Source organism: Ferrimonas sediminum (assembly GCF_900100175.1).
In the GTDB taxonomy this organism is placed as follows: domain Bacteria; phylum Pseudomonadota; class Gammaproteobacteria; order Enterobacterales; family Shewanellaceae; genus Ferrimonas; species Ferrimonas sediminum.
Map to the genome: position 1 here is coordinate 8934 of NZ_FNEM01000005.1, position 55479 is coordinate 64412.

Below are 55479 nucleotides of genomic sequence, written 5' to 3' on the forward strand. Positions count from 1 at the left end.
CTTTGGTTTTGATACGAGCAAAGACTCTGGATTCTCGCCTACGCAAGAATGACAAAAGCGACAGACACTGGCTTCCCGCGTGCACGGGCACAACGAAGGAGAAAGGTGTCGCCCTTGCGAACGCGAGGGCCCAGTGGCTTTGGTTACAGCGAAAGGCGCGGTCACTCCCCCAATGGAAGTTCATTGATGCTCGGACGCTCAAATTGCTGGTCCCACAACTGACGCTCCTCATTGAAAAAACGCCTGGTCAGGATAAAACCAAACCGCTGCAATATCCTGGTCGAGGCGGTGTTACGCTCAAAGGCCTCTGCCACCAGACGGTCGTCAGGATGATGCTCCGCCACCCAGCCCATCAGCACCGCCATGGCGCCGCAGCCAAGGCCTTGGCCCCAGTGGCGACGCCCCAGCTTGTACCCCACTTCATACAGCCCCGACTCCCCTGGGTAGAATGCCACGGTACCGATGTCGCCCAGTTGTGGATGCGTCACCACCCACAGCTTGAGGCCATCAGGATTGTCATAACCGGCCAACAGGGCCGGCATCTGCTGCTGAATCTGTGCCAGGGTCTGCGGATCACGGTCGGTGTAACGCATCACCTCCGGATCCCGTTCCAGATCGAACAGCCAGATTTCATCATCCGGCGTCAGTGATCTCATACCCAAGACGCTTCCCTTTGTCATTACCGCATCTCCCGGAGAAAAACATCGACTGAACTTGCAGCAAGTACGGCCATAAATCAATCGCTGTGGCATGAAGGCCAGCAACCGGGGCGCCGCCTTTGGCGCCTCCATCTTCAGTGCCTCAGCCATGAACAGCTGCGCCTGGGAGTGCATGATGGAGCACAACGCCTGCGTGGAGTCGGGCACCAGCGAACGCTACTGCAAAAACCAGTACAGATCCTGCCGCAGCCAGTGCTGATACCGCACCGGCCGCAACACTATCCAACAAAATAAAACGGCAGCCTCAGGGCTGCCGTTTTTTGTATTTTTTGTGTTTGATGGTCGGACTACTCCGCGTCAAACACCGCACTGACCAGCGCCTTGGCGTCCTCGAGCAGTTGCTCAAGGTGAGCCTCGCTTTTCAAGCTTTCGGCATAGATCTTATAGATGGCTTCGGTACCGGACGGGCGGGCCGCAAACCAGCCGTTTTCGGTGACCACCTTCAGACCACCGATGGCGGCACCATTACCGGGAGCCTGGGTCAGGCGCGCCACAATGGCTTCACCCGCCAGGGTATCGGAGTGCACCTGCTCCGGCTCCATCGCCTTGAGCAAACTCTTCTGAGCATCATTGGCCGGTGCATCGAGGCGGCGATAAAATGCCTGACCAAACTTCTGCTCCAACTGTCGATACTGCGCCGCCGGCGACTGGCCGGTGACCGCCAGAATCTCGGCCGCCAGCAGCCCCAGGATAAAGCCGTCCTTATCGGTGGAGAACGCCTGCCCCTGCTTATCGAGGAAGCTGGCACCGGCACTCTCTTCGCCGCCGAACGCCAGATTGCCCTGATGCAGACCGGACACAAACCACTTAAAGCCCACCGGCACCTCCATCAGCTGCCGGCCATGGCTGGCCACGACCCGATCGATGATGGCAGACGATACCAACGTCTTGCCCACAGGCAGATCGCCGCGCCAATTTGGCCGGTGCCCCAGCAGATAGTCGATGGCCACCGCCAGGTAATGGTTGGGGTTCATCAAACCACCATCGCGACACACAATGCCGTGGCGGTCGAAATCCGGGTCGTTACCGATGCTGATGTCAAAATCGTCTTTGATCTTCAGCAAGTTGGTCATGGCAAAGGGCGACGAGCAATCCATACGAATCTTGCCGTCTTTGTCCAGTGGCATAAAGGCAAACGCCGCATCCACTACAGGATTAACCACCTCGATGTCGATGTTGTACTTGGCCGCAATCCGTGGCCAGGTATGCACACCGGAGCCGCCCATGGGGTCGACACCAATCTTCAGCTTGGCGCCGCGAATGGCGTCAAAATCGATGACACCGGCAAGGTGATCGACGTAGGTACCGATCATGTCGACCGATTCAATCAGGCCGGTAGCCATGGCCACATCCAGGCTGACCTGCTGCACGCCGCTCAGGCCATCGCTCAGGTAGGCGTTAGCCCGCTCGGCAATGAAGCCAGTGGCATCGGTATCCGCCGGACCGCCATGGGGCGGGTTGTACTTAATGCCGCCGTCTTGCGGCGGATTGTGGGACGGGGTCAGAATCAGACCGTCGGCCCGATCGCCGCCCTGGCGATTATGATCCAAAATGGCATGGGAGATCACCGGCGTTGCCACAAAACCCCGCCCCTCTTGAACCCGGGCGGTTACGCCGTTGGCCGCCAGCACCTGCAACACCGAGGTGAACGCCGGCTGGCTCAGCCCATGGGTATCAAATCCCAGGTACATGGGACCGTCAAACCCCTGCATCTTGCGGTAGTCCACCACCGCTTGAGCAATCGCCAGAATGTGTGACTCGTTAAACGAGCGACTGAAGGCGCAGCCTCGATGGCCGGAGGTACCAAAACTGACTCGTTCTGAGGCATGCTTGGCATTGGGTTTCAGGGTGTAGTAACTGCTGACCAGATGACTGATGTCAGTGACATCAGCCGGGCTGGCCGTCTGGCCAGCTCGGGAGTGGTGTGCCATAGATTATTGTCCTGCGTAACGCGTCCGTGCTTCGATGTACTTAACGTTAGCGACTTTAAATGCGTGCTGCAACGTCCTGGGCGACCTCATCGGGGCAACCCAGTTTTACCGCCACCGACTTCAGCAGTGTGCGCTTCTTGGCGGTATTGTTGTTGGACGTCACCCAATAGGTGCTGTCACCGATCTGCTTGGGATTGGCGGTCTTACTGGCCGACAGCAGCTCCTCTTTGCTGGTGGCAAAGTAGAGCCGGTCACGGCCGCGAATCTCCAGCACACCAGAAAACGCTTCCGGTTGCTGCCGGTACAGGGCGTCCAGCAGATACAGGAAGCGACCAACCGCCCCCTTCTGCTGTGTCAGCAGTGCATCGTCCAGCAATTCACTGAACTGGCCCGCTTCGGCGACCCGGGAGCGCACTTCCAGCTGAGGCGCCTCCTCAACCACGACACTGCTGCGCTGTTCCAGCCCCGGCTGACTGATCTGCTCGGGAATGGCCGCCTCTACGTTGCTCGTCTGCAGATTCAGCAAACGACGCAAAATGTCTGAGGCACTCTCGCCAATACGCTGAGTGTTACTGGCAATGTGGCTATACAGTTCGTCGTCGATTTCGATATATTTCATGGGCTTTCCGATCGCCGGGTTGATGTCGACAGGCATTATAACCACACCAGACGAAATCAGGCTACGCCACCGTTTGCATTTTGCCGTTTGCGTCAGCACAATTTGCGCCATCAAAGCACTTCGCATCAGGACGCTATGCTGAACTTCATCGACCAGGGACACGGGCCCGCCGTGGTGTTGATCCACGGGCTGTTTGGAAATGCCGATAATTTAGGCCGTCTGGGAACGGCGCTTCAGGCCGCCCACTGGCGGGTCATTCGGGTTGACCTGCCCAACCACGGCCGTTCGGTCATGGGCTACCCCATGTCGCTGGCCAACATGGCCAAGGCACTGGAGCAACTGCGCCAGCAGCTGGGCCTCGACCGCTGGGCCCTGGTGGGGCACTCACTGGGGGGCAAGGTGGCCATGACCTACGCCCAGTCCCATCCGCAACAGGTGAGCGCCCTGGTGGTGGCCGACATCGCCCCGGTGGGGTATCAGACCCAGCGCCATCAATCGGTGCTCGCCACCCTGACCGAACTGAATCACCAGCCGCAACTGACCCGAAAATCTGCCCTGCAGAGCTTCAACCAGGCCGGCATTGACAGCGGAACCAGTGCCTTTTTGCTGAAAAACCTGCGCCCGGATGCTGATGGTCACTACCACTGGCAGCTGGACATTGGTGCCATTGTCCATCACTACCCGGACATCATCGGCCCCCTGCCGGAGCACCCGCCCTATCCTGGCCCGGTGCTGTTTGTGAAAGGGGAACGATCCGACTACCTGCTGCCAGAACACCGACCGGAGATCGGCCGTCGTTTTCCCCAGGCAAAGGCGCGGATCATCACCGGCACCGGCCACTGGCTGCACGCCGAAAAGCCCGACCAGTTCAACCGCCATGTGACCCAGTTTCTAGCGCCTTATCAAGGGTAAATCCCCTGCGATTGCTATGATAACTTACCGCTGAAAACCGTTCTAACCCCTGTGAGGTTATGCTATAGTAGCCCGCCGGTTTCGCCAGGATGGTAAAAGGATGTTAGTCACAGACGTAGCACAGCTCGAAGCAGTAGGGTTAAACCTGTTTTTTGCAGCGGTGTTCTTTCTGATTGGAATGTCGATCCGGGACGTATTAAACAAAGGCGATGTTCCCCCATTTGGTCGTGGCATCGTCTGGCTCGTGCTCTTTCTCGGCTGTGCCGGCTTTATCGCCAAAGGCATTATTCAGCTGGTATGGGAAGGGGCCGGGATTGGTTAAGTAGCGACAATGCATGGCAGTAGAAAAGACGGATAGAACCACCATGGATCTGTTCGCGACTGAAAAGCGTCGCGGCAGACCCAGAAGCAACCCGTTGCCCCGAAAAGAGCAACTGCGAGTCAACAAGCGCAATCAGATCCAGCGTGACCGCACCATGGGGTTGAAACGAATTGAACTTAAAGTTTCCGATGAACTCTATACTGCATTAAATGAGCAGGCGACCCTGGACAACGTCAGTCGCGGGCAATTGATAGAGTCCATTCTTCTGAAACAGTTTCAACAAGTTGGTAAGGCTGATGACACTCTGTCAGCCGCAGTTATTGACGAACAAATAGGTAGATAAATGGCAAGCGTAGGTCTGTTTTTTGGCAGCGACACTGGCAACACCGAAGCCGTCGCCAAGATGATCCAGAAAAAACTGGGTGCAATGTGTGATGTAAAAGATATCGCTAAAAGCACCAAAGAAGAGATTGATGAGTTCAGCCTGCTGCTGTTCGGCATTCCGACCTGGTACTACGGCGAAGCCCAGTGTGACTGGGACGACTTCTTCCCCGAACTGGAGCAGATCGACTTTACCGATAAGCTGGTTGCCATCTTTGGTTGTGGCGATCAAGAGGATTACGCCGAGTACTTCCTCGATGCCATGGGTATGGTGGGTGACATCGTTCGCGATCGCGGCGGCATCATCGTTGGCCACACCTCCACCGAAGGCTTTGAGTTTGAAGCCTCCAAGGCGCTGGTTGATGACAACACCTTTGTGGGCCTGGGCATCGATGAAGATCGCCAGCCCGAGCTGACCGAAAGCCGTGTCGACGCCTGGGTTAAGCAGATCTACGAAGAGATGTGCCTGGCGGAGCTGGCGTAAGCCCGGTTTTCCAGCCACACAAAAAAAACGGACCCCAGGGTCCGTTTTTTTATGCCGCCTTTTTATCTTGACCGGCAAACACCTTGCGCACATACAGCACCCGGGTCAAGCGACACACCACCTCACCGCGACCATCTTTCACCTCCACCACGAACTTCGGCAGGTATTTACTGCCATCGGCGGTAGCCTGGCGCACCTGACGGATGGTGGCTTCATCGATGACAAACTCTGCCGTCAACCGTCCCTTGCCGGGCTTAATAAAATCGATGTCGGCGGATTTGTCCCAAACCCGGTAGCCCCGCCCCAGTTTCCCCATCAGCAACAGGGCATAGAAGGGGTCGGTCATGGAAAACAGGCTGCCACCATAATGGCTGCGGTTGATGTTGCGGTTCCACGGGCGCTCCCGGAGCGCCACCCGGCAGTAACTGTAGTCCGGTGCCAGTTTTTCAATCTTAATGCTACTGAACAGCAGCGGTGGCCAAAGATTCATAATGCGGCGAAACGTTGCCGCCGAAACCGGGATTGCCATATCTCTCCATCTGGTATGACCTGCACAGAGGGCGTGTTATACCTTAACAACGGTGAAAAGTCATCCAATCAGAAACCTCTGAAAATCAGAGTATAAAGGAGGCAAATCAGACGACGACCCCAAGGTAACGCCAGCAACCCCCAAAGCCGGCAGTGAATAACACCATTCATGGCCGGGATACTCACGCCAATCGCTGCCAAAGCCCTTTGTTTCAAGGCTTTCTTTAGCCAGCATAATCCGCTAACTTAACCACACTCTTCCCCCTCTCTGCCGCTAAGAGGTACCTGTGGCCATGCATCCTATATTAAAGTCCGACAAACTCAGCACCGTCTGTTATGACATCCGTGGTCCGGTGGCTCGGGAAGCGAAACGACTGGAAGAGGAGGGCCACCGGGTTCTGAAGCTGAACATCGGCAACCCCGCCCCCTTTGGTTTCGAGGCCCCGGAGGAGATTGTCCGCGATGTCATTCACAACCTGCCTGAAAGCCAGGGCTATTGTGATGCCAAAGGGCTGTTTTCTGCCCGCAAGGCAGTGGTGCACTATTTCCAGCAGATGGGCATCCACGATCTGGATGTGGACGACGTTTACATCGGCAACGGCGTCTCAGAGCTGATTGTGATGGCGATGCAGGGCCTGCTCAACAACGGCGATGAAGTGCTGGTACCGGCACCGGACTACCCGCTATGGACCGCCGCCGTCCATCTGGCGGGCGGCGCCGCCCGTCACTACCGCTGCGACGAACAGGCGGAGTGGTTTCCGGATCTGGACGACATTCGGGCCAAGATCACCCCGCGCACCAAGGCGCTGGTATTGATTAACCCCAACAACCCCACCGGCGCGGTCTACAGCAAAGAGGTGCTACTGGAACTGCTGCAGATTGCCCGTGAGCACAACCTGGTGGTGTTCTCCGACGAGATCTACGACAAGATCCTCTACGACGGTGCCGAGCACATCCCCACCTGCACCCTGGCAGACGACCTGCTGATCATCACCTTCAATGGCCTGTCCAAGGTATACCGGGCCGCCGGTTTCCGGGCTGGCTGGATGGTACTGACCGGCAACCGTGGCATCGCCAAGAACTACATCGAGGGGTTAGAGATGCTGGCGTCGATGCGGTTGTGCGCCAACGTGCCGGTGCAGCATGCCATTCAAACCGCGCTGGGCGGCTACCAAAGTATCAAGGAGCTGATTCTGCCCGGCGGCCGGTTGCTGGAACAGCGGGATCTGGTGGTGGACCGCCTCAACGCCATCGATGGTGTCAGTTGCACCCGTCCGAAGGGGGCGATGTACGCCTTTCCCAAGCTGGACGTAAACAAATTCAACCTGATCGATGACGAAAAACTGGTGTTGGATCTGCTGATGCAGGAGAAGATTCTGCTGGTTCAGGGTACGGCATTTAACTGGCCTGAACCGGATCATCTGCGGTTTGTGTTCCTGCCCCACATCGAAGATCTCGGCCGGGCCCTGGACAAATTTGAAGCCTTTCTCAGCCGCTACCGGCAGTGATAGACTGAGCCAACCCGTTTTTCAAAAAGCGCCCAAGGGCGCTTTTTTGTCGATCAGCCCGCAGCGCTGATGACCCAAGGAGCCCGACATGAGCCACAAGTTTTTAAACCTCGCCCTGCGGCAACGGCTGCTGAAGCGCTGGAGCCTGATGTATTCGATGCAGCCGGAATCGGTACTGGAGCACTCGGCCATCGTTGGCATCCTGACCTTTCTCACCGGTAAGATCGCCGAACAGCAAGGGCGGCAAGTGGATCTGAGCAAAATGCTCTCCCACGCCCTGCTTCACGACATGTCAGAGACCATTACCGGCGACGTGGTCACCCCGGTCAAACGGGCCAACGACACCCTGTACAACGAATTCAAGCAGCTGGAGCGGGCAGCAGAAAAACGCATCCTACAGACCGCGCCGCCGGCGCTGCACGGAGCCATTGAGGAGGCCTTTAATCCCGGCGGCATCGAGCAGGAGCTGGTGAAAGCCTGCGACATCTATTCCGCCTATCTGAAGTGCCGGCTGGAGGTGGCCTTTGGCAACGCCGTCGAATTTGGTGACGCCCTGGCGCGCATGGAAGAGAGCGTGAAATCGGTCTGCGATCGCTATCCGGAGATGGCCATACTGCACCAATGGTTCGGTGAAGACAGCGACTGTTCGGTGGATCACCTGATTACCTCCAACGATTCCGACAGTTAGCCTCCCAGTCAAAAAACTGTCATTCGACAATTTAATGACGGATAAATGTCACCAAAATCAAAGGGTAAGCTTATTCCGAATCGTTCTAGTCACTGACAGGATAAGCCCGGCATCTCTCTTATACTTGGAGTGTCACCGCGATGCCTGCATAGGCTCAGGGCAAGGAAGTCAGAATGGATTGTCTCGCATCTCCTTGGACGCAACTGCTCCCGTGAGTCAATCCCGTCCCTACCCGGCCCTTCCTCTGTTGCCATCGACTCGAGCCCACTTGCCCATCAAGGAGGAACGCATTCACGGAAGAAACCCGGCAATACCGTGACAACCGGCTCACACTTCCCGGTTGCGCACCCGTCTTCGGCGGATCAGCGAGGACCCCCCATCCCTAGCAGTTCGGTACTCTGATCCAGTTTGACCCAGCCATTACCTTGGCCCCGTTACATCGGGGCCTCTTTTTTTGACCGCAACACCTCCCGAGCCTGGTCCAACGACTGACACAACTGCTCCATCCCCAGCAAAATCCTCGGCCCGGTGCGATGTAGCCAGTCACTGTTAACCTCAAACACCAGGCCCTTATCAATAGCCGGAATCTCCGACCACTGCTGCCACATGGCGATGCTGTTGCCACCGAGCCCATGATTGGTGGGCACAATCAACACCTGGGGCGACGCGCTGATCACCTGCTCGATGCTCACTTGCGGGTACTCGGCGCTGGCATCGGCAAACAGATTGACACCACCACAACTGCCGATCAGCTCATCCATCCAGGCGCTGGAAGCGGTCATCAGTGGCGTCGACCACAGTTGGTAGAAGACCGTCACCGGGGCGCGGTGCTGATAGCGATCCAGCAAACGTTGATACTGCTCGGTGAATGCCGCCGCAGCGCGCTGCCCCTGCTGCGGATGGCCGGTTTGTTGCCCCAGTGAGGCCATCAGCGGACCAATGTCGGCGATACTGGCAACGCTGGTATCGACCACCGTTAACCCCAACGCGTTGAGTCGTTCGACAAAATGCCGTGAGGTATCGCTTATCCCCAACACCACCAAGTCTGGCTGCAACTGCACCAAAGCTTCAAAATCCAGTTCATCATGGCGGCCGATACGCCGTATCTGCCTGGCCGCTTGCGGATAATCCGCGTAGTCAATGGTGGCAATGATCTGATCCCCCGCCCCGACCTGATACAACAGCTCAACCGAATGCGGCGTTAGGGCGGCGATACGGGGAAACGGCGGCTTCTGCGCCCAAACGGCACCGCTGAGGCCAACCAACAACCAGATGACCAGGAATCGAGTCAACATAACGGCCATCCTTACTTTTATGGAGAAAAGCGTACTCTATCAGGGGCCCGCTACCCGGGCCAGTCTGTGCCAAACACCAGCCATCAAATGATAATGATTATCATTGACAAGATGTGTGCAACCGTTACACTGTTGCCACTAACGACTCAATCCGAATCAACCAGCCATATCGAGTGAGGCAACAGCATGTGTGATGCTCAAACCACGGCTACAGGTGCACTGATCCTGAGTAGCTTCAAAGGCAAGCGCAAACTGTGGGAGCTGACCAGCAAGCTGCTGTGCCCCGTGATCGGCACCTGCCTGACCACCACCGAGATCCGCAAACTGGCGGAAAAAATTGCCGACAACGAGGTGGCCAGAAAAAGTGACTATTGGCTGCACACCTGGGTGGTCTCCAACTGTGACAGCAAGCACCGCCTGTCTGTGGCGGTGCAAAAACATCTGGATAGGAAGTTTGCCGCCGCCATCAAGCGATTCGGCCAGGTCAAATGCCGCGATGAGCTGAAACGGGTCTGGCAACAGCACATTGAACGGGGTGCCAGCGCCGAAGCCCTGTGGGCTCTGCTGACCCACCCACTGTGCGATCTGCCCACCCAGGACATGGCCTACGAGGCGATTCACATGCTTTCCCACCAGATCGGCGCCGGCCAGCGGGCGGATCTGAAACGTCTTCACGACGCTGAAAAAGAGTTGGTGGCGCTGAAAAAATCACTGGATAAGAGCCAACAAAAAGCCCATCAGACCATCTCCGACAAGGACCGGCAGTTGCAGCTAATGCAGCAGCAACTGGCCGATCTGAAGGCCGAAAATCTGCGCCTGAAGGAACACAACCAGGTGTTGGCGCAGCAGGATGCGCCCCACAACCATTCCTCTCAACTGCAGCAGCTTCGCAACGAACTGGCCAGCAAAACCAGCGCGGTTGAAGTGCTGGACAGACAGAAGGTGCAGTGGCAACAGAAGCTGCAGGCCAGCGAAAGCAACGTGCTGGGTCTGACCCAGAAACTGCAGCAACAACAACAGGAAACCAGGGCACTGGAAGGCTTCGTTAAGCAGAGTCTGTCACCCTGTAACGGTTGCAGCGCCGACAGTTGCCGTGACTGTCCGGATCTGAAAGGCCAGAAAATTCTGTGCGTCGGCGGCCTGCACCGCATGACCGATCAATACCGGGAGTTGGTGTCACGCTGCAACGGTGAATTCAGCCATCACGACGGCGGCGTCGAAGACAGTCGTAAGCGCCTGGATGCCCTGCTGTGGTCCGCCGATGCGGTAATCTGCGCCACCGATTGCATCAGCCACGATGCTTACTACCGCCTTAAACGCTTCTGCAAACAGCACAACAAGCGCCACCTGTTTATTCCCTCCTCCGGCCTGTCCAGCTTTGCCAAAGCCATGGACGACGTCGCCAATGAGGTCAGCTGCATCAGCCTTTAATCCCCGGCGTCACCCCAGCTATCGCCAATGGCTCGCTTGGCCACGTAACGGGCCAGGCTGGCCAGCAGGTGGGCCTGTACCGGAGTCATATCGATGACCGCGGCATTTTCCATAAAGGTGTCAAAGTGGGGGAAGTTATCCAGACCATAGGGATCCCAGTCGTCCTGGCCCTGCTGTCGAATCTCCTGCGCCAACCGCTCGTCCGCCAAGGCATTTTCCCAGGCCTGGCTACGCTGGTTGTAGACCCAGGTAATGGTAACCCGCCGCCCCCCGGCAATGCCATACACCGGGTTGTCCCGGGTGATCAGCGTCTGAGTCGCATACAGGCCTTTGTGGGCGATGCTGGCAAACGGCGTGCGCTGTACCCCGGCATCAAACAACGCCCTAAGTTCATTGAGCTTACTCTCCCCCTGCTCAAACACCAGGTTGTCCCGGAACTGCCCCAGGCCAAAGTTGTCTCGCAGCGGCACAAACAGGGCTTTGAGTGACTTGTTGATATTGGTCGATTCGATGTCGTCACCGGGAATGTAGGGACACTTGGTATTGACGAACACCAACAGCCGCGTCACCCCACGGGCCAGCAACGGCATGATCCCCAGGTTCTCCATGTGGCCACCATCGGAGTGGGCATACTCCTCCGCCAGTCGCTGCACCCCATCCGGAACCTGCACCGGCAGATGATAGAACTCCGGGAACCCCAGCGCACCCAGCCCCAGGGCATTGGCCAGCTGCTGAGGCGCCGCTCCGGAACTGGCCATGATGTCGGACAGGGAGAACGCCTTTTCATTGGTCCAGTCAAACAGACTGCGTGGTGAGCGCTTGACCGTCAGGGTCAGGGTACCCTCACCCGGTTCCACCCGGTAGGGGCCGACACAATCGTAGCCATAGCTGCTGAGGTAGCCACCACCGAAGTGCTCGTCGTCGCCGATGCCATCGCGGTCACGGTGGGAAACCCGCACACCACTGTAGTACGGGGTATATTCCACATGGTAGCGCTGCGTAGGCCCGATGCCATCCCCGTTAAGCAGGGTGGCCCCCACCACCAGGTAGGGGGCTCCCGGGCGCAGACGCTGAAACTGATCCGGGCTGAGGTTGGCATTGGCTTCACAGGCCTCAGCCACCGAATGCAGATCATAGCTGAAGGCCATCTGCGGCCGGTGCAGGCCAAACGGGGTCAGGAAGATACGACCGATCACCTCCGCAAAGCTTTCATCCCCCCGCCCACTCAATGCGGCACCGAACAATCGGGACACCACCCCGGCATTGACCAGGCAGTGTTGAAATGACCGCTCGGGCACCGACTGGATCTCGCTCTCTCGCAGCTGCGACGGTGGCAGTATCGCGCCCCAGAACTGCGGCAGTTGATGCGGTGGCAGAAAGCCATAGGGCACCGAAGCCCAGCTGCCGCCGGAGACCGCCGACAGATAACCGACCCGTTGCATCAATCCGGTGTCATGCAGAGCCTTGAGCTGGCCCAGGGTGCAGCAGGCACTGCGGGTTCCACCTCCGGAGAAAGCCACCCCAAGGGGCTTCTCGGTCAGCCCCTGGCTGAACCCCGGCAGTCGGTGCTCGGGAAATTCCTGCGGCTGGGCCAGGTTGTCCATGGGAAAGCCCAGTATCTGATATCGAATCGCCATCATGATCTCCTTATCCAGGCGGGTGGCTGCACAGAGGGGCAGCGGCCTGTCCATTTATAGTACGCCAGCAGGGCAAAATCACCATGGAGAGAACCTCTCGGGAGACTCGACAGCAAATTTGCCGCCTCCAGTTGTTAAGTAATTGAATAACAGCGTCAGTTCACCGACACTAATACCACCCCGTGCCATGAGTAGAATGTATGGATATCGACAGCCACTGGTTAGCGCGCCGCTTCGCCGAACACAAACCCAGACAGGATGACCAACGCTCGCCGCTGCAGCGAGACAAGGCCAGAATCATGCATTCGGCAGCATTTCGTCGTCTACAGGCCAAAACCCAGGTGTTGGGGGTCGGCATGAACGACTTCTACCGCACCCGCCTGACCCACTCGCTGGAAGCGGCCCAGATCGGCACAGGCATTGCCGCTCAACTGCGCCGCAACTCACCGGAATTTGCCGAGCTTATCGGCAGTGACAACCTGATAGAGTCGCTGTGCCTGGCCCATGATCTAGGCCATCCCCCGTATGGCCATGGCGGCGAGGTGGCACTGAACTACATGATGCGCGACCACGGCGGCTTTGAGGGCAACGGCCAGACCTTCCGCATCCTGACCCGGCTGGAGCCCTACACCCGGGAGTACGGCATGAACCTGACCCGACGCACCCTGCTGGGCATTCTCAAGTACCCGGTACTGATGAGTGCCCTGGGCAGCCGCGCCCCCCGCCAGGGCGTGGACAACTTCCGCCAGCTTAAGGCGGAGCAGTGGCTGCCGGGAAAAGGGGTGTTTGATGATGACGCCGATCTGTTGAGTTGGGTACTGGAACCGTTCAGCGACGCCGACCGGCAGTTGCTGACCCGCACCCGCAGCAACCCGGTGGGCCAGCAGCGGGCTCAATTCCACTCGCTGGACTGCTCCATCATGGAGCTGGCGGACGACATCGCCTATTCGGTCCACGACCTGGAAGACGCCATCGTTATGGGCATCGTCAACTACCGTAGCTGGCGGGAAAACGTGGCCGAACCCATCGCCGGCATCGACGGCACCTACCTGGCCGGGCAGATGGAAACCATCGGCAAGAAACTGTTTTCCGATGAACATCACCTGAGAAAAGACGCCATCGGCACCCTGGTGAACGCCTTTGTCACCCACAGCCGCATTGTGGCACAGGGAAAATTCGAATCGCCACTGCTGTCCCACCACGCGGTGATCGAACCGGCGTACGCCGAGTGTCTCGGCTACCTGAAGCGGTTCGTACTCCAGTACGTCATTCGAAAGCCCGAGGTGCAGATACTGGAGTACAAAGGCCAGCAGATCGTGATGGAGCTGTTCGAGGCCTTCGCCTCCGACCCCAATCGACTGCTGCCCCGGTCCACCCAGAAACGCTGGCAAGCCGCCTGCGAGCAGGGCCACAGTGGCCACCGGGTCATCGCCGACTACATCTCCGGCATGACCGACGAGTTCGCCGCCCGGTTGCACCAGAACCTGTTTACTCCGAAAAGCGGCAACCTGGCAGAGCTGCATTCGCCGTTTTAACCCCTTGAGGGCGGTGGCCGGACTCACCGCCACCTCCCCACTCCGATTAAAGGAACACACGCAGTGAGTGAAGCGCAACTCCTTCAACTTCAGAAACTCATCCACGCCCAGAGTAAAACCATGGGCATCGACCACCTCTACTCCGTGGTCGAGGCCCATTTTCGTCAGCACCATGGCCGAAGCATCAAAAAGAGCACGTTTCACAACAAGATCAACCCGGACAGAACCGAGCATAAGCTGAATATCGAAGAGTTCAGCCTGCTCCTGATGGCGCTGAAGGAGCAGAATCTTCATGCCCCCATTCTGGAGGAGTTCATGTCGCTGTATCACATGCGCCCCGAATACCTGCACACCCAATCCAGCACCAAAGAGCACAACTACAAATCCTTTATGGGCGACTGGATGGATCTGAATAAAGAACACGGTGACGTTCAGGTGGCCCTGACTTCGGCCCTGAATGATTACAAGATTACCGAGCACGAGCTGAACGGCATCAAGGTGGAGCTGTCGGAGCACATTCAAGCGCTCACCACCCTGCGAGCGGCCCTGGATCACGTGGCCGGAAAAACCCTGATCTAATCCGCCTCCACAACGCTCCTCTGTCTATAACCGGTGCCCTTTGGCGCCATTTTCGCTCTCTCCCCCGCCAACACCCACCACATCACTGAGAAAACCTGGCGGGTTTTCTCGTAGATGGGTCAACGGCCCGTTTGTACAGTACTCCCATCTGAGAGCGCGGCATTGATTCAATGCCAAGCCTCTCTGGCCAACACGATAAAGCAGTAGCAATACCAGCAACCGAATGCGCCCATGGCGACATGTAACCAGCGGGTACGTCGCCGGGCTTTATCGATAACTCGTTACCCAGACAATGAGAGAAATCATGATTCAAACAGGTCAAAAAGTGTTCTACCAGGCACTCTGTGGTGTCTCCCTGGCGGTATTGCTGGCCGGGTGTAATGACTCCGGCAGCGGCTCGAACAGCGACAGCGACAATGCCCTGCCCACCGCCAAAATCAGCGCTCCCTCCTCCCTGCTTGAGCGACAGAACTACACGCTGTCCGCAGCCGACTCCGGTGACAGCGACGGGCAGGTTGTCTCCTACCAGTGGCAGCTGGATACCGGCAACTATCAGGGCGACCAGATCACCCTGTCCGGCAACAACGAACAGGCCCAACTCAATGTCGGCGAGCTGCAAGAGGATCAGCGCGTAACGGTGATCCTGACGGTCGTGGACGACCAAGGCGACAGCAACAACGACTCCATCAGCCTCAACCTGCAGGAGCGCGACCAGGCCCTGCTGCCACCGCCGCCCCCGCAACCGGATGCCACCGTGGTCGGGGTCGATGCCGATCGGGACGGCGTTCGCGACGATGTTGAGATCAAGATTCTGACGCTGTTCCCGCTGTCAAAACCGGAACGCGAACTGTATCGATTGGGCGCCAGTCAGTTTGCCGAGGTGGTCGCCGCCGGCGTGACAGATGACGACATCAAACAGACTCTGGCCACTCAGGAGATGGCCAAAATGAGTGCCTGTTTTGTTGAGTTCTACGGCATGGACTCGCCCAGGAATACGGCGCAGCTGCGGGCATTAATACTCAATACCCGCGAGCGTCAACGGGCCTACGAGGCGTTTAACCGCGCCAGAATGGGCACCGTCAGCGACAGTATCGACCCCGCCACACTGGATTGCCGTTTACCTCAGGAATAAGCAGGAAAAATGATGAATAACGCCCTTATTACTACCCTCGCCATCAGCGCATTCAGTTTTCCTGTGGCGGTACAGGCCAGCCTCAATGGCTGCAGCAACGCCATTACCGGCGATAAACAAACCAATGTTTATTTTGCCAATGGCATCAATACCACCCTCAATGAGGCTCAGGAGGTGACGGCACTGTTGCTCAAGGTGTACCAATCCCCGCTGGAACAGGCCGAGGAAAACAGCACTTACCATTTTAAAACCGCCTACAACTACAGTCAGGGCTTTGTTACCGACGTGGTACAGGTGTTTCAACAGAAGCTCAGTGAGGATCCGGACGGCAGCATCGCCTATATGGTGTACGACCTGTTGCGTTCAGGCCTATCCAACGATGAAATTCGGGCCACCGTCACCGTCGCCCTGACCCGGGGCAACCTGGTGGCCGCCCTGTTGACCGATGAGCTGCTGCAGGAACTCGGAGACAGTCTGGCTGAAGTGGCCGCCGATGCCATGGCCGACGGCGATTTGGTCAACACCAACCACAGCCGCCTCTATTCCGATGCCCTGATCAATGGTCGCCGGGTGCTGGTGGTGGCCCACAGCCAGGGCAACCTGTTCACCAACACCGCCATCGCCGCCACCCTGAACAAGCACCCACAGTACGCCGACAGCATCAACTACTACGGGGTGGCATCACCCGCCGCGACCACCGTCAATGGCGCGGACTACGTCACCGCCGACGATGACCGGGTCATCAACCTGTTGCGGCTCACCGAAACCGTGATGGCTGCCAACATCGACAACGATCCCGGCCTGCTCAACGACACCAGGGAGCTGCTTAACCATAGCTTTCTGAGTAGCTACTTTGACGGCCGGTTGCCTTCGCGGGCCCGAATCAACGCCGCCATTACCGCCCTGTCAGAGCAACTGACCTACCCAGAGGTCATTGCCGGCGAAGGCGCCATTCGGGCCACCCTGTCCTGGGGCGATCAACCTGACGTCGACCTGCATGTGTTTGAACCCGGTGGCAGTCACGTCTACTACCGCAACAAAACCGGTGAAGACGGCACCCTGGATGTGGATGACACGACGGCGGTCGGGCCGGAGAACTACTTTGTCGCCTGCGACCGGGTTAATGAGGGCAGCTACGCCATCGGTGTGAACTACTTCAGGGGCTACCAACCGGAAAAAGCGCTGGTGACCCTGTATCTGGGTAACGGTGCCACCTTCGGCCCCCGCTCGGTCACACTGAACACGGCCAGAGGCTCCGCCGGCAACGACTCACCGGTGTCCGTGTACAACATCGTGGTGCACCAGGACGACAACGGCAACGCGCTGTATACGGTGCAGTAACCGCCACTCAGCGGCCACGCTGCAACCACAATTCCAGGCCGTCAAACTCAAAAGGGCCAGCATCACGCTGGCCCTTTTTTATCGCAATCCGGTGTTAACGCAGAAAGCTGACGTAGGTCTGCAACACAATCAGGTTGGTGATATCAATGAAGAACGCGCCCACCACCGGCACCACCATAAACGCCTGGGGCGATGGACCGTGATGGGACACCAGCGAGCCCATGTTCATCACCGCCGTCGGGGTCGCGCCCATGCCGAAGCCGCAGTGACCGCCGGAGATGATGGCCGCATCGTAACTGCGCCCCATCACCTTAAAGGTCACAAAGTAGGCAAACATACCCAGCACCAGGGTCTGCACACACAGAATCACCAGCATCGGCAACGCCAGATCCAGCAAGTCCCACAGCTTAAGGCTCATCAGCGCCATGGCCAGGAACAGCGACAGCGAGATGGTACCCAGGGCATCGACCGTTTCCTTGTTGATCTTGTAGACCTTGCTCACTTCACACAGGTTGGTGATCACCACCCCGACAAACAGGGCATAGACAAAATCGGGGATCCGCAACCAGGCGATGCCCAAACCGTCAACAAAGGTTTTAATGTAAGCGGCACTGGCCACACACAGCAGCAGGATAAACAGCACTTCGATGCTGTTCTTGGCGGTGATGCGATCCTCTTCATGATCGCTGTAGGTCACCAGATCCGGGTGCTCGATATGGTGGTTCTCACCATCACCAAAATCCGATTTCAAACCATGTTTGCGAATCAGTCGCTGAGCAACCGGACCGCCGATGATCCCCCCCATCACCAGACCAAAAGTCGCCGCAGCCATGGATAACTCCAACGTCTGCAGTCCGAACTCGCTGGCAAAGGTCTGCGACCAGGCCGCTCCGGTGCCGTGGCCACCGGACAGAGTAATGGAACCGGCAATCAGGCCCAGCAGCGGATCCAGTCCCATCAGCGTGCTCAGTCCGACGCCGACGCTGTTCTGAATCAGGATGAACACCGTCGCCAGACCCAGAAACAGGAACACCCGCGAGCCACCCTGGGCCAGCAGTTTAAAGCTGGCCGCCAAGCCGACGGTGGCAAAAAACATCTTCATCAGGGTGCTTTTGATCGCCAGTTGGAATTGCAGGTCAATGCCATACTGATGCATCACGGCGATGATGCTGGCCACGATCAAACCGCCCACAATAGGCTCAGGGATGTTGTACCTCTTCAGTACCGGCACCTTGCCATTGATAAAGTACCCGAGGAACAGCACCACAATGGCGATCAGTAAGGACTCAAGTTCATTAATTACAATCACTGAATTCATTAGGTCTTCTTTTCTTACTGTTACAAACAGATTCACAACCCGAAACACCACGTCCACAGCGCCGCCGGCCACGATGGCGACAGGTAAAAACGGAAATCCATTTAGAGAAACGACTGGCGACAGGGAACTGTGCCGAAGTTAGCCGAATTGGCCAACGTTCCGGCTGACTGGCGTATGCGGCTTAGCCGCCGCCGTCAAAAAAGAGGAGGTGAATCTTCATCATCATGGTAGTAATTTTACCGACAACCTCCGACCTTGACCATATTGCCATCGACCGGCAGTTGGTGTAGGCAGCCCCTGGCAAGCCACTGCGGGATGCAACAACACCTGGTCAGACGTGAACAGCCATCGAAGAGTGTTGCGCCAACGTTAGTGCCACGCTGCGCAACTGGGTGCCCAAGTCTGGTTCAGCCTGGAGGACGGCCTTAACACGGCTACCGTCATTGCCGTGAGTTAAAGAAAACAAAAATGCGCTACAAATCAAAAGCATATACCCACTTATCCAGAATCAACTCCACCAATCGCCGCCGAAGGGTAAACACCAGGTTACGGACGGGTTGCATTGCGGATTTTTTGGCAATAAAACCGGATCCAGATAACAACTCTGCAGAAACAGACGCTCGAGTGCGCAAAATTTCATCCATTATCTCGTAATCTTTCAAAATTGATGACCCATTGACCACCCCTCGTTACCGAAACCGCACTCAGACAGGCAAGATTCTGACCACCGTAGGTGCCCGTCCCCCATGCGCCCGCCGTTAAAACCAAGGCGGCCAGAAACCGAAACATTCGATTTTGAAGAACACACCCTCCTGATAATTTCACTTATGTCGCCAGTACACATGGATAAAATGACCGCTTCAGAAGTTCGAATTCCAACAGGCAGTAAGAGTAATGTTCAAACGTATCGATCACATCGAGATCGTCCCCAAAGACCCGGAAGCCACCATCAATTTCTATGTGGAGATACTGGGATTCAAGCTAAAAAGCCGAACCACAGTGAATCTCGAACCGATGACAGAAGTGATCTTCCTCGAGTTGGGCGACACCAGGATTGAAGTCATTGCCGTCAAAGCACCACAACCGACAGTCGACGCACCATGGCGAGTCGGCTACCGGGCCATCGCCCTCGAGGTGGAAGATATGGCACAAGCGGTGGCCCACCTCAAAAGCCACAACGTCGCCTTCGCGGTAGACCCCCTGGACGTCGGGGGCTCGCTGCGCGGCGAGATCCATGACCCGGACGGGCTCATTATTGAACTGCGTCAATGGATGTAACCAGGCTATGCTCACCCTGTTGAATCGATCGGCCCTTAGCAAGCCAGCACCGTTTTATCCGGATCCGGAACACACCAATGCCTACCTCGGATATTGGACATCCAGCATCAGTGCCCTGTTGATCCCGCCCTGGCCGTAAAACCGAGGTACTCCGACTCAAGGCTCAGAAACCACACTGCCAGCCAGCAGGGCTGACTGGCATCTGCTGGTGCCCGGGCTGGCCTTCATCCCCTCCCCCCATGGCGATGATGATCGGCTTGCAGGTCACGTCGCCGGCAGCCCTACCTTCGAGGCTGGTGCCCCCCTCTGCCAGACCGTTCGCAGTAGGCTGCATACCATGAATGAAATGACCGCGACCGCATGATTTCGGCCCTGGCAGCCCCCGTCATGGCAACAAACCATAGCCGCCACATAGTAAATAAGTGATTGATCTTGTCCACAATATCGCCACCCTACCTCAGAGCAACGCACGTGTGAGTATCGGTAACCCTCAGATTCTGGCAGACTACAACGAAACAACCATGGAGAAGCTATTGTGCTGACCCAATCCCAACTCATGGGCCTAGAACAAAACCACCTGATGGAGGTGGAAGACCAACTGCTGGAATGCCGCACCGCCGTGGCGTTCCGCCAGATGCAGGAAGCCGCCAGCAAGGTCGGGCTGGATCTGCAGTGTGCATCGGGGTGGTGCAGCTTCGATTCTCAACTGCGCGCCTTCAATGGCAAGGTGATGGGAAAACAGCCTCTGGTCGACGAAGAGGGACGGCCACTGAACCCGGCAAACCTCAATGACAATGAGCTGCTACGGGCCATTCTGACCTGGTCTTCTCTGCCAGGCACGTCACGACGCCACTGGGGCAGCGACTTCAATTTCTACGACGCCAACGCCATTCGTCGTGACAATCTCAAGCTGGAACCGCTGGAGTACCGTGGTCGCGGTCCCAACGGCAAACTCAACCGCTGGCTGGATGAGCACATGACCGAATTTGGTTTCTTCCGCCCCTACACCAAGAACCTGGGCGGTGTGCAGCCCGAGCCCTGGCACCTGAGCTTTGCCCCCGTGGCCTTGCCCGCCCTGGCCGCCTTCGACGAGCGCGCCCTGGCGGAGCACCTGAAACAGAGCAAGTTGGCACTGAAATCCCATATTCTGGAGCGGCTGCCCGAACTGCTCCGCCGCTACTTCTACCAGGTGACACCGGCGCCGGCGGCTACGCTGAGAAACCGCTAACCCGCTCCTGGCGACCAACAACGAAAACGCGGCTTGCCGAATGGCAAGCCGCGTTTTTTTACTGCCCGGTTGCTATTTAATTGCCCGCAGGGCCAGCGCGACGTCATGGGCCAGCAGGTGCTCCTGGGTACGGGTCTGCCGCTGCTTCGCCATCGAGTTCAATGCAGGCTGAGCCCACCGGGCGTCAGGCGACTTAGACAGCCACTCCACCTGCTTTTGCTGATCAAACCAACGCAGCTCAGGTCCCTCCAACTCCTGCCAACCTGGAACCAGGATCTCCTGCCACAGCGTCGAGCATGGCAGCATTGCTTGCACGGCCCCACTCTGGTGAGCGATGGCCAAACCTGCAGGATCAAAATCGGCAAACACCACCCGCTCACATTGGTCACTTAGCGCATTAAAGCACTCATACGCCGTACCCGTATGAGTGTGCCGTTTGATGTCTCCACGGTAGAGGAACAGGGCATCGCGCAGGCATTGCGGCATCATCAACCTCGACAACGCCGTCATCACCGCCAGGTTTTCAACCATCACCAGGTGGCTGTGCTCCAAGGTATCGATCTCTCTCCAATCCAGATCGATGCCAGCACAGGAAATTTCCGGTAAAGGGTAACTATTGCCATTGATCTTTAGTGACCCCAGGGTGTTGAATTTAACCAGGTGTCGACTAACGGCTTCAGCACGGGACTTTTCATCATTGCGCCGGGCGGCCCACTCTTCCCGACTGCGTATCGCCGGAATGAAATCGTCGCTTTTAGGGTGGGGTAGCCCATCCCGCTTCAGCTCTTGCGAGAGATAAAAGCAATCATCCAAAGTAAAAACCAGCTTTCGCCTCTGCTGCCGACCAAATTCAGGATAGAGGTATCGAAGCTCGCGGGCATGCACCCCGTAGGGCACTTCACCCTGCCCTTTACCAAGCCAACCTTGCACCGTTCTCGCCAGCGGCACACTTAGCATATCAACCCCTTGTTTCCACTCTAACTGTGCCCCAGCCCCCCTAGGCCGACACTCTGATCACAACGTCGCTGTAGGTAAAGTTGTTGTTGGTGCCCGCCACCAGCTGCTCCTCCATCTCCATGGCAAACAGCTGCTGCTGCTGAGGAGACAGGTTGCAGTAGTAGCCAAACACCAGCTCAATCCAAAGCTGGGGATCCAGTTGCCACTCGTTGCTGAGCCAGGCCGGTTGCTGCCCCTGCCAGTGCTCCAGAGCGGAAAGGGCCCCGTCCCGCATCACCGCCAGCTCAAAGAAATGCTCCACCTCATCCAGTACCCAGTCACTGAGGTAGGCCAGGGTCTCCAGGTTGTCGCTTTCCACGCTGACGCCATCCCTGTCGGCCACCACCGGAGTGGTCGGCTGCTGGCGTCGCAGATGCTGGACAATCTCGATCAACTCCTGCTCGACGGCGCTGCTGCGCACATCCACCAGCCCGCCCATCTCCATCGCCGGCGCCAGTTTCAGCTCCCGGGGCAGATCGGTGGCAAAGGCCAGGTCATCGCGCAGCTCATACTCAGGATGCTTACGCAGGAAGCGAGCCATGCCCCGCAGCTGGTTGGCCTGCTTCACCTGGCGCCGCAGGCGGAACAGGCTCTGACGCATCTTTTCGATGATGTGCGCCAACCGGCCCAGCACCATACGAAACCAGTGCACGAAGCCGGTGATTTTACGGGCAAACTCGGTGGGTGCACCGTCAAAGATCCACTGATAGCAGGTCTCAGGGTCAATCTGTTGCAGTTCGTTGAGCAGCTTCTGGGCGTAATCCAGCGCCTTCTGGTTTTCCCGCACCTTGGCGGCCAGGGTCGCCACAAAGCCAAACTGGCTGGAGATGGCGTAATGCATGTTGTCCAGGCTGGTGTTGAGGCTGTCTCTGGCGTCAAACAGCAGGTCGTCAAGCTGGTCGAGGTAATGATCGGCGTCGTCCATCTGGCCACCGATGAGGGAGTCGCGATAGTCGATGATCACATCGTCCATGGCGTCGATAACCTTGCCCATGTCGGTCAGCTGGCGATAACCGCTCTGCTGGCGCATCAGCTTGTTGAGCAGCCGCTTCAGATCGGCGGTCAGGCGATAGTTGCCCGGCTCATCATCGGGACGCAGCAGCTTGGCTTTCTGCAGGTTGCGCAGCTGGCCTTCGTTGTCCTCATCGGCGCTGACGGCGCCAAAGACGTAGGCCTGGGACAACAGCTCATCGGCCTGTCCCATCTGTCGCAGCAGCGCGGCGACCTGATTGCTGTCATAGAGGCTCATTACAGCAACAGCTCCTCTTGTGGGTCCGGCTCCTGCACTTCCGGCAGCTCCAGCTTCTCACTGTCGTTGAGGAACTCGATCAGCAGATAGATCAGATCAAAGCGGGCGGTGGCGTACCAGGTGTTGCTGCCCGGGGCATGGCGCACCAGATACCCCATCTCCTCCAGCTTGGCCAGCACCGTTCCCAGTTGGTCACGAATCTCCACCCGGTTGGTCTTAAATGGCGCCATGGTCGTCAACCGGCGCAGCTGCTCCGACAGGGTCTGATCGTGTTCGAACGCCTCCAGCAGCGACGTGAACTTGATGCTGTCTTTGGCGTGCAGCGGCGCGTCGTGACCGGTGGCCCGCAGCAGCATATCCAGCCACTCCACCAGCGGCCGGAAATGGCTGCGCACCGAGCTGAACAGCTGACTGATGGCGCGGCGGTTGCTGTCATCGATACTGTCAAAGGTGCAGTAGTAGGCCCCGGCGGCCTCAAAGTGGGTCAGGCTGCGGTCCAACTGGCTGAGAAATTCATGCACCCGCTCGGCGTTGGCCGGTGCCTGTAGATACTCGAAGTGATCCGGATAGGCAGTCTGACAAATCACAGCGCCGGACAGCAGGGTTTCTACGGTAAGTTTGAAGATCATTGTCCGACTTCCTCGGTTTCAGGCTGTTCGCGGCGGGCACGGCTGGCCAGCAGTTGTTCCAGTTTCGACAGCGGCACATGGGCGCTGTAGATTTTGCTGTCTTTGAGTTTGTAGTGGGTCTTGTACAGCGCCAGTACCTGACGATCGGTGGAGGGGGACGCCGACAGCATCTGAATGTGGTTGTCGTTGAACATCCCCAGCAGCAGTTCGATGTTTTCCGCCGCCAGTTCGCCCAGTTCGTCCACCGGCAAAATGATGGTGCTGGGGCGTTCGCCGTCGCCGCGCAGCATTCCCAGCAGGCCGGCAAACAGCGACAGCATCGCCAGATAGGAGAGGCCGGTGGAGCTGACCTTCTTCAGCTGGCGGGCATTGCGGGCCCGCTTCACCTGACCCTTTTCGGTGATCACAAACTCCAGGTCAAACAGATCGTTGTGCTCCAGCTCCAGGCCCTCGGCCGGCAGCACCCGGGCCAATTCGCGCATGGCCCGAATCAGCTCCTCCGGAATCTCGGCCACGCCGTCGCGCAGTTGATCCCGCGACTGCTCGAAGCAATCGGAGAAGCTGCGCAGCGGCTGCCAGTATTCCAGCTGTTCCAGTTTGGTGACGGTGCCGACACTGATGTCCGCCAACGCTTCGAACTTGGCCAGGGCGGTCACCCGCTCCGACAGGTTGCGGCCCACGGATTTGATCCGGCGATCGAAGTTCTCCAGGTGCTGGTAGAATTCGTTGATCATGGTGGCATTGACGATCACCAGCTGGCCGGTGGACTTGGCCAACTGAGCGGCACTCTGCAGCAGATCACCAATGGGCATCCGGTACTTGAGCACGGTTTCACAGCCATCGAAACGGTCGTTGTCGGCCACCAGCTGGGTCCAGGTGTCAAACAGACTGCTCTTGCCGTGTTTGGTACGCAGCACATTGGAGAAATGGCTGATCTCTTTGGTCAGCTTCTTCTCCAGGTGGCTGAAACCCTGATGGTTCTGCTCGATAAAGCCAGGCAGCATGTCCGCCTGGTAATTCTGCAGTTGCGGATTGCGGCCCGGTTCCAGCCCCAGGGGTTCGCACACCGCCTGCACCCGAACCAGCCGAGCCAGCAGGTCATCACACCGTTCCTGCTGCTCTTTGTTGCGCTTTAGCACCGCCTTGTGCTCGGCCTGCTGCTGGCCAAACCGGCTGCGGGCCTGCTCCAGTTCGCTGCGAGCCTGGGACAGCTGCTGCTGCAGTTGCAGCACCTCGGTGGCCAGCGGCTCCCGCTGGTTGTACTGGCTGGACAGGAAGTGCTGGTACTCGCGGGCTTTCTGCTCAAAGCTGGCGCAGTTATCCAGCGCCTGTTGCAGCTGCTTGCGTTCCTGCATCCGCTTGTCGATCTCACCATCGGGATCGATCTTGTCCAGCGCCTGCTTCTGCTGTTTCTTGTAATCCCGACGCCGCTCCTTGACGCTGTCACGCAGTGCCTCAAGTTGCTGAGCCAGGGTCTCCAGCTGGCTGTCGCGATCGGTTTCCAGAATCAGGCGACGCTCCAGGGCGGCGTTGTGCAGCTCGTGCAGCTCCTCTTCGCCCTGCTCTTCCAGCTGTTCCAGTTTGTGGCTCAGTTGCTCCTGCTGCTTCTGCAGCTGCGTGTGTTCTTCCTCCAGCTGCAGCCGCTGCTGCTTAATGCTCTCGTCGGCCTGAAGCTGCTGGCGCTCCTGCTGCTGCCTGAGCTGGTCGATCTCGGCACTGGCACGTCGCTCCTGCTGCTGTAACTGGCCCAGTTGGCTCTGGTGCTGCTCCAGTTGGCGCCCAAGCTGCTTCAGCAGCTCATTAAGCTGCTCAATCTGTTCATTCTGCTGACGGCACTGCTGATCCAGGGCTTCCAACTGCTGCTGTTGCTCCGCCTCGGTCCGGGCCAGCGGGTTGTTGTGCTGCAGCGGGCTCAGGTCCAGGCGCACACCATACAGGCTCTGAAGACCTTCGCCACTCCAGCCCGGGGCCAGATCGGTGCGGGCCAACAGCTCCGGGGACAACAGGGTACCGATGGTCTGCTTCCAGTCACTGGCCTCGCTGCGGCTTTCTAAAAACGCCTGCAGAGAGCCCTCTTGGGGATGCAACTGTTGCTCCAGCGCCTGGTGCTGGGCCTTGAGTTCATCCAGGCGACGCTGTTCGGTGCTCAGTCGACCGAGCTGCTGATCCCGCTGGCGCTCCAGCTGGGCGCCGTTATGCCGTTCATCGGCCATCAGCCTCAGCATCTCATTGTGACGGCTCTGCGCCTCACCCAGAGACTGAGCGGTGAGTTGTAACTGCTCGGCCACGTTGGCCGGCAGGCGGGGATTAGCGCGGTTTTCTGCATTGACGCGTTGAGCGTGTTGCAGCTGCAACTGCTCGTCTTTGAGCCCCAGGCCCTGAGACGCCAGCCGCTGCTCCATCTGACGGCGGTTGGCCTGGTACTGCTGCTCTACCTCCGCCAGCTTGTGGTTGTTCTGTTCACGGATGTCGGCCATCTGCTGCTGCTTCTCGCCCTCGCCCCGGGCCAGTTCCAGATCCAGCTTACCCAGCAGCTCTTCGAACTTGCGAGCCACCTTGGCGGTGTCACCTTCAAAGCTCTCGATGATGCCGTTGACCTCTTTCAGGCGCTGGCTGAAGGTCACCTTTTCATCGGCACGCAACTGGTAGGAAGCGGCATCGTCATCGTCGTAACGCTGCTTGTCATCATCCAGGCGCTCAATGGTGATCTGTTTGGCGTGCAGGCGGTCGCTTTCAGTGGCAATGGTTTGCTTAAAGCCGGTTTCGGCGGCGTCAAACTCCCGTTCCAACTCCCGCAACGACTCACGCTGGCTGGCTTTCTCCTGCCCCAACGCCTTAAGCTTATCCTGCAGCTCGATTTGCTGCTCATCGCACAGCGCCAGCAGATGACGCAGCTGGCCCAAAAACTCCTCCAGCTCGCTGAACTGCCCCTGCCAGCGCTGAATCTTATCAGCCACCGCATGCACTTCGCGGCTGGCCTGAATGTCGCTGAGCCAGCGACCAATCTCGTCCTTATTCAGCTGCATCTGCTCGCGATTGTCACCGGAACGGCTGCGGGCCAGGTAGTCGGCGGCAATGGCCACCAGCATCTTCTTGACCGCCTCGAAATCGAGGTTCTTCTCGATGGTGCCGTTAACCACCTTGTCGATGTGGGGCATGGCGACGTTGCCGAAACTGAACCGGCTCTGCAGCTGACGAATCTCGCTGGAAGCACGGCCGCCGCGCAGGTTTTGAATCACCTGCCGGTATTTGTCTACCCCCAGGTAGTTGGAGCAATAGGTGCCATGGGCGCGCTTGTAGTTGCGCTCAATCTCACCCACCTTAAACGGCTTGTGATCCGAACCGATAAAATGCTGCTGGCAGTAAGGCGCATCGATCAGTTTGTAGTGCACACTGCGACCATCCGATGAGGCCACCATGCAGCACAACTGCGGCTCCGCCAGCCCAGGGCGTTGATACTCGTACACCAGCAAGCTGGACTCTCTGGGCAGGTAATAGTTGGCAAAGTTCTTGGCCTGGTCGACTTTGGAGACGATGTCACCGGGGCGCATGCCATAAAACAGCGGCAGCAATCGCATCAAGGAGGTTTTACCGGCGCCGTTGGTGCCCTCTAACTGTGTGTGACCATCAAAATCGATCTCATTGACCTTCCCTTTCCAGAAACTGTCGATAATGATGATACGACGCAGTCGAAACGCCTCTTGAGCCATAGGAGATACCTTTCAAAACCGGGGACACTCTGGCGCAGGGCCAAAGTCAGACACTAAGCGGGTTAGAGTACCGTAGCCTAGGGGCGGGAACAACAAATTGGCGATGGCGCAGGCCCGGGAGTCCGCCGACTGATTCCAAAATCATCAGTCGGAGGCCGAATTTGGGCTCTCGAATGCCCTTACCCGAACTGCGGTGCGTCGTAATCCGCCGGCTGGTCACTGTAGACACAGACATTGGACTCGGCCACCAACCCCTCTTCGGCCACGCAGTGGGCTTCAAAGAACGCCTGAATCTCGCTGCGCTGACAGTGGGCGGCAAAGGCATCGTGATCGGCCCATATCTCATTAAACACGATGGGATAGCTGTGGCCCTGAGCAAACGGGCTGTCGATATGGCGAGTAACGATGTACTGCAGGCAACCCGGCTCCCTCAGGGTGTTGGGCTCCAAGGATTGCAGCACTCGGAACAACGCCTCCTCTTTGCCGGGCTTGGGGCGAAACTGGGCAAGACAGTAGATACGCTGTGACATAAGTTCCCTCTTAATCAATCAACCAATACCGTTCTACTGTATGCCTCCCCGGACCGGGATGCCAGTCGGTTTGGCTCCCACACCGGCAACCCAGGCCCACCGGCCAGGTGAAGTGGAGGTTCAATCCATTGAATACCGAGTTCAGCGGCACCGCCGGACACGAACGGTACGGCATCCATCTCGCCAACCCACGTCCGGTAATTTTAGGATGGCGCGGTCGACTTCAGCGCCAGTCCCTGATCCCAGGCCGGGGGCGACCCAAAATAGCCATCGATAAAGTCGATGAAGCAACGCACCTTGCTGGCCAGCAGTTGCCGATGAGCGTAAATGGCATAGAGCCCCATGGGGGGCGGAATATGATCGTGCATCAGCGTCACCAGGCTGCCATTGGCGATAGCGGGAGCGGCGATAAAGGTGGGCTGTAAGGCGATTCCCGCGCCCTGAACTGCCGCTTCCACCAACACGTCACCATTATTGCAACTGATGCCACTTTCCTTCATTCGAGCACCGTCACGCTTATCCAGCGGAATGTTGTCATCGCTGTAGCTGTACTTCAAAAACTGGTGCTGAGCCAATTCACCGGGAGTACGTGGAGTGCCATGCTCTGCCAGATAATCCGGCGAAGCCACCAACACCAGGTTAATGGGAGCTATCTTCCTGGCAATCATCGAAGAGTCCTTCAATTGACCAATACGAAGGGCAACGTCAAACCCCTCCTCGACAATATCCACCCTGCGATCGTTAAGGTGCAGGTCTATCTGAACCTGGGGGTAGGCTTTGCGAAAGTCACTCAGTAGCCTGGGTAGATGGCGACTGGCGAAGGAAACCGGAGCACTGATGCGCAATAACCCCCGAGGACGGTGCTGCAGCTCACCGAGTTGGCTCTCCATCTCCTCAATCTCCACCAACACCTGCTGGGCCCGCTGATAATAGCCACCCCCCGCTTCGGTGAGGTTGACTCTTCGGGTTGTGCGGTTAAGCAGGCGAGTGCCCAGGCTCTGCTCAAGCTGGGAGACATACTTACTGGCCAGTTGCGGTGAATGGCCTAAGCGCTCCGCCGCCCGGGTAAAACTGCCCTCCTCTACCACAGCAACAAAGGTGCGCATCGCCTCCAGCCTATCCATTCTCTCACTCCCATGACCATTTCTTTAGCTTAATTATCTACGCAGTGTTGATAATAATACAACAACAGCCCCGTATATCCCCGCCAAGTAGAAAGTTAATCTACTCCCAACTGCTGAGGCGTCTGGTTCGCCCGGCGCACATCCCCAAGCCCGAGGAACAGATTATGAACAATCACTTTGTGAAAACCCTTTTTAACTCTAACGCCGGTGCCGCCGCCCTGGTTCTGCGCGTCCCCACTGGCATCATTTTGGCCGCCCACGGTGCCCAGAAACTCTTCGGCTGGTTTGGTGGTTACGGCCTCGAAGGAACCGGACAGTGGATGGCCAGCATCGGCCTGAGCCCCGGTTACCTGATGGCCCTGATGGCAGGCAGCGCCGAATTCTTTGGTGGCCTTGCCCTGCTACTGGGACTGCTGACCCGCCCGGCGGCACTGGTCACCGCCATCACCATGCTGGTCGCCATGTTCAGCGTTCATATCGGTAATGGCCTGTTTATGAGCAATAACGGCTACGAATATGCCCTGACCCTGGCAGTGATCGCGACGGCCCTGGCCATTCAGGGAGGCGGCCGCTTCGCCCTGGACAACCTGATTGCCCAGAAACTCAATCGCTGAAACCAATGACGGTGGCGGGCCCGGCCCGTCTCAACTCTTTAAGGAGAGCACCATGTTGATTGACGGACGTTGGACAGAAGATTGGCAACCGGTACAGAGCAAGGACGGTGAGGGGCGCTTTATCCGCCAAAGCTCCTCCTTTCGCCACTGGATAACCCCGGACGGCGCCCCCGGGCCTACAGGCAATGGAGGCTTCAAGGCCGAAGCCGGCCGCTATCACCTGTATGTGGCCTACATCTGTCCGTGGGCCTCACGGGTACTGATGACCCTGAAGCTTAAGGGCCTGGATAAGCTGATCAGTGTCAGCGTGGTCAACCCAAGGCTGAGCGAACAGGGCTGGCAGTTTGGCGGCTACCCCGGTGCCACCGAGGACAGTCTCCATGGCGCCCGCTATCTGCACCAGCTCTACACCCGTGCCGATAGCCAATACACCGGCCGGGCTACGGTGCCGGTATTGTGGGACAAACACAGCGACACCCTGGTGAACAATGAGTCGGCAGACATCATCCGTATGCTGGGCCGTGCCTTCGACCACCTGACCGGCAACACTCTCGACCTCTATCCCCGGGCCTTGGCCGACGAGATAGACACCCTGAGCAGCCAGCTCTACACCGAGCTCAACAACGGCGTCTACCAGGCCGGGTTTGCCTCTAGCCAACAGGCTTATGAGGAGGCTTACCACAAGGTGTTTGCCATGCTCGACCAGCTGGAGACACGACTGGAGGATAGCCGCCCCTATCTGTTTGGCGACAGACTGACCGAGTCGGACCTGCGCCTGTTCGTGACCCTGGTGCGCTTCGATGCCGCCTATTTCGGCCTGTTCAAGTGCAACCGCAACACCCTGAGTGCCATGCCCAGGCTGCGAGACTACATGCTGCGAATCCTGGCACTGGAGGGGGTGGCCGACACCATCAATCTTGACCACATCAAGGCGGGTTACTACTCGGTCAAAGCCCTGAATCCCAACGGCATCGTGCCCCTGGGTCCACAATCACTGTAACCATGGAGAAATTCATGACCCGGCAGTACGACAGCTTCTATCTCTCCCACGGCGGCGGCCCCATGCCGCTGCTGGGAGACCCCGGCCACCAGCAGATACTAAGGTTCTATGGTGAAGTTCCAGGCACAGCGTACCTTAGGTCTCAGCCCCACGGTCACCAGTTCAACCGGTTCCAGCCAGTAGGTGGTGGTCCAGCCAAAGACATCGGTGAAGGCCGCGGCCTCCAGCTCCTCGAGTCCCTGGCAAAGAAACAGCATCACTCTTTTCATCTTTCTATCTCAGATTCAATTCATTGAGTCAGTCTGCTCATGGACAAAAAGAAAAAACGGGAGTGAATGCACAAAGGCGGGGGTGAAGAAAAAAAATATCCAACCATCACACTACTTCTTAGACTTATTAACCGTAGATATAAACACACCAAAGTAGGAATGGGTCTTAAATAGTTTTCCCACAAATGAAAAATTGCTTTTCCCATATCTCTGCAATCTCTATCCCGGCACAATGAGGCAGAGCAAAAGATCTTTAGCATCAACAATTTAATCAAAAGAAAAACCTTTAGCGATATTTAAAAAATGCATTTCCCGCCCGGGTAAATTCAGCCTGAAATTCACAATTATAAAAATTCAAAATCTTGGCGTGATGAGGCTCACACCATATTTAATTTGGCCAGGCATATACTGAATCCAACGAATGAATTAAACCCATTCATTCTACGTCCCTTAGAGATATTTCTAAGCAACCAAACTATTTGTGCCTCTATATTAAATCGGCGCAACTGATCTCACATGCGAGTATTTCTCCTTAAGAAATACCATCAGGAGCGAACCATGTTAGATAGAAGATCGATACTGAAACTGATGGCGGGGGGCGCCCTGAGCGTCGGTTCCCTCTCCTTTATCTCCGCCGCCGACGCGGTGGCCGCCATCCGCGCCAAGGGTGGCAAGCATCTGGCCATGGTCGTCGACCTGCGCCGCTGCAACGGCTGCAAGGCCTGTGTGGTCTCCTGCGGTAACGAAAACGGCAGCCTGCCCAAAGAGAACCGAACCGCGGTTTACCAGGCCAGCTCAGAGGTTCAGGGCAAGCCCTACGCCTTCAACCTGCCGCTGCTGTGCAACAACTGCGACAAGCCCAGCTGCGTCGAGATCTGCCCCACCGGCGCCACCTTCAAGCGGGAACAGGATGGCATCGTGGTGGTGGACTCCACCGAATGCATCGGTTGCGAGATGTGTATCGAGGCCTGTCCTTACGAGGGGGTTCGCTTCGTCAACTCCAACACAGGCACGGTGGATAAGTGCAACTTCTGTGTGCAGCGCACCTCCCGCGGCCTGCTGCCCGCCTGTGTCACCACCTGTACCGGTGGCGCCCGCATCTTCGGTGACATCAACGACAAGAGCAGCGAGATCGCCAGGGTGCTGGAGCAGGAGAAGCCTCTGGTACTCCAGGCGGCCAACAACACCCACCCCAATGTGTTCTACATCGGTCTGACCGAAGCTGAGAGCAACGCCCAATTCAGCCTGAAATTCCCCCAAGAGTGGCAGAGGTAACCCATTATGGATCGTAGACAATTCCTCAAGGCCGGCTCAGTCGCGGCCCTCTCCGCCTCCGGCGCCGCCAAAGCAGCCCAGGCTAAGACTCCCACCGGCGACAAGGCGCTGGAGAAATTTGCCCCCACCTCCCTGAAACCTGAGTTCCAGGTGGACGGCAAGACCATCAAACCCGCCCCCGGCCAGCGCTTCGCCTTCTCCAAGTGCTATGGCTGCTTCAACGTCTGTGGCGCCCGGGTCAGCATCGACGAAGCCACCGATCAGGTGGTGCGCGCCTGGGGCAACCCCTACATGCTCACCAGCAACACCGAGCCCTTCAGCATGTCCGTGCCGCCCAAGGAGGCGATGTTCCGCCTGGCTGCCGCCAGCCAGTACAACCAGGACAACGCCGCCACCCTCTGTGGCCGGGGCAACGCCGTGCTGGACGCCTTCAGCAACAAGCACAGAATCACCCAGTGCCTGAAGCGGGTGGGCAAGCGTGGTGAGAACAAGTGGAAGACCATCTCCTATGAGCAGATGATCAAAGAGGTCACCGAAGGGGGCAACCTGTTTGGCGAAGGCCATGTGGACGGCCTCAAGGCGATCCACGCCAACCCCAACTTCGCCAACCCCCTCTACCCGGACTTTGGCCCGGTGAAGAACCAACTGCTGGTCTCCACCTCCACCGAGCAGGCGAACCGCTGGGACTTCATGCACCGCTTCTCCCACAGCGCCTGGGGCACCCCCAACGTGGGCAACAAGGACTCCTACTGCGGCCACCAGCAGGTGGCAGGCTGGGCCCTGGGCTGTTTCGACGCCGTGGATGAAATTGCCCTACCCACTACGGATTTCGAACACTGCAAGTTCGCCCTCTTTATCGGCACCAACCCCGGCCTGTCCGGCAACAGCCTCAACTCCGGCTCCCGCCGACTGGCCAAGGCCCGCGCCGAACGTGGCGACTTCAAGTACGTGGTGGTCGATCCCTTGCTGCGCTCTTTGACCTCTGAGACCGACGCGGACAACAGTGAATGGGTGCCAATCCGCTCCGGTGGCGACACCGCCCTGCTGTTCGGCATGCTGCAGTACATCATCAACCACAAGCGCTACCGCAAGCACTACCTGGCGGCACCCAGCCAGGCGGCAGCGGACAAGCAGGGTGAGGTGAACTACACCAACGCCACCTATCTGGTGGTGAAGCAACCGGGCCACCCGCTGCACAACCGCTTCCTCACCGCCGAGGCGATGGGCCTGGGCAGCGACGAGGTGAAGATGGTGCGCCGGGAAGGCGATGGCCAGCTGGTGACCAGCGACAGCGACCAGCAGGCCAGTCTCTACTACCAGGGCGAGGTCAAGCTGGCCGACGGCAGCAAGGTCAACGTGGAAACCGCCTTTGCCCTGCTGAAGAAGCGGGTCAATGAGCACAGCCTCGAGGAGTACGCCAAGCACAGTGGTGTGCCCGTGGCCAAGATCCAGGAACTGGCCAAGGAGTTCACCTCCCACGGCCGCCAGGTGGCCATCGAGACCAACACCGGGTGTAACGCCACCGACGGCGGGCAGTGCACCTTCGCCCAGGCGATGCTGGCCACCATGGTGGGTGCCCACAACGCCAAGGGCGGCCTGAACCACATGACCGGCGTCGGCTTCGGCATGATGTACGAGATCTTCGACGGCCCGCTGTACAAGCTCAACGACTTCCACCATGTGGAGCCCGAAGGCTTCAACGCCGAGCGCTCTGGTGACTATGAGCAGAGTGAAGAGTACAAGGCCAAGCTGGCCCGGGGCGAAAACCCCTACCCGGCCAACCAACCCTGGAACAACACCTTCGTTCAGGACAACAGCGGCGAGATGCTGGTGGCCCACGCCAATGCCAACCCCTTCCAGTTCAAGGCGTGGTTCATCTGGTCCACCAACCCCATCTACAACTGCTCCGGCCTGGAGGATCAGGTGGTGGACTCCATCACCGATCCCAAGCAGTTGGGACTGATCATTGGCATCGACCCCTACATCAACGAAACCAACGTCTACGCCGACTATCTGGTGCCGGATCTGCTGCAGTATGAGCAGTGGATGTACTCCCGCATGTGGGGCAGTGAGTACGTCGGTGATGTGGCCACCGTGCCTGTGATTGAACCCAAGACCGTTAAGGACGCCAAGGGCAATCCGGTGTGCATGGAACAGTTCATCATCGACGTCAGCAAGAACCTGGAACTGCCCGGCTTCGGCAACGATGCCTTCTCAGACGCCAAGGGGCGCCGCTATGGCCTGCACGTACCCCAGGATCTCTATGTACCCCTGTTTGCCAACGCCGCCCACTCCGGTGAGGTGCTGCCCTCCCCCACCCAGGAGGATATCCAGTTCACCAGCGTCGACCGCATCCAGGGCGAGTTCGCCAAGCGACTCAAGCCCGAGGAGATGGGCCCCACCCTGTATATGCTGACCCGAGGCGGCCGTTATGAGCAACTGACGGAGCGTTACGATGGCGAGTTCCTCAACCCGGCCATCCGCATGGATGTGCAGTTCCAGATCTACAACGAGGCGCTGGCCCAGGTGAAGGACTCCTACTCCGGCGAATACCTGGATGGCCAGCCCACTTTCGATGTGGACCGCTTCTGGGACGGTTCTGCGGTGCGGAATCACTGGAGCGAGGAGCAGTACCCCTTCAGCTTCTCCACCTTCAAGCCGCAGCTGCGCAACGCCTACTCGGCCCAGCTGCCCAGGCTGACCGCCCTGGGTGAGGCCAACTTCATCCAGATGAACGCCGAGGATGCAGGCAAGTACGGACTGAAATCCGGTGATCGGGCACAGCTGTTGTCACCCAAGGGCACCACCCTGGAGGGTATGGTCCAGGCGGACGACACCGTGGCCAGAGGCACCATCTCCGTCGGCATCGGCTTCGGCCACAGCCAGTTCGGCGCCCAGACCATCAGCATCGATGGCACCGAGATCGCCGGTCAGCCGGAGCGTGGCGGCGGCATCAACCCCAACCCCTTCAACGTGGTCGACCCCACCCGTAAGGGCGCCAGCCTCTACCGGGATCGCACCTTCGGCTCCACCTGCCGTCATGGTGTCCCTGTGGGCATTCGCAAAGTGTAAGAGCAAGATCTAAGAGAACGGGCTTGAACAGGGAGGTTCAATTCTCTTAACGCAAAATCCGGAGCCTGGCTCCGGATTTTTTTATTCCTCGACACCATTCCAAATGGTAGCCCCACTGTCAGGAGACTCCAACAGGTCATTGGGCCGAGTCCCTATGAAGCAGAGGTTGATCTACTGCGGTAAAAGCCGCTGAGCTTTGCCGTAGAATAGGGATAAAACATCGGGAAGGTATTTGAGTATGAGAGGAAGCTCACTGGGCATAATGGCCTTGATGACGGTTATTTTCACCTTCCCTTCCTGGGGGGGTGTTTACTGCACTGACAAAAACTGGAAAACCGGCACCGAACTCTATAAGAAGTACGAACAGCGGTACAACAACCTCTCTACTGACTTCAACCAAAGCCTGGAGTACCACCGAAAGTTTGAGTTTCTATCAGACAACTTCTCTGGGCAGCAATTAACCCGAGCCTGGCGAGACAATCCCGAAAAAATGACGCCGGTTATTGAACAATATCGGCAAGATCTGTTTTCACAGGCAGACACCTTCGCAAAGCTTCGCCAAAGGAGTTTGCAGGTGTCCAAAGGCCTGAAAAAATCCCGTGACCTTTGGAAGAAGCTGGCCGATTACTGTTATGACGAGGATAAATACCAAGACTACAAATCTGGCAGAAACAACATGCGTAAGATCATAGATACCCTGAAGATGGCCAATGAGCTTGTCGCCAAGTGCGACAGAATAAAACTCGTCTATCTGAAAGAGGTCGGCTTCCTTGCAGATATAGAGCGCAACCGCCGCCTGTAGCTTGCCCCAGCCCTACCATTCAGCTCAGGCCCAATGATCGATTAAAGGTCTCTCGCTTTCCCATAACCCCCGCCAGGAAGCCCAGCATGGTTAATCCCAGCCACACCATGGCACCGATGAGTCCCCCCTGAACGACAAAGAGGATGGGGCTTATGAGGATGATCATCAGGGCGATGGGCAGGCTGAACCCCACGGTCACAAAGGGAAAAATGGGAATAAGCACCAGAGAGATGAGGTAGCAGAAGGCCAGCCAGCCCAGGGTTATCTGCTTAATGATGGAATAGTTTGGTGTCATCTCGTCCGCCTTAGATCCAAGCCTGACTCCAGAGTAACACCCTCATCGAGGGCAAAAAAGGGCGCCGGTCGGCGCCCTCTGGATCAGTGAAATCCGGCGCTAACTGCCGATGTAGGGAGCCAGCTTGGGATCGGATTTGAGCTCATCGAGCAACTGATTCTCCTCCTCACTGCGACTGGCCTTGCCCTGAAGTTCGTTGTGGCGCTTGAGCCGCTTAAAGGTGGTGTAGGCCTCCAGGGTTTCCCTCAGGTGCACCAGGGCCTGAGTCCCCTTGCTGCCCTTACCCAGCTCTATCTCGGTAAGCAGGGTAGCCATACTCTGATTGATCTCAAACTCAGGCGCACTGGGGCCGTCCCTGTCGATGCGGATCACGCAGTAGCTCTTCTCCTGGTAGAGCTTGTGGGTGCCCTGGTCCTGATAGTAGATCTTGCGATCAGACCCTAACAGCAAGGAGGAGGCGTCCACACTCGAGGCGAAACACACCAGCAGCCCGGGCTGCAGATGATCGAAGGGCTGGTTCGCCGGCTTGTTCACCGACAACCGAATCTTGCCCTTGATCAGTTCATCGTGCTCATCCAGTTTGTCGACCAGTGCCGCCATCGCCCTGCCGACTCCGGCGGTGAGGCTGGCGTAGGGGGCAAACACCGGAAACGCCAGGGCAAAGGCGCTGGTTGAACCATCCAGGGCCTGATTGAGCTGTTGCTGGGCGTCATCCCGCAGGCCATCTTCGTCGTAGATGTTCAGTTGCAGGGCGATCTCACCATCGGACTCACGGAAGTCATTGGTGGCAAAGATCTCAGGGTGAAACGCCACCGGCTCCCAGGTTTTCTCCGGCACATCCGGCCTGTAGAGATGAAGCTTGGTGATGGGGGGCTTTTTGCCGATGCGGAAGCGACTGGCGATCACCAGATCATTGCTGCCCTTAGGCCAGCCATCCTTATCGTCCCTGACCCAGGCGCCCTCGACGGTCAGACGCAGCTTGTTGGCGTCACGGAAATAACGCTGATTTCCGTCAGCCATGGGCGTTGAGGGGGGAAGAAGCGAACCGTAGCCATCGATCAGATTGGGGTTAACGTACCACCATTTGGCTTGCATAACAGACCTCCTGTCCGTATTGATTGAACCTCAGTGGAGCTCGCCAAATCCGTCGGCGAGCCAACTAGTTCTAGACCAAAAACACGGGTCAATCAACGCGGTCTGCAGGTCAGTGCGAGTATCAGTCCCAGGGCTCAAGCCGACCCAGGCTGTCGGCCAGGGGGTAACCCAGCTTGGGAGCGAGTTGCTGGGCTTTTTCTCTCAGTTGGGCCAGGGAGAGAGTCTGGGAGGTACGCCCCGCCAGAATCACCAGGTTGCCGTCTGCGGTCGGGCAGCTGTGACAATGAGGGAAGTGGGCCGCCAGCGCGGTTTTAAGGCCATCATGGTAGCGATGTTCCTCCCAGCAGTTCAGCACCAACATGCCCTGCTCTTTGAGCAGAGCGGCGGCATCATCGATAAAACGGGGCTGCAGCTGCACGTCATCCACCGCATCGGCGCCATAAAGATCGGCAAACAACAGATCCACTTTCTTGTGCTCACCGGCGGCCAGAAAGGCGCCGGCTTCCTGGTGAACAATATCGATGCGTTTACTTTGCGGCATGCGAAAATGGGTTCGCGCCATCTCTGTCACCAGGGGGCGCAACTCGACGCCGGTTATCTTGATCCCCTTGACCGCATGCACCAGCGCCGAGATCAGGCAACCTCCGCCGACTCCGAGCACCAGAGCCCGCTTAGGCTGAACGAACAGCAGCCCCAGCAGCATTGCCCGGGTGTACTCATGCTGCAGCACCCAGGGCTGCTTGGTAATGATGCGGCTCTGCTCGTCAGACGGTCCGAAACACAGCAGTCGCTGTGATCCCTGCTCAATCACCTGAACCTGGCCCCAGTCATCACGGCCGTCAAAAAGTATGCTATCGCTGTTCATGCTGCCCTCATCAATAAGGCGCGCATTATGGGGGAGACGCTCCGAGGACTCAAGGGAAGACCCGCACACGCAGGCACCTGCTGTTGCCGCATTACATGCTGTTGTCCGGAAGCATCAACGCTCGCCGGTGACCGCCAGTTTGGTCTGAATAAACTCGCTATGGCGCAAGTACAGCAGCTCCGACACCTTGCGAATCATCGCCTCTTCATGGGGCTCGAGGGTATTGTCTTCATACGCCACCCGCCACAGCCCTTCAACCAGTTGCAGTTTCTGCTTCAACTTGAGGTTTTTCTTCACCACATTGGTAAAGTTATGGATGGAGTTGGCCTGCTCGGTCTGCACCAGCGCTTCCTCAATCAACTCCCTGGCTTCCCGATCCGACAACTGGTGCAACCCCTTTATCAGGTGCCACACCGCCTCTTTCTCTTCATGGCTGATGTGAGAATCTGCCCGGGCCACCTCCAGCAACAAGGCAGTACTGGCCAGCTCCACGTTCAGCGCCTCGGCACTGCCTGGCTGGTCAGTAAACAGTGATTTCAATCGACTGATCATAAACATCGTCTCCTGCGTTAACCTGATTTTTGACCCTGAGTTCCTACTCGGGTTCCCGAGCACCGGTGGACGCGAGAAAATAGCGCTTCACTGCCGCGATCACCGCCTCCACCTTTTCAGTTCGATGACGATCGGGCGTCACCATGAAAAACGGCAACCCGGATAACTGCCACCCCGGCAGCACCGGCAGCAACTCCCCCCGCTCCAGTGCATTACTGGCTTCGTGGTCAGGCAACACTGCCAGCCCGAGCCCCTGGCAGGCAAACCGGTGTACCACCTGCAGGTTATTGGTCTGAATTTTTGGGGTAATCCTCACCCGCCGTTGCCCCAGCGTCGAATGCACCAGTTGCAGACGACCGTCACGGTGAGTCTGACTTTGCACCAGAAACGCGTGCTGCTCCAACGCCTCCGGTGTCTCCGGCGTACCGTGCGACTCCAGATAGGAAGGCGATGCACAAAGCCGGGACGGAAATTCACACACCGGTGTGGCCACCAGGGTCGAGTCCTCCAGCGGTCCGGCCCGAAACGCAATATCGAGACGATTCTCCACCATATTCAAACACTCATCGGAGGCCAGCAGGGTCAGAGTCAGTTTCGGATGCTGGGCCAGCAGGGGCGCCAGTGCCATGGGCAACTGTCTGGCCGCCAGTCCCACCGGCGCTGTCATTCGAACCTCACCGGCCAACTGATACCGCACCGCCGCCAGCGCCTGTTCCGCTTCCTGGGCCGATTGCACCATCTGCTGACAGTGATGGAAGTACGCCTGTCCAGCCTCGGTAAGGCTGAGTTTGCGGGTAGAGCGATGCAGCAGGCGGGTATCCAGTTGAGTTTCCAGATGCCGAATCTGCTGGCTGACCGCCGCCGGCGTCATCCCCAGAGACTGGGCGGCACGGCGCATGGCCCCCTCCTCAATAACCCGAACAAAAATGGCCATGGCTTTCAGTAGATGAATCGATGTGTGCATCGTCCCGCCAATTATATAGCTGAGCTTAATAAAGTAAGTGGATATTGGGGGCTAATCAACAAAACTCTCGAGAGTTATCTTATCAATCAACGAAATCAGTCCCTCTAGGAGAACCACTATGAAGCTGTTTATCATTGGCGCCACCGGCTTTGTCGGCCAGGCTCTGGTTAAGGAAGCCCTGGCTCAGGGCCATCAGGTCACCGCCCTGGTTCGCCAGGCCGGTAAGTTAACGCCCCACTCGGCCCTGACCGAAATCAGCGGCGATGTGCTGGATGTCCAGGCGACTGCCGCCGCAATGGCTGGCCACGACGAGATCCTCAGCGCCTTTAACGCCGGCTGGAACAACCCCAACCTGTACCAAGACTTTATCTCCGGCGCCAACGCCATTGTCGAAGCCGCCACCTTAAGCGATGTGCGTCTGCAGATGGTCGGCGGAGCCGGCAGCCTGTTCGTGGCCCCGGGCGTGCAACTGGTAGACACAGACGGCTTCCCAAAGGAGTACCTGCAAGGCGCCCGGGCCGCCCGCGACATACTGACCCAACTGCAGCAACGCAGCGATCTTAACTGGAGCTTTGTATCACCTCCGGCATTGCTGGCACCCGGCGAGCGAACCGGCACTTTCCGCGTTGGCGGCGACAACCTGCTGATGAAAGGCGATGCGCCCGCCAATGTATCCGTCGAGGATCTGGCCGTGGCAGTCGTCAACGAAGCCAAACTGCGCCAACACAGTTGCTGCCGCTACACCATCGGCTATTAACCGGTCTGGCACTCTGTCCAATGCACCGCCAACCAGACCGTGGTCTGATCCGGGTCAGTCCAACTGACCCGGTGTTTGCGGTGTGCTTCGAGCAGCAAATGGTCTCCCGGCCCCATCACGACCCTGCTGCCATCCTCAAACACTATCTTGGCCCCGCCGGCCACCACCAACACCCATTCATGCTGATCCTGGTCATACCATTTCCCCGCGGGCGTCTGCTGCCCTTTTGATAAGATTCTTTCGATTTTTACCGATTTGGCATCGACCAAAGTTTCAAACAGCTCATTTGTTAAGTTTTGTGGCAGGTTCGTTAGCAAATTTTGCAGCACATTGTTTCTCCTTTTGATTTCACTTACTGCGATCGCCACAGCAGTGAAATGCCGCTGTATAGTGCATCCGCGGCGAACTCATCCGACCTATGGCATCGATTATTGAGATGTTGCCATAAGCAATGATTGTTTCAGTTTCGGTTAGCTGTAAATAAACAGACAAAGATCAATCTAAATCCAGTTTCCAGTAGACAAATCACTAACAAAATTGTTAAAAACCCAAGCAATGATGGCGCAGCCATCGACTATAAAAAAATGCATTAGGCAAATCATGAAAAAGAAGCAATCAATCATCGCAAAACTGGCCAGCGGCAGTCTGGTACTCCAGATTCTGGTCGGTATCCTCGCCGGTATCGCCCTCGCTGTGGTGGCACCTGAATCCGCCCTGTCCATCGGCTTTCTTGGCAGCCTGTTCGTTTCGGCCTTGAAAGCGGTCGCTCCGATCCTGGTATTCATTCTGGTCGCGGCGTCCATCGCCAATCAGAAGCGGGGCGAACACACCAACATGAAACCCATCGTGGTGCTGTACCTGTTTGGTACCCTGGCTGCAGCCATGACCGCCGTGGTACTGAGCTTTATGTTCCCGACCACTCTGGTACTGGTGACCAATGAAGCCACACTGGCACCGCCGGAAGGGATCGCCGAAGTGATGAGCACCCTGCTGTTCAAGGTGGTCGACAACCCGGTCAATGCCCTGATGACCGGTAACTTCATTGGTATTCTGGCATGGGGCATCGCCCTGGGCCTGTCACTGCATAAAGCGTCCGATGCCACCAAGAAGGTGTTCCACGACATCTCCGAAGGGATCACCAGCATCGTACGGGTGGTCATTCGTTTTGCCCCCATCGGCATCTTTGGTCTGGTCTCCAAGACCATCGCCGAGACCGGTTTCGACGCCCTGGCGGGTTACACCCAACTGCTGGCGGTATTGCTGGGTGCGATGGCGATCATCGCCCTGGTGATCAACCCCATCATCGTATTCGTAAAAACCCACCAGAACCCTTACCCGCTGGTGTTCCAGTGCCTGCGAGAGAGTGGCGTGACCGCCTTCTTTACCCGCAGCTCTGCCGCCAACGTTCCGGTAAACCTGAACCTGTGTAAGAAGCTGGATCTGCACGAAGACACCTACTCCGTCTCCATCCCTCTCGGGGCCACCATCAATATGGGTGGCGCCGCCATTACCATCACCGTGCTGACCCTGGCGGCAGTACACACCATGGGTGTGCAGGTGGACATGGCCACCGCCCTGTTGCTGAGTGTGGTCGCCGCGGTTTCCGCCTGCGGCGCATCTGGTGTGGCCGGCGGCTCACTGCTGCTGATCCCGTTGGCATGCAGCCTGTTTGGTATCTCCAACGACATCGCCATGCAGGTGGTGGCCGTCGGCTTTATCATCGGCGTGATTCAGGACTCCGCTGAAACCGCCCTGAACAGCTCCACCGATGTTATCTTCACCGCCGCGGCCTGCCGCGAAGCGGAGCGCAAAGCCGAGCTGGGCTAACCGCCAACGCAACGCACGCCCCCCCGTCCGGGGGGCGTGCGACTCTCCTTACCCCATTGGCTTTTCTGCTGCCACTGCTGTTATAACATCCTCTGACTCTCTGCTCTTTGGATGCGATCATGGCGACCTCGCCCCCGTTTGAACTCGAGTGGCTAAGCCGCATCGATCAACTGACAGCCAGTCAGTGGGACCTTCTGTTTGCCGACGCTCCGCCCTTTTGCCGTTACGGCTACCTGAATGCGCTGGAACGGAGCGGCTGTGTCGGCGGCCAGTCCGGCTGGGCCCCCTACCACCTGTGCGTTCGCCGTCAGGGGCAGATTGCGGCCCTGGCGCCGGGGTATCTGAAACGCCACTCCTATGGGGAGTATGTCTTCGACTGGAGCTGGGCCGACGCCTATCAGCATCATGGCCTGGCCTACTACCCGAAATGGATCAGTGCCATCCCCTTTACCCCGGTTACCGGCCCCAGGCTTAGGGTGGCACCGGGAATTCAGAGTGAGTCGCTGCTTGCCGCCATCACCCCGTCATTGCATCACCATGGTCTCTCGCTGGGGCTATCGGGCATGCAGTGGCTGTTTCCCCGCCTAGACGAAAGTCAGGCGTTGGCCCGGCAGCAGTGGCGCCAGCGACTGGACATTCAGTTCCACTGGCATAACCGGGGCTATGCCAGTTTCGAACAGTTCACCGACACGCTGACCGCCCGACGTCGTAAGGCGATCCTCAAGGAGCGCCGCTGTCGAGCAACGCTGACCATAGAGCGATTCGAAGGAGCGGCCATTACCCCGGCTCTATGGCAGCAGTTTTTCCGGTTCTACCAGCTGACCTATGCCAAACGCTCCGGCCATGGCGGCTACCTGAATCAGCCGTTTTTCGAAGCACTGGGGCAGGCGCTGGCCGAGAACCTGGTGCTGATCATGGCCCGGCGTGGCGACCACTGGCTGGCGGGCGCCCTGTACCTGAAAGACAAGGAGTGCCTCTATGGCCGTTATTGGGGGTGCACAGAAGCCATCGACGGGCTGCATTTTGAACTGTGCTATTATCAGGGCATCGATTACTGCATCGACCATGGATTGTGCCGATTCGATGCAGGGGCTCAAGGAGAACATAAGTTAAGACGAGGCTTCGAGCCAACGTTAACCTACTCCAATCACCTGGTCTTCCATCCACAGTTTGATGAGGCCATCGCGTCTTTTGTCGGTCAGGAGACAGAGCGCGTACTGCAGCGTATGCAGGTGTACCATCGCCAACTCCCCTTTAAATCCGACTAGCCACCGGCTTGAATAAATTGCAGCAAGCGGTTGTTTGCCGGCATGGCGTGATTGCATTGCAACTGCAGTCCATGGCGCCCTGCCAGAGCCACTATCGCCTCCAGATCACGAATGCCACTGACGGGATCCCGCTGCTTCAGCCACTGATCAAAACTCGCGTTACTGTCGCTGCTGAACCGTCCCCCCTCATTGAACGGGCCATAGACGCAGAAAACCCCGCCAGCCTCCAGACGCAAAGCAACACCGGCAAACAGTTTCTCCACCAAAGGCCAGGCCATGATGTGGCAGGTATTGGCGGTAAACGCGGCGTCGAAACGCTGGGTCGGCCAGTCCCCCTCCACGTCCAGCTCAATCTCCGAGGCCAGATTTGGCAGAGATGCCGCCGCCAACCGCAGCGCCAGGCCATTCAAGTACTCACCTTGATCGCTGGGTTGCCAGTGCAGGTGAGGCAGATGTTCGGCGAAGTACACCGCATGCTGACCGGTACCGCTGCCAATCTCCAGCACTCGGCTGACGCCGGAAAATGCCTGCTGAAGTCGCTTCAGGATGGGATCTTTGTTGTTTTCACAGGACTGAGAGAAAGGCAGTGACATGGGGCCGCTCCGTAAAAACCATCAGTGTGTCGCAGACCGCAACGATCCGCATCACAATTAAATAGAATTTGCGATTTCGGTCAAGGTTTATTAGTGTCAGAAAACAGACGTGAATTCAGGGAAGACGCAATGAAAAGCCCACTCATCATCCTAGGTACCCTATTGCTAGGCATCGGCGTTGCCGGCTTTGTGCTGCTCAGCCAGCCTCAGGCCGGTGACCACGGCGCCACCGCGACCGTCAAACTGGCCCCGGAGGATCAGGCGCTGCACGACCAACTGGTGCAGTGCGCCGCCTACTATCAGATCGCCTCCGAAGCCATCGCTGGCATGAATGCGCCGCAGATGAAAGCCGTGGGCGAGCGACTGGCCCAGTCCGCCGCCACCGCCGAGAGCCGAATCAGCGCGTTGAGCGGTGAACAACAGGCCAGTGCCCGGATCGCATCAGCCAAGCAGGCACAACTGGCCAGCCTGCCCTCCGCCAGCTCTCTGGGGCCACTGATGGGCCGTTACAAACAGCCTTGCCAGTCGCTGTTGCAGGGGTAAACCACGGTCAGGTAGGCCTGGCACATCTCTCCGGCCTAAATACCAACCACAAAGTCCGGGTTATGCCGAAGGTGATCCTTGCCGCCGCCTAGCGGTGGTAGCCCAGGCCCGATAGCGGAATCCCTTCGCCAGATATGTCATTCAGTGGTCGGATCTGATAGCTTGGGTGTAGTACCGCAAAAGGAGTACGCCCTTGCTACCATCGCTGTTTAAAGTGGTCAGCCTTAGCGACTGGCAACGCACCCAGAAAACCGACACCGTGCCGCTGTGCGACTCCGATCGCCAGCATGGTCACATCCACCTGAACCAGTTTGATTCCCTCGAACAGGTGACCAACTACTATTTCTCAGAACAGGATCAACCTCTGGCACTGCGCATCGACTCCGATGCCATCGCCGACCGCCTTAGCCACTATCCCGCCAGTTCCGATAAGCCCTGGCCGCAGCCCTGTGCCAATATCGATGCCCTGACGCTGTCCATGGTCACCGAAATCCTGCACTTCGATTACCAGCCGGAGACCGGATTTACCCTGCAACCCTAACCACACCCTACATCAGCCAAGGAGTTTAGGATGAACCCCATGAACCTCACCGGACTGCAGTTGATGCAAGCGATGATTGACGGCCAGCTGCCTGCGCCGTCCATCAGCCACACCATTCCCATGGTGGCCACCGGGGCCGAAGCGGGCAAAGTTCGATTCGAGGTGCAGGCGGACGATCGCCACCTGAACCCCTTGGGCGGCGTACACGGCGGCTTTACCGCCACGGTGATGGATTCCGTTACCGGCTGTGCGGTACACACCCTGCTGAGTGCCGGGGTCGGTTATGGCACCGTCGATCTCAATGTCAAAATGGTTCGCCCGGTACCGCGAGGCGTCACCCTGATCGCTGAAGGCAAGGTGATCAACCTGTCCCGCTCGCTGGGGATCAGCGAGGGCACACTGACCGACCGGGATGGCAAGGTCTATGCCCACGCCACCGCCAGCTGCATGATTCAGGCCATGGCCTAGCCAGCCTGGGCCAGGCCATGGGGGGCCGGTCGCCCTTGCTCATTGAGATTCACAAACACCATCTTGTCGATGCTGACGATCACCCGGGCGGTCAGTTTATTGCGTACCTGGCACCGCACAGTCACCGAGGTACGTCCCTGATCCGCCAATTCCAAACCGAACTCAATGATGTCCCCCAACTCACCGGGAGAGACAAAGTTGATCTCCGAGATACACTTGGTCACCAAACGGCGACTGCTCATCTGGCAACTGGCAAAGATGCCGGCCTCCTCATCTATCCAGGCCAGCAGTCGCCCACCAAATAACCGCTGCGCCGGATTCAGGTCTTCCGGCTTTACCACCCTTCGAGAGTAATACTTCATGACGCTTTCCTTCAGCCAGCCAAAACACACACTAAGCCAACACCGTGCCAACATTGGAAACGATATATAAAACAAAATATTAGATAATTTAAGCTGCGTCGGAGGGTCGTCATTGCGCCGGCATAGTGCACTGACTGCCCTTGAGAATGCCGTTTCTATGGGGTATAGATCCGGTATGAATCGCCCACTCCCCTCTACTGCCCTGTCCCGCAGCTATTACCGCCGAGGCCCGGATTACCGCTTTGGTGACGATGTCTCCTTCGCCGACATTCGTGATCAGTTTGGCCTGGCCGGGGTCAGGTTGGGCCGCTGGGTCAATAAACAGGAACAGCAACTGGCGGCCAACCTGGTGTTCGATGCCATGGCGGATCTGGCCTACATCCTCAATGTTCCACCGACGGTGATCGGCCTGCGCGGCCAGCTTAAACTGGCTTTCGGCAGCGGTGGCCATCGCCACAGTCAGGCCCACTACGCCCCGGGCGATCGCACTCTGGCGCTGGCCAAGAATGCCGGTGCTGGCGCGCTGGCCCATGAATTCTGGCATGCCTTTGACCATCATGTGGCTGACAAAGCCTTTGCCAGAGGAGCGGACCGGGAGGTCGCCTTTGCCAGCCATCTGTGGTTGCTGAACGTGCCGATGCTGTCGCATCCGCTGAACCGGGCGCTGTCGTCACTGTTCAATGAGGTGTTCGCACCGAACAACGATGACCACGGAGACTTTGTCGAGCGCGCCCTGGCGCTGGATGAACAACTGGGCCGGCGCTACTTCAGCCTGCCCACCGAACTGATGGCCAGAGCCTTTGAAGCCTGCATTCAAGCCCACCCGCAGATTCAAAACCACTATCTGGTCAGTGGCACCCAGGCCGGCAAGATGGCCACCGCCGGCGCCTATCCCTCCCCACAGCACCGGCACCAGATTCACTGCCGGCTCCAGGACTACTTTGCCTCATTGGGAAAAGCCCTTTACTCGCAGTGATCCCGATCACGTGACCAGGTTCAAAGAATCGATCGGCTCGACACTTTTTCAAGCCACAGTGATCCTACCAGCAATTGCTGTTTTTTATGCTTTGATAAGCGCTGGTCACTGATTGACCCCTCGAAGGTTACTCAGTAGTGTGGAGCTTCGAACATGATTTGGTGATGGACATGACCCAACTTCGTATCGATATCGTTTCCGATGTTACTTGCCCCTGGTGCATTATTGGTTACCAGGCCCTGCAACAGGCACTGACTCAGCTTGAGGGCGAACTTGACGCCGAGCTTCACTGGCAGCCTTTTGAGATCAACCCGCACCTTGGCCCAGAAGGCCAACCCAAAACCGACAATCTGAAAACCAAATACGGCTACACCGACGCTCAAATCGGTCAGAATCAACTGGTGATCACCAAGCGTGCCGGTAATCTTGGCTTCGATATGCGTCTCGATCGCCAACCCAACACCTTCAACACTTTTAAAGCCCACCGACTGCTGCATTGGGCCGAAAGTCAGAACAGGCAGACCGAGCTGAAGCTGGCCCTGTTCAACCTCTACTTTACCGACGGTGGCAACCCGGATGATCCGGACTCCCTGCTTCAGTGCGCCATTCAGGCGGGCCTGGACAAAGATACGGCCCAGACGATTCTTGCTACAGAGGAGTTCAGCGAACAGGTTCGTAAGCAACAACAGAAATACGTACGTATGGGCATCACGTCGGTACCGGCCTTCATCATTAATGACCAGTACGCCATTAACGGCGGTCAGCCCGTGGACACCTTCATCAACGACTTACGAGAGATTGCCGGCCACCTAAAACAGGCCAGCTGAACCACTGCGTCACACTGAAAAAGGGGAAACGCTCAGCGTTTCCCCTTTTGTGTACCTGCCTGGCTGAGGTTATCGGTGACTGGCGCCCTGAGGCATCACCTGCAGTGCCTGAGAGATCGCATCATTGCCTTCATAATCTTCCGGCAGTCGGTGTGCGATTCCCTTATGGCAGTCGATGCAGGTTTTCCCCAGCTCGCTGGCAGAGGCATGCATTCGACCGGCGACACTTTTCTGCTCGGTGAAGTCCATATACTCGAAGTTGTGACAGTTACGGCACTCCTGAGAGTCGGTTTTACGCATCCGCGCCCACTCCCGCTCGGCCATCACCAAACGGTGATCACTGAATTTCTTCGGCGTATCGACGATCCCTATCGCCTTACCCCATAACTCTTTCGAAGCCTGGATTTTGCGCACCATCTTATGGGTCCAGTCCTTAGGAACATGGCAATCCGGGCAGGTGGCACGCACGCCACTGCGGTTGTTGTAGTGCACTGTAGTGACATACTCCTCGTAGACGTTCACCTGCATCTCGTGACAACCGATGCAGAACTGCTCCTGGTTAGTCATCTCCATGCCGGTGTTAAACGCGCCCCAGAACAAAATGCCACCGACAAAGCCCACCAGCAGCAAGCTGCCTAAGGCCCTGCCGCTGGGCCGGCGCAGCCAGCCCCACAGCCCGGTTATAAAGCTAGGTAGTTTCATGCCCTACTCCTTCCCCTTGGCAAATTGGCCCATGCCCTCGAAGGTATTCGCCACCGGCGGGTTAACGTCCGCCTGGGTCACGTGGCACTGCAGACACAGGTAACGCCGGGGCGCCACATGAGGCTGTACCACACCATCACGGTCGGTGAAGTGGGTCGGGCTGACTCGCGGCGCACCGGTAGTCAGGTAGTTCTCTACATCGTGGCACTGCAGGCAGCGGTTGGTGGATTGAGAGATCTGATAACCCTGAACCTTATGGGGAATCAGTGGCGGCTGATTCACGTAGTTCAGTGGCTGCCGGTCCATCTCCTTGCGGATTTTTTTCAGCTCGGGAGCCTTATTGGTTTGTTCCAGCGGCACATCGTCGCGCATCCCAAATTGTGGTTCTTCGACAGCGGTGGCCAGCAGCGGCAGCACCAGTGCGCCCAGTACGGCAAATCGCAGTTTCATGGTGTTCTCCAACTCTTCAGATAAGGGCCCAGCCGGGCCCATCACAATCAGGCTTTACGCACTTTGACGGCGCACTTTTTATAATCGGTCTCTTTGGACAGCGGATCAGTGGCATCCAGGGTCAACTTATTGACCAGGGTGCTGGCGTCGAAGAACGGCATGAACACCAATCCCTGTGGCGGCTTGTTGCGACCTCGGGTTTCCACCACGGTCTCCACTTCACCACGGCGAGAGCTGACAATTACCTTGTCACCCCGGCGCAGGTCCCTTTCCTTGGCATCCAGTGGGTGCATAAACACCACCGCATCGGGGAAGGCCCGGTACAGCTCGGGCACCCGCTGGGTCATGGTGCCGGTATGCCAGTGCTCCAGAACCCGACCGGTGGACAACCACAGGTTAAACTCCTCATCCGGCGACTCGGCCGCAGGCTCGTACGGCAGGGCAAAGATCACCGCCTTACCATCAGGCTTACCATAGAACTGGAAATCGCTGCCCGCTTTAACATAAGGGTCACTGCCCTCTTTAAAGCGCCATTTGGTTTCCTGACCATTGACCACAGGCCAACGCAGGCCTCGCACCTCGTGATAGGTGTCGAAGTCCGCCAGATCGTGGGCCTTGCCGCGACCGAAGATGGCGTACTCTTCAAACAGCCCTTTCTGCACATAGAAACCGGCCGCCCGGGCGTCGTCGTTCAGACGCTGTTCCGGTACCTGATCCAGGCCATACTGATCGACCTGGCCGTTGGCGAACAACACATCAAACAGGGTTTTGCCCTTATACTCCGGTGCTTTCGCCAGCAGTTCGGCGGGCCATACCTCTTCCATCTTGAAGCGCTTGGAGAACTCCACCAGTTGCCACAAGTCAGATTTGGCCTCGCCCGGAGCCTGGACCTGCTGGTACCAGAACTGGGTCCGACGTTCGGCATTGCCGTAGGCGCCCTCTTTCTCCACCCACATGGCGGTTGGCAAAATCAGATCCGAGGCCATGGCAGTCACGGTCGGATAGGGATCAGAGGTCACGACGAAGTTGGCCGGATCCCGGTAGCCGGGCAGGCGCTCTTCATTAATGTTGGGACCGGCCTGCATGTTGTTGTTGCACATCACCCAGTAGGCGTTGAGCTTACGATCTTTAAGCATGCGATCCTGCAGTACCGCGTGGTAGCCGGGCTTGGGCGGAATCGTGCCCTCCGGCAACTTCCAGATCTTCTCGGCGTAGGCACGATGTTTAGGGTTCTTAACCACCATGTCCGCAGGCAATCGGTGGGCGAAGGTACCCACTTCGCGGGCAGTACCACAGGCTGATGGCTGGCCGGTCAGAGAAAACGGACCATTGCCGGGCTCGGAGATTTTTCCGGTCAACAGGTGAATGTTGTACACCAGGTTGTTGGCCCACACGCCACGGGTGTGCTGGTTGAATCCCATGGTCCAGTAGGACACCACCTTGCGATTGGGATCGGCGTACAGCTCCGCCAGGGCGATCAGCTTGTCGGCCTCCACCCCGGACAACTTGGCGACACTGTCAACATCGTAATCGGCCACGTAGGCCTTAAAGGCTTCAAAGTCGATGGCTTCGGAGCTGCCTTTCCCCGGGTTCTTGGCCGCCTGCTCCAGCGGGTGCTCGGGGCGCAGGCCATAACCGATGTCGGTAGTGCCTTTGCGGAAGTTGGTGTGTTTGCTGACAAAGTCGTGGTTCACTTTGTCGTTCTGAATGATGTAGTTGGCAATGAAGTTAAGAATCGCCAGGTCGGTTTGCGGAGTAAACACAATCGGGTTATCCGCCAGCTCAAAACTGCGATGCTGATAGGTGGACAACACCGCCACTTTTACGTGCTCGGCAGACAACTTGCGGGCACTGAGTCGAGACCACAGAATCGGGTGCATCTCGGCCATGTTGGAACCCCAAAGCACAAAGGCATCCGCGTGCTCCAGATCGTCATAACAGCCCATGGGCTCATCGATACCAAAGGTGCGCATGAAGCCGCCCACCGCCGACGCCATACAGTGACGGGCATTGGGGTCAATGTTGTTGGAGCGGAAGCCGGCCTTGAACAGCTTGGCGGCGGCATAGCCCTCCCACACGGTCCACTGTCCGGAGCCGAACATGCCCACCGAGGTCGGGCCCTTGTCCTGCAGCGACTGCTTGAATTTATCGGCCATTACGTCAAAGGCTTCATCCCAGGAGACCGGAGTGAACTCACCATTTTTGTCGTATTTACCGTTGCTCTTACGCAGCATTGGCTGGGTCAAACGGTCTTTGCCGTACATGATCTTAGGCAGGAAGTAGCCCTTGATACAGGTCAGGCCGCGGTTAACCGGTGCCTGAGGATCCCCCTGAACGGCCACCACCTTGCCCTGGTTGGTGCCTACCAGTACCGAACAGCCGGTACCACAGAAGCGGCATGGTGCTTTGTCCCACTGAATCTTATCTTCACTGCGGGTCGCAATAATGCCCTTGGCGGAAGCGGGGACGGAAAGCTCCGCGGCCACCGCACCGGCTGCAATGGCCTGTGCCTTTACAAATTCTCGACGAGTTAATTTCATCATCCATTCCTTGAAGCGAGTAATGGTCAGTCGTTAGAAAGCCGTTGGTGATAGATCAATGAGGTGGCACCCACCCCGTCCAAGCCTTTGATGTGGTCGATGCATTCCACCTGAGGCTGTTGCTCCTGGTGTTCCAACAGAACCACCAGCTTGCCGCTGGGGTCGTTGATCTCGACACTGACCCCGTCAATCTGGTTAAGTGCAGCTTCCACCTGAAAGCGCGCCTCCGGGTTCGCGTTCACCACCAGAGAACAGATGTGTTCAGTCATGGCTTGGCTCCTTAAGCTCTTGTTTTAGTGAGAGGGATTGACTAGGACAACGAGACAGGCAGGCACCACAGCCTGTGCAAGCCGTTGAGAGAATAGGATGAGAGATGCCAATGGCAGGCTTGAACACAATGGCGGCTTCTTCGCATGCGTCGGCACAACTGCGGCACTCAATGCCCTTGAAGGTCAGGCAAGAGTCCGACAGTGCGACCACGTAAGGCCAGGGCGCGTCTTCCGCTGGCAGAAACAGGGGCTCGGGACAGACGGTGGCACACCGGCCACAAAAACTGCACTCCGCCTTATCAAAATCGAGTTCGGGAAAGCCTCCGGCACCGATGACGATAACTCCGGTTTCGCAGCGCTCGACACACTTTTGGCAGCGGCTGCAACCATCGGTGAAGTGCGCTTCAGAAACCAAATGAGGCATACGAATCACATCGGCAGGCTTGCCGTTCATTCGTCGCCACAAAGGAGCTCGTCCCATCTTGTCGTCCCAGTCAAAAAAAACAGATAATAATCTGATAAATCTTCAATCTTTATAAGAATGTTACCGGATGATTAACGGGGTGATATACCTAATAGGAAATAGATGGAACTTCGCTTGATCCTTATCAATAAAATGCACCGTTTTAGTTGCTTTTCCACCTCACATTTTTCCGCGAGAATTGAGCTGGCGCACACAAAACTCACCATATGTAAGGTGTTGATAAAAAACGTGAAATAAAAAGATCAGCGAGAGGCAAGCAGTCGCAACCGACTGCGTCCGGCAGCCAGATCGGTACTAGGGCGCGTCGCGGTGCTCAAGTGATGGGACTTTTAAGCGACGAAAATTGGCTTAGATTGTGTTGTTGTATTGATAAACAACAGCGCCAACACCTCTAAAAAGCGGGCACTATCCGGACTTGCAGCGTTGAATCAGTTCAGAATCGCCAGCACTTCACCGCTGAGTTTATCGATGCGCAGGCGGCCGCCATCCGCCTCGATGGTCACCGAGTTACCGCTCTTGCTTCGCTCAATGACGCTGCTGCGCTGGATGATGCGGGCATCTAGGGTATCGCCCACCTTTAACTTGCGCTGCCACCCCGGTGGCAGAGGTTCACCGCGAGCCAGTTTTTTCTCCAGGCCATAGGGCAAAGGCGTCGTTTCCCCGGCAATGTGCTGCTGCCGGTGCATGGTTGATTTTCCCTTCTCATCAACCGGCTTGTGATCATTTTTCGGCCCTTTCGCCACTGCCAAAGGAGACAAAAACAGACTCAAAATTAGTAAATAACGTAAAGACATAACCCATCCTCCCCTGGCCCCAGTCTAGATCATCGAGGAAAAGCTTGTCGATTGGCACTAAAATTTCTTTACTAAACAGGAGAGTCAAAATGCCTCATCTTCGAATCAGCGGTATGGAACGCCAACACATCATGCACATGAGCACCGCCCTCATCGACACCTTGGCAAGATTGGTCGAGTGCCCGCGGGATCATTTCACCATCGAGCTGCAGCACACGGAATTCATCTTCGATGACGAGATGGACGCCAACGGTTACCCCATGGTCGAGGTGCTGTGGTTCGCCAGGGACAAGTTAATCCAGGATGAGGTAGCCACTCAAATTACCGATGCCATTCGCGCTCAACTGGCCAACGACGACATCGACATCGGAGTTCGCTTTACGCCGCTGAGCCAACGGGACTATTACGAGAACGGCCGCCATTTTTGACCCCTAATCAGGGATAAGATAGCCAGGGCACTCATCAACAACGGCGCTGTTCACCGTTTCGACAGCGCCGATCGCGTTTGACCCGCTCAGGAGACCCCATGCTGGCCGTCATCTTTGAAGTTACCCCCAAAGCGCAGGGCAAGCCGGCGTATCTGGACCTCGCGGACTCCCTACGCCCCTTGTTGCAGCAGCAACCCGGCCTCATCTCCATAGAGCGGTTTCAAAGTCTGGTGGAGGAAGGCAAGCTGCTGAGTTTGTCGTTCTGGGAGAGCGAAGCCGCCATAGCCAGTTGGCGTCGTCAGATGGATCATCAACTGGCTCAAAATCAGGGGCGTGAGTCTTTGTTTCACTCCTACCGAATTCGAGTTGGTCAAATTGTCCGGGATTACACTCACGATCAGCGTCAACAAGCCCCGCACTGATTGCAAAACCAAAAAAGGGACCCGGGGGTCCCTTTTTTAACCTGAAAACACCTTATTTAACGGCGAGTTTCCCGGCGAAAATGATCGGAGAGAAGGTGCGTTTCAGGCTCTTGCTCTCGAAGCTGGGCAGGTTCATCTGCTCATCAAATTCAACGGTGTCGCCCTTTTTAACCTGAGTCTGAGGCGCAGCGGCCCATACCAGCTTACCCTCTTCCTTAATCTGGACATAGGTGTAGCCACCGGCGTTCATGGTCTCAACCACTTCACCTTTATGCATCTCGGCCGCCTGAACGCCTGCTGCCAGTCCCAGAGCCAGAATGGCCGAGCCCGCTACCTTAACCAGTGTCTTAAACATGTTCATCCCTTATTTGGATTCAGATATGTGATGGTCTGATTAAAGCAGTTGAGATGCCACAAAACCAGTCTTGCTCCGTCAAACGTTATCTGCGCCCCAGAACTGAAATATTTTCGCCGTAAAGGGAACTCGCCGCCATCTGGAAGATACAGTCACCAAAGCATTAAAACTGCTTGTATCCACCACGGCCACATCTTAGACTCGTGGCGCTTTTGTTGTAAAATCAGGGATGTTCGTGATGAAAAAGTGCCAATGGGTCTCGATTCTGCTGTTGTGTCTGTCGCTCGGTGCCTTTGCCGGGGACGAGGCCGGTAAGGCCTACCAAGCCTATCTAACCGCCGTGGAAACCGGCAACCCGCAACAGATCGCCGAAACCGCCCGGCTGGCCTATGAACTGGGCAGCAAGGAGTATGGCAAAGACTCCATCAACACCGCCACACTGGCGCTGAACCTGGCCAACCAGACTCGGGATCACAAGGCCGCTACCAGGCTGCTGAAGCCATCGCTGGCCGTATTTAAGGCCACCTATGGTAACGACGCCGTCGAGCTGCTGGATCTCTATCTGGCACTGCAGCAGCACAGCGACGGAGGGAACAGCAGCTACTACCACAATTACGCCCGCATCAGTGAACGCCATTATGGCAAGCACAGCTACAATCACGGCATCATGTTAATGGAACTGGCTAACGCCATGACCCGCAACACGCCACGTCAGGGGCGCGACTACGCCCAACAGGCTCTGGGGTTGATTGCCCGGCAGGCACAGGGCAACACTGTCCAGCGAGCCGAAGCCGAATTCCTCAATGGTATCTATGCCCAGGGCTTCAACGATCCGGAGCAGGCCATAGCGCACTATGAAAAGGTTGTGGCCCTGTTCAACGTACTGGACTACTCCCACCCCTATGCTCTTGCCGCCCACTCACGGCTGGTTCCCCTGCTCGAGAAGGAGGGCCAGAGTGAGGCGGC

Annotated in this window: 60 protein-coding genes (1 of these 60 cut by a window edge); 30 read left to right on the forward strand and 30 right to left on the reverse strand. The window is 57.5% G+C overall.

Annotated elements, in window-relative coordinates:
- Positions 1–161: 161 nt before the first annotated feature.
- Positions 162–656: a GNAT family N-acetyltransferase gene (locus BLT77_RS07820; RefSeq protein ID WP_176819231.1), complete on the reverse strand. Its 495-nt coding sequence runs from the start codon at positions 654–656 to the stop codon at positions 162–164.
- Between the two features lie 94 nt (positions 657–750).
- Between BLT77_RS07820 and BLT77_RS20245 the strand changes: the two genes are divergently transcribed.
- Entirely contained in the window at positions 751–918 is a 168-nt protein-coding gene (locus tag BLT77_RS20245; protein WP_176819232.1) for a hypothetical protein, read from the forward strand.
- A gap of 88 nt (positions 919–1006) precedes the next feature.
- Here BLT77_RS20245 and pgm read toward each other — a convergent pair whose 3' ends face one another.
- On the reverse strand, positions 1007–2650 hold the full coding sequence (gene pgm / locus BLT77_RS07825) for a phosphoglucomutase (alpha-D-glucose-1,6-bisphosphate-dependent) (protein WP_090364455.1): 1644 nt from the start codon (positions 2648–2650) through the stop codon (positions 1007–1009).
- A gap of 55 nt (positions 2651–2705) precedes the next feature.
- Positions 2706–3269 (reverse strand): replication initiation negative regulator SeqA, encoded by a 564-nt coding sequence (seqA, locus tag BLT77_RS07830; protein ID WP_028112356.1) that lies wholly within the window; start codon positions 3267–3269, stop codon positions 2706–2708.
- Between the two features lie 135 nt (positions 3270–3404).
- On the opposite strand from seqA, the gene BLT77_RS07835 reads away from it, so the two are divergent.
- The 4 genes from BLT77_RS07835 (at position 3405) to fldA (ending at position 5368) form a co-directional block, all read left to right on the forward strand.
- Entirely contained in the window at positions 3405–4181 is a 777-nt protein-coding gene (locus BLT77_RS07835; protein ID WP_090364457.1) for an alpha/beta fold hydrolase, read from the forward strand.
- Positions 4182–4281: 100 nt separating this feature from the next.
- Positions 4282–4503 (forward strand): DUF2788 domain-containing protein, encoded by a 222-nt coding sequence (locus BLT77_RS07840; protein WP_028112354.1) that lies wholly within the window; start codon positions 4282–4284, stop codon positions 4501–4503.
- A gap of 13 nt (positions 4504–4516) precedes the next feature.
- Complete coding sequence (gene ybfE / locus BLT77_RS07845) at positions 4517–4846, forward strand: LexA regulated protein (protein WP_090364460.1); 330 nt, start codon at positions 4517–4519, stop codon at positions 4844–4846.
- Positions 4847–5368: a flavodoxin FldA gene (fldA, locus tag BLT77_RS07850; RefSeq protein ID WP_090364462.1), complete on the forward strand. Its 522-nt coding sequence runs from the start codon at positions 4847–4849 to the stop codon at positions 5366–5368.
- 49 nt (positions 5369–5417) lie between these two features.
- Here the strand turns inward: fldA and BLT77_RS07855 are convergent, their stop codons facing one another.
- The gene (locus tag BLT77_RS07855) at positions 5418–5897 is read right to left on the reverse strand and encodes a DUF4442 domain-containing protein (RefSeq protein ID WP_090364465.1); all 480 of its coding nucleotides are present in this window, start codon (positions 5895–5897) and stop codon (positions 5418–5420) included.
- A gap of 292 nt (positions 5898–6189) precedes the next feature.
- On the opposite strand from BLT77_RS07855, the gene BLT77_RS07860 reads away from it, so the two are divergent.
- The gene (locus BLT77_RS07860; RefSeq protein WP_090364853.1) at positions 6190–7404 is read left to right on the forward strand and encodes a pyridoxal phosphate-dependent aminotransferase; all 1215 of its coding nucleotides are present in this window, start codon (positions 6190–6192) and stop codon (positions 7402–7404) included.
- 88 nt (positions 7405–7492) lie between these two features.
- Positions 7493–8092: a 5'-deoxynucleotidase gene (gene yfbR, locus BLT77_RS07865; protein ID WP_090364468.1), complete on the forward strand. Its 600-nt coding sequence runs from the start codon at positions 7493–7495 to the stop codon at positions 8090–8092.
- A 434-nt stretch (positions 8093–8526) separates the two neighbouring features.
- Here the strand turns inward: yfbR and BLT77_RS07870 are convergent, their stop codons facing one another.
- Positions 8527–9387: a cobalamin-binding protein gene (locus BLT77_RS07870; RefSeq protein ID WP_176819233.1), complete on the reverse strand. Its 861-nt coding sequence runs from the start codon at positions 9385–9387 to the stop codon at positions 8527–8529.
- 186 nt (positions 9388–9573) lie between these two features.
- On the opposite strand from BLT77_RS07870, the gene BLT77_RS07875 reads away from it, so the two are divergent.
- Positions 9574–10818: a DUF2325 domain-containing protein gene (locus BLT77_RS07875; RefSeq protein ID WP_090364475.1), complete on the forward strand. Its 1245-nt coding sequence runs from the start codon at positions 9574–9576 to the stop codon at positions 10816–10818.
- Here the strand turns inward: BLT77_RS07875 and BLT77_RS07880 are convergent.
- Complete coding sequence (locus BLT77_RS07880; RefSeq protein WP_090364478.1) at positions 10815–12509, reverse strand: patatin-like phospholipase family protein; 1695 nt, start codon at positions 12507–12509, stop codon at positions 10815–10817. The two genes, BLT77_RS07875 and BLT77_RS07880, sit on opposite strands and share 4 nt — an antisense overlap.
- A 146-nt stretch (positions 12510–12655) precedes the next feature.
- Here BLT77_RS07880 and BLT77_RS07885 point away from each other — a divergent pair, with 146 nt between their 5' ends.
- From BLT77_RS07885 to BLT77_RS07900, 4 genes are all read left to right on the forward strand, one after another.
- Positions 12656–13990, forward strand: a complete 1335-nt coding sequence (locus BLT77_RS07885) for an anti-phage deoxyguanosine triphosphatase (RefSeq protein WP_090364481.1) — start codon at positions 12656–12658, stop codon at positions 13988–13990.
- 63 nt (positions 13991–14053) lie between these two features.
- The gene (locus tag BLT77_RS07890) at positions 14054–14569 is read left to right on the forward strand and encodes a phage regulatory CII family protein (protein ID WP_090364484.1); all 516 of its coding nucleotides are present in this window, start codon (positions 14054–14056) and stop codon (positions 14567–14569) included.
- Between the two features lie 304 nt (positions 14570–14873).
- Positions 14874–15701 carry a PKD domain-containing protein gene (locus tag BLT77_RS07895; RefSeq protein WP_090364487.1) on the forward strand — a complete coding sequence of 276 codons (828 nt, stop codon included), beginning with the start codon at positions 14874–14876 and terminating at the stop codon, positions 15699–15701.
- A 9-nt stretch (positions 15702–15710) separates the two neighbouring features.
- A complete protein-coding gene (locus BLT77_RS07900; protein WP_143026583.1) occupies positions 15711–17042 on the forward strand; it encodes a YfaP family protein in 1332 nt (443 codons plus the stop codon).
- A gap of 94 nt (positions 17043–17136) precedes the next feature.
- Here BLT77_RS07900 and gltS read toward each other — a convergent pair whose 3' ends face one another.
- The gene (gene gltS / locus BLT77_RS07905; RefSeq protein WP_090364492.1) at positions 17137–18360 is read right to left on the reverse strand and encodes a sodium/glutamate symporter; all 1224 of its coding nucleotides are present in this window, start codon (positions 18358–18360) and stop codon (positions 17137–17139) included.
- Positions 18361–19254: 894 nt separating this feature from the next.
- On the opposite strand from gltS, the gene BLT77_RS07910 reads away from it, so the two are divergent.
- Entirely contained in the window at positions 19255–19638 is a 384-nt protein-coding gene (locus BLT77_RS07910) for a VOC family protein (RefSeq protein ID WP_090364495.1), read from the forward strand.
- A gap of 163 nt (positions 19639–19801) precedes the next feature.
- Here BLT77_RS07910 and BLT77_RS20250 read toward each other — a convergent pair whose 3' ends face one another.
- On the reverse strand, positions 19802–19972 hold the full coding sequence (locus tag BLT77_RS20250) for a hypothetical protein (protein WP_176819234.1): 171 nt from the start codon (positions 19970–19972) through the stop codon (positions 19802–19804).
- A 201-nt stretch (positions 19973–20173) separates the two neighbouring features.
- Here BLT77_RS20250 and BLT77_RS07915 point away from each other — a divergent pair, with 201 nt between their 5' ends.
- Positions 20174–20866 carry a M15 family metallopeptidase gene (locus BLT77_RS07915; protein WP_090364497.1) on the forward strand — a complete coding sequence of 231 codons (693 nt, stop codon included), beginning with the start codon at positions 20174–20176 and terminating at the stop codon, positions 20864–20866.
- 72 nt (positions 20867–20938) lie between these two features.
- Here the strand turns inward: BLT77_RS07915 and BLT77_RS07920 are convergent, their stop codons facing one another.
- From BLT77_RS07920 to BLT77_RS07945, 6 genes are all read right to left on the reverse strand, one after another.
- Positions 20939–21823, reverse strand: a complete 885-nt coding sequence (locus BLT77_RS07920) for a DUF7281 domain-containing protein (RefSeq protein WP_090364499.1) — start codon at positions 21821–21823, stop codon at positions 20939–20941.
- 40 nt (positions 21824–21863) lie between these two features.
- Positions 21864–23111: a hypothetical protein gene (locus tag BLT77_RS07925; protein ID WP_090364502.1), complete on the reverse strand. Its 1248-nt coding sequence runs from the start codon at positions 23109–23111 to the stop codon at positions 21864–21866.
- Positions 23111–23740, reverse strand: a complete 630-nt coding sequence (locus BLT77_RS07930; protein WP_245709897.1) for a condensin complex protein MksE — start codon at positions 23738–23740, stop codon at positions 23111–23113. The genes BLT77_RS07925 and BLT77_RS07930 overlap by 1 nt, the downstream gene beginning before the upstream one ends.
- Entirely contained in the window at positions 23737–27450 is a 3714-nt protein-coding gene (locus tag BLT77_RS07935; RefSeq protein WP_090364504.1) for an ATP-binding protein, read from the reverse strand. Before BLT77_RS07935 ends, BLT77_RS07930 begins: the two co-directional genes overlap by 4 nt.
- A 179-nt stretch (positions 27451–27629) precedes the next feature.
- On the reverse strand, positions 27630–27980 hold the full coding sequence (locus BLT77_RS07940) for a putative quinol monooxygenase (protein WP_090364506.1): 351 nt from the start codon (positions 27978–27980) through the stop codon (positions 27630–27632).
- 203 nt (positions 27981–28183) lie between these two features.
- Entirely contained in the window at positions 28184–29104 is a 921-nt protein-coding gene (locus BLT77_RS07945) for a LysR family transcriptional regulator (protein WP_090364508.1), read from the reverse strand.
- A gap of 164 nt (positions 29105–29268) precedes the next feature.
- Here BLT77_RS07945 and BLT77_RS07950 point away from each other — a divergent pair, with 164 nt between their 5' ends.
- On the forward strand, positions 29269–29718 hold the full coding sequence (locus tag BLT77_RS07950; protein WP_090364510.1) for a DoxX family protein: 450 nt from the start codon (positions 29269–29271) through the stop codon (positions 29716–29718).
- 52 nt (positions 29719–29770) lie between these two features.
- A complete protein-coding gene (locus BLT77_RS07955; protein ID WP_090364512.1) occupies positions 29771–30718 on the forward strand; it encodes a glutathione S-transferase family protein in 948 nt (315 codons plus the stop codon).
- Positions 30719–30816: 98 nt separating this feature from the next.
- Here BLT77_RS07955 and BLT77_RS07960 read toward each other — a convergent pair whose 3' ends face one another.
- Entirely contained in the window at positions 30817–30987 is a 171-nt protein-coding gene (locus BLT77_RS07960) for a type 1 glutamine amidotransferase family protein (RefSeq protein WP_218126917.1), read from the reverse strand.
- 558 nt (positions 30988–31545) lie between these two features.
- On the opposite strand from BLT77_RS07960, the gene BLT77_RS07965 reads away from it, so the two are divergent.
- The 3 genes from BLT77_RS07965 to BLT77_RS07975 all read left to right on the forward strand — a co-directional run bounded on the left by BLT77_RS07965 (position 31546) and on the right by BLT77_RS07975 (position 36136).
- Positions 31546–32262, forward strand: a complete 717-nt coding sequence (locus BLT77_RS07965; RefSeq protein ID WP_090364514.1) for a 4Fe-4S dicluster domain-containing protein — start codon at positions 31546–31548, stop codon at positions 32260–32262.
- A 6-nt stretch (positions 32263–32268) separates the two neighbouring features.
- Entirely contained in the window at positions 32269–35334 is a 3066-nt protein-coding gene (locus BLT77_RS07970; RefSeq protein WP_090364516.1) for a molybdopterin-dependent oxidoreductase, read from the forward strand.
- 238 nt (positions 35335–35572) lie between these two features.
- The gene (locus BLT77_RS07975) at positions 35573–36136 is read left to right on the forward strand and encodes a hypothetical protein (RefSeq protein WP_143026584.1); all 564 of its coding nucleotides are present in this window, start codon (positions 35573–35575) and stop codon (positions 36134–36136) included.
- 19 nt (positions 36137–36155) lie between these two features.
- On the opposite strand, the gene BLT77_RS07980 is transcribed toward BLT77_RS07975, so the two are convergent.
- The 5 genes from BLT77_RS07980 to BLT77_RS08000 form a co-directional block, all read right to left on the reverse strand.
- Positions 36156–36431 carry a hypothetical protein gene (locus BLT77_RS07980; protein ID WP_090364520.1) on the reverse strand — a complete coding sequence of 92 codons (276 nt, stop codon included), beginning with the start codon at positions 36429–36431 and terminating at the stop codon, positions 36156–36158.
- A gap of 99 nt (positions 36432–36530) precedes the next feature.
- Positions 36531–37526: a hypothetical protein gene (locus tag BLT77_RS07985; RefSeq protein WP_090364522.1), complete on the reverse strand. Its 996-nt coding sequence runs from the start codon at positions 37524–37526 to the stop codon at positions 36531–36533.
- A 121-nt stretch (positions 37527–37647) separates the two neighbouring features.
- Positions 37648–38391, reverse strand: a complete 744-nt coding sequence (locus BLT77_RS07990) for a spermidine synthase (protein WP_090364525.1) — start codon at positions 38389–38391, stop codon at positions 37648–37650.
- A 114-nt stretch (positions 38392–38505) separates the two neighbouring features.
- Positions 38506–38943 (reverse strand): tellurite resistance TerB family protein, encoded by a 438-nt coding sequence (locus tag BLT77_RS07995; protein ID WP_176819235.1) that lies wholly within the window; start codon positions 38941–38943, stop codon positions 38506–38508.
- A gap of 43 nt (positions 38944–38986) precedes the next feature.
- Positions 38987–39907, reverse strand: a complete 921-nt coding sequence (locus BLT77_RS08000; protein ID WP_090364529.1) for a LysR family transcriptional regulator — start codon at positions 39905–39907, stop codon at positions 38987–38989.
- A 118-nt stretch (positions 39908–40025) separates the two neighbouring features.
- Here BLT77_RS08000 and BLT77_RS08005 point away from each other — a divergent pair, with 118 nt between their 5' ends.
- A complete protein-coding gene (locus BLT77_RS08005) occupies positions 40026–40664 on the forward strand; it encodes an NAD(P)-dependent oxidoreductase (RefSeq protein WP_090364531.1) in 639 nt (212 codons plus the stop codon).
- Here BLT77_RS08005 and BLT77_RS08010 read toward each other — a convergent pair.
- Entirely contained in the window at positions 40661–40993 is a 333-nt protein-coding gene (locus BLT77_RS08010) for a cupin domain-containing protein (RefSeq protein WP_342707527.1), read from the reverse strand. The genes BLT77_RS08005 and BLT77_RS08010 overlap by 4 nt on opposite strands.
- 271 nt (positions 40994–41264) lie before the next feature.
- On the opposite strand from BLT77_RS08010, the gene sstT reads away from it, so the two are divergent.
- Positions 41265–42491: a serine/threonine transporter SstT gene (gene sstT / locus BLT77_RS08015; protein ID WP_090364533.1), complete on the forward strand. Its 1227-nt coding sequence runs from the start codon at positions 41265–41267 to the stop codon at positions 42489–42491.
- Positions 42492–42610: 119 nt separating this feature from the next.
- Complete coding sequence (locus tag BLT77_RS08020) at positions 42611–43759, forward strand: GNAT family N-acetyltransferase (RefSeq protein ID WP_090364535.1); 1149 nt, start codon at positions 42611–42613, stop codon at positions 43757–43759.
- On the opposite strand, the gene BLT77_RS08025 is transcribed toward BLT77_RS08020, so the two are convergent.
- Positions 43756–44352, reverse strand: a complete 597-nt coding sequence (locus BLT77_RS08025) for a DUF938 domain-containing protein (protein ID WP_090364537.1) — start codon at positions 44350–44352, stop codon at positions 43756–43758. The genes BLT77_RS08020 and BLT77_RS08025 overlap by 4 nt on opposite strands.
- A gap of 129 nt (positions 44353–44481) precedes the next feature.
- Between BLT77_RS08025 and BLT77_RS08030 the strand changes: the two genes are divergently transcribed.
- The 3 genes from BLT77_RS08030 (at position 44482) to BLT77_RS08040 (ending at position 45904) form a co-directional block, all read left to right on the forward strand.
- A complete protein-coding gene (locus BLT77_RS08030) occupies positions 44482–44895 on the forward strand; it encodes a hypothetical protein (protein ID WP_090364538.1) in 414 nt (137 codons plus the stop codon).
- Between the two features lie 193 nt (positions 44896–45088).
- A complete protein-coding gene (locus BLT77_RS08035; protein WP_090364541.1) occupies positions 45089–45436 on the forward strand; it encodes a DUF952 domain-containing protein in 348 nt (115 codons plus the stop codon).
- 30 nt (positions 45437–45466) lie between these two features.
- Entirely contained in the window at positions 45467–45904 is a 438-nt protein-coding gene (locus tag BLT77_RS08040) for a PaaI family thioesterase (protein WP_090364543.1), read from the forward strand.
- Here BLT77_RS08040 and BLT77_RS08045 read toward each other — a convergent pair.
- A complete protein-coding gene (locus BLT77_RS08045) occupies positions 45901–46266 on the reverse strand; it encodes an acyl-CoA thioesterase (protein ID WP_090364545.1) in 366 nt (121 codons plus the stop codon). The genes BLT77_RS08040 and BLT77_RS08045 overlap by 4 nt on opposite strands.
- Positions 46267–46441: 175 nt before the next feature.
- Between BLT77_RS08045 and BLT77_RS08050 the strand changes: the two genes are divergently transcribed.
- Complete coding sequence (locus BLT77_RS08050; protein WP_090364547.1) at positions 46442–47242, forward strand: CLCA_X family protein; 801 nt, start codon at positions 46442–46444, stop codon at positions 47240–47242.
- 170 nt (positions 47243–47412) lie between these two features.
- Entirely contained in the window at positions 47413–48069 is a 657-nt protein-coding gene (locus tag BLT77_RS08055; protein WP_090364860.1) for a DsbA family oxidoreductase, read from the forward strand.
- A 69-nt stretch (positions 48070–48138) separates the two neighbouring features.
- Here BLT77_RS08055 and BLT77_RS08060 read toward each other — a convergent pair whose 3' ends face one another.
- The 6 genes from BLT77_RS08060 to BLT77_RS08085 all read right to left on the reverse strand — a co-directional run bounded on the left by BLT77_RS08060 (position 48139) and on the right by BLT77_RS08085 (position 53308).
- Entirely contained in the window at positions 48139–48771 is a 633-nt protein-coding gene (locus tag BLT77_RS08060; protein ID WP_090364549.1) for a cytochrome c3 family protein, read from the reverse strand.
- Positions 48772–48774: 3 nt separating this feature from the next.
- Complete coding sequence (locus tag BLT77_RS08065) at positions 48775–49221, reverse strand: nitrate reductase cytochrome c-type subunit (protein WP_090364551.1); 447 nt, start codon at positions 49219–49221, stop codon at positions 48775–48777.
- Between the two features lie 47 nt (positions 49222–49268).
- A complete protein-coding gene (napA, locus tag BLT77_RS08070; RefSeq protein ID WP_090364553.1) occupies positions 49269–51761 on the reverse strand; it encodes a nitrate reductase catalytic subunit NapA in 2493 nt (830 codons plus the stop codon).
- A gap of 26 nt (positions 51762–51787) precedes the next feature.
- Positions 51788–52030, reverse strand: coding sequence for a chaperone NapD (locus tag BLT77_RS08075; RefSeq protein WP_090364555.1), 243 nt, complete (start codon positions 52028–52030; stop codon positions 51788–51790).
- Complete coding sequence (gene napF / locus BLT77_RS08080) at positions 52023–52511, reverse strand: ferredoxin-type protein NapF (protein WP_090364557.1); 489 nt, start codon at positions 52509–52511, stop codon at positions 52023–52025. Before napF ends, BLT77_RS08075 begins: the two co-directional genes overlap by 8 nt.
- A gap of 431 nt (positions 52512–52942) precedes the next feature.
- A complete protein-coding gene (locus BLT77_RS08085) occupies positions 52943–53308 on the reverse strand; it encodes a hypothetical protein (RefSeq protein WP_143026585.1) in 366 nt (121 codons plus the stop codon).
- Between the two features lie 89 nt (positions 53309–53397).
- Between BLT77_RS08085 and BLT77_RS08090 the strand changes: the two genes are divergently transcribed.
- On the forward strand, positions 53398–53736 hold the full coding sequence (locus BLT77_RS08090; RefSeq protein WP_090364561.1) for a DUF1904 family protein: 339 nt from the start codon (positions 53398–53400) through the stop codon (positions 53734–53736).
- 98 nt (positions 53737–53834) lie between these two features.
- Positions 53835–54158, forward strand: coding sequence for an antibiotic biosynthesis monooxygenase family protein (locus BLT77_RS08095; protein ID WP_090364563.1), 324 nt, complete (start codon positions 53835–53837; stop codon positions 54156–54158).
- Positions 54159–54210: 52 nt separating this feature from the next.
- On the opposite strand, the gene BLT77_RS08100 is transcribed toward BLT77_RS08095, so the two are convergent.
- Positions 54211–54513: an NrfJ gene (locus tag BLT77_RS08100; RefSeq protein ID WP_090364566.1), complete on the reverse strand. Its 303-nt coding sequence runs from the start codon at positions 54511–54513 to the stop codon at positions 54211–54213.
- A 238-nt stretch (positions 54514–54751) separates the two neighbouring features.
- Between BLT77_RS08100 and BLT77_RS08105 the strand changes: the two genes are divergently transcribed.
- On the forward strand, positions 54752–55479 hold the 5' portion of the coding sequence (locus BLT77_RS08105) for an energy transducer TonB (RefSeq protein ID WP_176819236.1). 316 nt of this gene lie beyond the right edge of the window; the window shows 728 of its 1044 coding nt (coding positions 1–728); it begins with the start codon at positions 54752–54754; its stop codon lies off the right edge, out of view.

Coding starts and splice junctions, on each gene's coding strand:
- BLT77_RS08030 (WP_090364538.1), top strand. CDS start 44,482: ATGAAAAGCCCACTCATCATCCTAGGTACCCTATTGCTAGGCATCGGC.
- BLT77_RS07900 (WP_143026583.1), top strand. CDS start 15,711: ATGATGAATAACGCCCTTATTACTACCCTCGCCATCAGCGCATTCAGT.
- BLT77_RS08020 (WP_090364535.1), top strand. CDS start 42,611: ATGGCGACCTCGCCCCCGTTTGAACTCGAGTGGCTAAGCCGCATCGAT.
- BLT77_RS08100 (WP_090364566.1), bottom strand. CDS start 54,513: ATGTTTAAGACACTGGTTAAGGTAGCGGGCTCGGCCATTCTGGCTCTG.
- BLT77_RS07875 (WP_090364475.1), top strand. CDS start 9,574: ATGTGTGATGCTCAAACCACGGCTACAGGTGCACTGATCCTGAGTAGC.
- BLT77_RS08050 (WP_090364547.1), top strand. CDS start 46,442: ATGAATCGCCCACTCCCCTCTACTGCCCTGTCCCGCAGCTATTACCGC.
- BLT77_RS07950 (WP_090364510.1), top strand. CDS start 29,269: ATGAACAATCACTTTGTGAAAACCCTTTTTAACTCTAACGCCGGTGCC.
- BLT77_RS20245 (WP_176819232.1), top strand. CDS start 751: ATGAAGGCCAGCAACCGGGGCGCCGCCTTTGGCGCCTCCATCTTCAGT.
- BLT77_RS08040 (WP_090364543.1), top strand. CDS start 45,467: ATGAACCCCATGAACCTCACCGGACTGCAGTTGATGCAAGCGATGATT.
- BLT77_RS07945 (WP_090364508.1), bottom strand. CDS start 29,104: ATGGATAGGCTGGAGGCGATGCGCACCTTTGTTGCTGTGGTAGAGGAG.
- BLT77_RS07835 (WP_090364457.1), top strand. CDS start 3,405: ATGCTGAACTTCATCGACCAGGGACACGGGCCCGCCGTGGTGTTGATC.
- BLT77_RS07880 (WP_090364478.1), bottom strand. CDS start 12,509: ATGGACAGGCCGCTGCCCCTCTGTGCAGCCACCCGCCTGGATAAGGAG.
- BLT77_RS07895 (WP_090364487.1), top strand. CDS start 14,874: ATGATTCAAACAGGTCAAAAAGTGTTCTACCAGGCACTCTGTGGTGTC.
- gltS (WP_090364492.1), bottom strand. CDS start 18,360: ATGAATTCAGTGATTGTAATTAATGAACTTGAGTCCTTACTGATCGCC.
- BLT77_RS08055 (WP_090364860.1), top strand. CDS start 47,413: ATGACCCAACTTCGTATCGATATCGTTTCCGATGTTACTTGCCCCTGG.
- BLT77_RS08005 (WP_090364531.1), top strand. CDS start 40,026: ATGAAGCTGTTTATCATTGGCGCCACCGGCTTTGTCGGCCAGGCTCTG.
- pgm (WP_090364455.1), bottom strand. CDS start 2,650: ATGGCACACCACTCCCGAGCTGGCCAGACGGCCAGCCCGGCTGATGTC.
- BLT77_RS07840 (WP_028112354.1), top strand. CDS start 4,282: ATGTTAGTCACAGACGTAGCACAGCTCGAAGCAGTAGGGTTAAACCTG.
- BLT77_RS07920 (WP_090364499.1), bottom strand. CDS start 21,823: ATGCTAAGTGTGCCGCTGGCGAGAACGGTGCAAGGTTGGCTTGGTAAA.
- BLT77_RS08025 (WP_090364537.1), bottom strand. CDS start 44,352: ATGTCACTGCCTTTCTCTCAGTCCTGTGAAAACAACAAAGATCCCATC.
- BLT77_RS07970 (WP_090364516.1), top strand. CDS start 32,269: ATGGATCGTAGACAATTCCTCAAGGCCGGCTCAGTCGCGGCCCTCTCC.
- napA (WP_090364553.1), bottom strand. CDS start 51,761: ATGAAATTAACTCGTCGAGAATTTGTAAAGGCACAGGCCATTGCAGCC.
- BLT77_RS07960 (WP_218126917.1), bottom strand. CDS start 30,987: ATGAAAAGAGTGATGCTGTTTCTTTGCCAGGGACTCGAGGAGCTGGAG.
- BLT77_RS07985 (WP_090364522.1), bottom strand. CDS start 37,526: ATGCAAGCCAAATGGTGGTACGTTAACCCCAATCTGATCGATGGCTAC.
- BLT77_RS07975 (WP_143026584.1), top strand. CDS start 35,573: ATGAGAGGAAGCTCACTGGGCATAATGGCCTTGATGACGGTTATTTTC.
- BLT77_RS07995 (WP_176819235.1), bottom strand. CDS start 38,943: ATGATCAGTCGATTGAAATCACTGTTTACTGACCAGCCAGGCAGTGCC.
- BLT77_RS08095 (WP_090364563.1), top strand. CDS start 53,835: ATGCTGGCCGTCATCTTTGAAGTTACCCCCAAAGCGCAGGGCAAGCCG.
- BLT77_RS07990 (WP_090364525.1), bottom strand. CDS start 38,391: ATGAACAGCGATAGCATACTTTTTGACGGCCGTGATGACTGGGGCCAG.
- yfbR (WP_090364468.1), top strand. CDS start 7,493: ATGAGCCACAAGTTTTTAAACCTCGCCCTGCGGCAACGGCTGCTGAAG.
- BLT77_RS07820 (WP_176819231.1), bottom strand. CDS start 656: ATGAGATCACTGACGCCGGATGATGAAATCTGGCTGTTCGATCTGGAA.
- sstT (WP_090364533.1), top strand. CDS start 41,265: ATGAAAAAGAAGCAATCAATCATCGCAAAACTGGCCAGCGGCAGTCTG.
- BLT77_RS07870 (WP_176819233.1), bottom strand. CDS start 9,387: ATGTTGACTCGATTCCTGGTCATCTGGTTGTTGGTTGGCCTCAGCGGT.
- BLT77_RS08075 (WP_090364555.1), bottom strand. CDS start 52,030: ATGACTGAACACATCTGTTCTCTGGTGGTGAACGCGAACCCGGAGGCG.
- fldA (WP_090364462.1), top strand. CDS start 4,847: ATGGCAAGCGTAGGTCTGTTTTTTGGCAGCGACACTGGCAACACCGAA.
- BLT77_RS07955 (WP_090364512.1), top strand. CDS start 29,771: ATGTTGATTGACGGACGTTGGACAGAAGATTGGCAACCGGTACAGAGC.
- BLT77_RS08090 (WP_090364561.1), top strand. CDS start 53,398: ATGCCTCATCTTCGAATCAGCGGTATGGAACGCCAACACATCATGCAC.
- BLT77_RS07885 (WP_090364481.1), top strand. CDS start 12,656: ATGGATATCGACAGCCACTGGTTAGCGCGCCGCTTCGCCGAACACAAA.
- BLT77_RS08085 (WP_143026585.1), bottom strand. CDS start 53,308: ATGTCTTTACGTTATTTACTAATTTTGAGTCTGTTTTTGTCTCCTTTG.
- BLT77_RS07965 (WP_090364514.1), top strand. CDS start 31,546: ATGTTAGATAGAAGATCGATACTGAAACTGATGGCGGGGGGCGCCCTG.
- BLT77_RS07930 (WP_245709897.1), bottom strand. CDS start 23,740: ATGATCTTCAAACTTACCGTAGAAACCCTGCTGTCCGGCGCTGTGATT.
- BLT77_RS20250 (WP_176819234.1), bottom strand. CDS start 19,972: ATGCAGCCTACTGCGAACGGTCTGGCAGAGGGGGGCACCAGCCTCGAA.
- BLT77_RS08000 (WP_090364529.1), bottom strand. CDS start 39,907: ATGCACACATCGATTCATCTACTGAAAGCCATGGCCATTTTTGTTCGG.
- BLT77_RS07855 (WP_090364465.1), bottom strand. CDS start 5,897: ATGGCAATCCCGGTTTCGGCGGCAACGTTTCGCCGCATTATGAATCTT.
- BLT77_RS07940 (WP_090364506.1), bottom strand. CDS start 27,980: ATGTCACAGCGTATCTACTGTCTTGCCCAGTTTCGCCCCAAGCCCGGC.
- BLT77_RS08065 (WP_090364551.1), bottom strand. CDS start 49,221: ATGAAACTGCGATTTGCCGTACTGGGCGCACTGGTGCTGCCGCTGCTG.
- BLT77_RS07980 (WP_090364520.1), bottom strand. CDS start 36,431: ATGACACCAAACTATTCCATCATTAAGCAGATAACCCTGGGCTGGCTG.
- BLT77_RS07910 (WP_090364495.1), top strand. CDS start 19,255: ATGTTCAAACGTATCGATCACATCGAGATCGTCCCCAAAGACCCGGAA.
- seqA (WP_028112356.1), bottom strand. CDS start 3,269: ATGAAATATATCGAAATCGACGACGAACTGTATAGCCACATTGCCAGT.
- BLT77_RS07925 (WP_090364502.1), bottom strand. CDS start 23,111: ATGAGCCTCTATGACAGCAATCAGGTCGCCGCGCTGCTGCGACAGATG.
- BLT77_RS07935 (WP_090364504.1), bottom strand. CDS start 27,450: ATGGCTCAAGAGGCGTTTCGACTGCGTCGTATCATCATTATCGACAGT.
- ybfE (WP_090364460.1), top strand. CDS start 4,517: ATGGCAGTAGAAAAGACGGATAGAACCACCATGGATCTGTTCGCGACT.
- BLT77_RS07860 (WP_090364853.1), top strand. CDS start 6,190: ATGCATCCTATATTAAAGTCCGACAAACTCAGCACCGTCTGTTATGAC.
- napF (WP_090364557.1), bottom strand. CDS start 52,511: ATGGGACGAGCTCCTTTGTGGCGACGAATGAACGGCAAGCCTGCCGAT.
- BLT77_RS08060 (WP_090364549.1), bottom strand. CDS start 48,771: ATGAAACTACCTAGCTTTATAACCGGGCTGTGGGGCTGGCTGCGCCGG.
- BLT77_RS08045 (WP_090364545.1), bottom strand. CDS start 46,266: ATGAAGTATTACTCTCGAAGGGTGGTAAAGCCGGAAGACCTGAATCCG.